Source organism: Nonomuraea sp. NPDC051298 (genome assembly GCF_055586305.1).
The window spans coordinates 53,080-109,296 of sequence record NZ_JBVJIM010000022.1 but is presented as its reverse complement, the minus strand read 5'-3'; the positions used below and the strand labels follow the sequence as shown (position 1 = coordinate 109,296).

Sequence of the window (56,217 nt, the reverse complement as noted above, 5' to 3'; positions counted from 1 at the left end):
CCTCGCTGTGGACGACCTGTCCTTCAAGGTCGAGCCGGGCCACGTGACCGGTTTCCTCGGCCCCAACGGCGCCGGCAAGTCCACGACCATGCGCCTGATCCTCGGCCTCGACGCGCCGACCTCCGGCCGCGCCCTGGTCAACGGGCGCCGATACGCCTCGCTCACCAAGCCGATGCGCGAGGTCGGCGCGCTCCTCGACGCGGGCGCCGTCCACGGCGGCCGCAGCGCTTACCACCATCTGCTCTGCCTGGCCCTCACCAACGACATCGGTCCCGCTCGCGTCGCGGAGGTGCTGGAGATGGTCGGTCTGTCGGGGGTGGCGCGCAAACGGGTGGGCGGATTCTCCCTGGGCATGAAACAGCGTCTCGGCATCGCGTCCGCGCTGCTCGGCGATCCCAGTGTGCTGATGTTCGACGAACCGGTCAACGGCCTCGATCCCGACGGCGTGCGCTGGATCCGGGGCCTGATGCGTTCGCTGGCCGCCGAGGGCAGGACCGTCCTGCTCTCCAGCCACCTCATGAGCGAGATGGCCCTCACCGCCGAGCGCATCGTGATCGTCGGCCGGGGCAAGCTCGTCGCCGAGGCCACCGTCGCCGAGCTGACGGCCCGCTATCCGTCGCTGGAAGAGGCATACCTGGCCCTGACCGCAGAAAGCGTCCAATACGGAGCCGCCCGATGAAGCCGCTCCTCTTCTCCGAATGGCTGAAGCTCCGCTCGGTCCGCTCGACGTACCACGCGATCGGCACCGCAGCCCTGATGGTGCTCCTCGGTGTCGTGTGGACGTTCTACGTGAGCACCCTCGCCGATCAGCGCGGCACTCTGCGGGCGGCCGCGCCCGAGGAGAGTTTCCTACCCCTGCTCCAGCTAAGCCTGGCCGTGCTCGGCGTGCTGGCGATCACTTCCGAATACACCACCGGCATGATCCGCACTAGTCTCGTCACGGTCCCGAAGCGCGGTGCCTTACTCCTGGCCAAGGCTGAGATCGTCGGCCTGCTCACACTCGTGACGGCCGCCTCTATCCTGCTGCTCACCTACGCGACGAGCCGCCTGATCGCGAACGACCACCGACTCGGTTCAACGAGACCGCGCTCGCCGACGACCTACCCATGCTCCTCGCCTCGGCCTTGTCGGTGACCGCCCTGGCACTGGTGGGGCTCGGCCTCGGTGCCGCCATCCGATCGACGGCGGGTGCTGTCGTCTCGGTCGTCGCCCTGCTGTTCGTGCTGCCCGGCGTCGCCAATTACCTGCCCCCACCGTGGAACACCCGCGTTGCCTCGCTCTTTCTGCCCAACCTCGTCCCGCAGATAGCCGATCAGCGCCTCTCGTCCCGTCTGGGCGACGGTTTCCTGCCGCCGTGGGCCGCGCTGGCCGTGCTCCTCGCCTACCCGCTCGTCACCCTCGTGATCGGCTTCAACGCGCTCAAACGGAGAGACGCATGACCTTCCCGACCTCAGCCCTCGCACCGACCTTCCCCCCGACCTTTCCGACCTCAGCCCTCGCACCGGCCTTCACACCGGCCTTCACGTCAGCCCTCACAGCGTCGAGGCACCCACCGGATCCGGACGTCCCTGTCCGATCCACGCTCGCCGCTTGTGCTGTCACCAGCACTTCCGCCTCTCGGATGCCCTCATGAGCATCCTCGCCTCCGAATGGCTCAAACTCCGCTCGGTGCGGTCGACATACGTGATCCTTGGTCTCAGCCTCTGCACCGTTCTCCTGGGCCTCGGGCTCGCCGCAATGGCCGCCGACATGTACGACTCCGCTCCCGCGGAGCAACAACTGCGCGCCCGGATCGCGGCCCTGGAGGAGGTCCTCGTGATCGTCCCGCAGTTGTGCTTGGGTGTCCTGGGCACGCTGGCCATCACATCCGAATACGTGACGGGCCTGATCAGGACGACTCTGGCCGTCGTCCCCCAACGCTGGCCCATCCTGGCCGCCAAATCCGTGATCATCGGTACGCTGGGCCTGCTCGTCGGCGCGGCAGCGGTCTTCGGCACCTATTTCGCGACCAGGAGCATGCTCGGTGACCGCTTCTCCGGGGCGTACGCCACGGCCTTCGGCGACCGGCTACCGCTCCTGATCGCACTCACCCTCACGGTGCCGGTGTTCGCGCTACTCGGCCTCGCCCTCGGCGCCCTCCTGCGATCAACCGTCGGTGCGATGGCGATCATCGTGGGCCTGGTCTACGTCATTCCCATGATCATCGGCCATCTCCCCGAGCCGTGGAGCGAGTTCTTGGGCTCACTGATGATCGGTGCGCTCCCCCGGGAGGTCATCGGTGACAGCAACGCCAACTCGGTGTACGGCTCCCTCCTGCCTCCCCCGGCGGCTGCCGTGGCCTTGGTCCTTTACGCGGTCGCCCCGCTCGTGATCGCCGCCTGGCTGATTCGCCGAAGGGACGCCTGACATGACGCGAGCCCCAAAGCCCTCGCCCGCAGAAAACTCCATGCGCGCCGACGCCGAGGCGCCTCCCCCGACCTACGCGCCCACGCCAACCCACGTTGTCCGCGCCAGCCCGCACGTCCACCCCAGCCCGCACGTCCACCTCAACCCACACGTTGACCCCAGCCCACGGGTCCACGCCAGCCCACACGTTCACGCGCCTACGCCAGAGCAACGCCTCCACCACGCGGAACAGCCAGGTCAACCCGTCACCCCACACGCGAAGAAACCGCGCAGTCGCCCACGGCCGCACCATGAACGCGCCAGCCGTCCACGAGCCCACCACGAACGCGCAGGCTCGGCATCCGCCGCCGACCTGGCCGGAAACCGGCCAGGTTCAGGCCCTTCGCCGGGTACGGCAGGCGAGGACACCTGCCGTACCGTCCTCGTGGTGCTCAGACCTCGAGCACCACGGGAATGATCATGGGCCGACGACGATAGGTGTCGCTCACCCAGCGGCCCACCGTACGACGTACGACCCGGCGGATCTCCTGCATGTCGACCACGCCGTCCGCGGCCTTCTCCGCCAGGGCGCGTTCGATCTGCGGGATGAACCCCTCGAACTGGAGCGGGTCGATGCCCGAACCGCGAGCGTGGATCTCGGGGCCGGCGGTGAGCTTGCCCGTGTTCGAGTCGACCACGACCACCACGGAGATGAAGCCCTCGTCGCCGAGGATCCTGCGGTCCTTCAGGGAGGTGTCGGTGATCTCACCCACCGACGAGCCATCGACGTAGACATACCCCGCGTGCACCGCGCCCACGATCCTCGCGCGGCCGTCGACCAGGTCCACGACGACGCCGTCCTCGGCGATCACGATGTGGTCGTCGGGCACGCCGGTGAGGGCGGCCAGCTTGGCATGCGCACGCAGGTGGCGCCACTCACCGTGCACGGGCATGAAGTTCGACGGGCGTGTCAGGTTGAGGACGTACAGCAGCTCGCCCGCGGCCGCGTGGCCGGAGACGTGCACCTTGGCGTTGCCCTTGTGCACGACGCGGGCTCCCCACCTGGTCAGGCCGTTGATGACCTTGTTGACCGCGGTCTCGTTGCCCGGCACGAGCGACGAGGCCAGCAACACGGTGTCGCCTTCGGCGATGCGGATGGGGTGATCGCGGTTGGCCATCCTCGACAGCGCCGCCATCGGCTCGCCCTGGGAGCCGGTGCAGATGAGCACGACGTCCTCGGGCGGCCATTCCTCGATGTCGCGCGAGTCGACGATCAGCTCCGGCGGCACCTTGAGATACCCGAGGTCGCGGGCCACTCCCATGTTGCGCACCATCGACCGTCCGACGAGCGCGACCTTGCGGCCATGCTTGGCGGCGGCATCCATGACCTGCTGGATGCGGTGTACGTGCGAGGCGAAGCTCGCCACGATGACCCGCTGCTCGGAGGTGCGGATCACCTCGTCGATGACCGGTGCGATCTCCCTCTCGCTGGTGACGAACCCCGGCACCTCGGCGTTGGTGGAGTCGGACATCAGCAGATCGACGCCCTCGGTGCCGAGCCTGGCGAACCCGCCGAGGTCGGTGAGGCGGCCGTCGCTCGGCAACTGGTCCATGCGGAAGTCGCCGGTGTGCAGCACGATGCCGGCAGGGGTCCTGATGGCGACGGCCAGCGCGTCGGGGATGGAGTGGTTGACCGCGAGAAACTCGCAGTCGAACGGCCCCAGCACCTGCCTCTCGCCCTCGACGACCTCGAGCTTGATCGGCTGGATCCGATGCTCGGTCAGCTTGGCCTCGATCAGGGCAAGCGTGAGCTTGGAGCCGACGAGCGGGATGTCGCGCCGCTCACGCAGCAGGTACGGCACCGCCCCGATGTGGTCCTCGTGGGCGTGCGTCAGCACCACGGCCTCGATGTCGTCGAGCCGGTCTCTGATGTATTCGAAGTCGGGCAGGATGAGGTCGACACCCGGCTGGTCCGGCTCAGGGAAGAGCACCCCGCAGTCGACGACCAGCAAACGACCGTCATATTCGAAGACGGCCATGTTCCTGCCGATTTCCCCCAATCCGCCGAGCGCGACGATGCGCAGGCCGCCTTCGGGCAGCGTGGGCGGAGGGCCAAGCTCAGGATGCGGATGACTCATGCCTGGCCCCTATGGTCAGATCTTGTTCTCAAAACTCCCGGTTCCTCCCCATTCCTATGCGTCTGTCAACTTCACCCCGCCGGCTACCAGGCAAGCACGCAGCTCGGCGATTTGCTTCTCCGTGGCGTCCACGAGCGGCAGCCGTACCGAGCCGACCGGCACTCCCACCATGCTCAGCGCCGCCTTCGCCATGATCGCGCCACCGGCGCGCAGCATGATCCCGTCCACCACCGGCGCGACCTGACCGTGAACGGCCAGCGCCTCCTTCACGTCACCGCTCTTGTGCAGGTGGATCATGCGCGCCAGCTCGGCGCCCACCACATGCCCCACGACGCTCACGAACCCGGCCGCGCCCAGCGAGAGCCAGGCCAGATTGAGCAGGTCGTCACCGGAGTAAAACGCGAGATCCGTCGCGGTCATCACCTGACTTGCGGCGAACAGATCACCCTTGGCATCCTTCACGGCCACGATGCGTTCGTGCTGCGCCAGCCGGAGCAGGGTCTCGGTCTTGATCGGTACGCCGCTGCGTCCGGGAATGTCGTAGAGCATCACGGGGAGATCCGTCGCATCGGCGACAGCGGTGAAATGCTGATACAGCCCCTCCTGCGGAGGCTTGTTGTAGTACGGCGTCACCACCAGCAGGCCGTGTGCACCGGCACGCGCTGCCTGCTTCGCAAGTTCGACGCTGTGGCGGGTGTCGTTGGTTCCCGCTCCAGCGACCACGACCGCGCGGTCACCAACCGCGTCGAGGACGGCGCTGACGATGCGCTGCTTCTCCTCATCGGACGTGGTAGGCGACTCCCCGGTCGTCCCATTGACGATCAGCCCGTCGTTGTGCTGTTCATCCACCAGATAGATGGCAAGACGTCGCACGGCCGCGTAATCGACCTCACCGTCGGGGGTGAACGGCGTGACCATCGCGGTCAGCATGCGGCCGAAGGGCGCGTCGGTGGTTCCAATTGGCGATGCCATAGTGCGAACGCTACCTGGATTCAGAAATCCATTGGACGCCGCCACCCCGCTTTGCCTGCCTGGGGCCGCTTTTTGCCCCCTTTCGCCAGCCTCTGGACACCCCATCGTCCCGCAGCGAACGAGTCGGCCGAGCCCTTCGACGAGACCAACGATCCGCGTCGGCCGCTCCCGCCCCCGATCATCGACGCCGAAGCAAGCCACACCACTCCAGCAAGATCAGGCCCCAGTTGCCGCGACAACATCCACCTGACGGCTACGTGCAGATCGAGCCTGACCGCAACAGCGAGATCACCTGGTCGCATCCCGGAACACGAAAGCAGGAGCGAGCCCCGCCCGAGAGGCACGTCCCGCCACTTGCCCGGTCGCCCGCCCGGCCCGCACCCGCTCGCTGCCGCGATCTTGAGCCGTCCTTCGCCCTCGCCCTGGCCCGCGCGATCGCTCTACGGCTCCCGCTTAGGCACGTCGATCTGGTAACGGATGAAGCCGCGGTTCTCGGCCACCTTGTCATACAGGCGGCGTGCGGTGCTGTTCGACTCGTGCGTGTTCCAGTACACGCGCATGCAGCCTCGTTCCCGAGCCCAGTCCGTGACGGCCCCGATCAGGGCACGGCCCACACCCTTGCCCCGGACGTCCTGAGCCGTGAACAGATCCTGCAAGTAGCAGAGGTCGGTGCTGGGAGCCGAAGTGCTTCCGTGGGTGAGGAAATGCGTGATTCCGACGAGCCGACCGTCCAGCCTCGCCCCGAGGGCGTGCAGTCGGGTGTCGGCCAGGAATTCACGCCAGGCGTGCTCGTACATCTCGTCCGGTTCGACTCGCTCATAGAAGTCGATGTACGCACGGAACAAGCCCTCCCATGCGTCCCGCTCAGACGGAAGAAGCCTGCCGATGTCGATCATGAAGTTTCCCCAAGGCGGTGTGGTGCTGCCACGTCACGGACAGTTACGGCACTCTGCGTGATACAGCGTCAGGCCCGGTAGATCACCTGAATGGACCCGGTGTCACACCGTAGAGAGAAGTGACCGTTCAGGGCACGACCACTCAGAGGCAATACCCGGAGACCACCTGCACGGGGCGCACTCGACGCACGCGCCAGCCCGGGTCACGGAGGGACGGGATCTCCGCGGGCCTCGGATTCACCCGGTGTCGACAGTCGAGGAGTCCTCGCCCCAACGGTACGCGCCCCGTCCGACCAGGGCTTTAGTAATGAGGGCAAGCCAAGGAGCGAGGAGGCGGACATGGAAGAGGCCGCCGATATGTGCTCGGGGGTACACACATCGACGACCTCTACCGGAGAATCGGTATGCCTTACATCGGCGTTACAGGGTTTCTCCGATAATTTTCCGCCATCGCAAAGTTGGGGCTCCAGCGGTCATCGATGACGGTCGGTTACCTGTCGAATACGGCAACATGGGGCAACGCCTCACACGAACCCCCAGGGATGGACTAGTGGCCACCTCAGATCCGGTCTACCTGCGTGTCGTCGAAGACATCCGGCGACAGATCACCGACGGCAGCCTCCCACCCGGCGCGCCCATTCCCTCGCGGGCGCAGCTGACCCGTAAGTATCAGGTCGGCGAGACCGCCGCCCGTCACGCTCTTCGCGTCCTCGCAGGCGAGGGCCTCATCATCGGCCGCGTGGGCTCGGGCCATTACGTCAGGGAACGCCCCGACCTCACCCCACTTCACCGATGGCGCTTTCTCGATCACCCCGCCCCGTTCGCCGCCGACCTGCAATCTCAAGGTAGACGCGTGACCTGGGACTGGCACAGCGAACCCGTCGAAGCCGGCCCCGATATCGCCAGGCGGCTACGCCTGCCCGAGACCGCCACACTCACCAAAACGCATTACCTCTTCCGTGGAGACGGACGTCCACTGCAACTCGCCACGTCCTACGAACTGCGCGAGTTCACCCCGCACCCGGAAGAGGAGCGACGCAGTCTGGTCACGAGACTGTACGCACACGGGATAAAGATCACCGAGATCGTCGAAAGCGTACACACCCGGATCCCCCGTCCCGTGGAGAGCGATGCGCTGGATCTGGCGGCGGGTGTGCACGTCCTGCACGTGGAGCGGACTCATTGGGCGGGAGATCGCCCGGTGGAGACCAGCGACATCGTTATCCCAGGAGATCGCTTCCGGGTCACCTACAGCATGCCGGTTTAGGCCGGGGAGCTCCGGACGCACGCCCTCCTCGGTCGCTCGCCCGGAGCTCCCTCGACTCGACCCCCGTGACAGGACGCGGATCCCGGACAAACGCGCCGAGACTGCGGGCACGGCTCGGAGCAGATCGTTACCGTACGTACTCCCGGATGACAGCGCACACTGTCGGGACCAGGGCAGGCGTCAGGCCCGAGCCGTGTGGAGCCATTGAGGCAGGTACGCGCCAGTCGCATGCGCCACGGCCGTCGCCGTTTCGCGACCCCCCACGCCTGTGACCAGGACTAACTCACACACCACTTCCGCGAACCATTTCCGGGGACGCAGCCGACGCAAGGCTCACTCCCCTGGGCGCCACCCGCCGCGTGTAGGGCGTGAGCGAGCCACGCGTGCCGTTCCGGTCAGCCGCGGGCGAGTCGCGCCCCGCCTTGGGGGCGACTGCGCGACGCGTCCCGTTCAGCGCACCATGTGATCCCGTTTCCGCGCCTCCTCCCGTGTTCGCCATCGGCGGGCCGGGGCCCCGCCCGGCCGGCAGGTTGGTCCATCGTCCCGGCGTCGGCCGGGCATGTGCGATTGTGCGCGTCTGGCGCTCGAATTACCGGTATTGGCCCTGGCCGTCGTGGGCGACTACCGGCATTTGTCCTGGTCTCCATGGGCAATTACAGGCATTTGCCCCGGTTGCCATGGGTGTCAGGATGCCGGTGGCGAACCACGTTTTCGTTGTTCGCAGTGCCGTTTCCTCCACGTCGGTCACGCCCGGGCCACTTCTTGGCACCGTACCCGGGGGTGCCCAGGGGGCAGTCGCAGTTCTGCCGAACCTTTCGCCGCCCGGCGAGGGACGCCTGTCTGCCGGCCGCGCTGCGAGGCCATCGGGATTCTGCCCAATCTCGGCGCGGTCCGTGCCGTGAACGCGTGACGATCACGCGGGTCTGCCGAGAACGTGCAGCTCAGAGATTGTCGGTGCGGGTTGATACAACGGTTGCGGAGGTTGCCGATGCGAGTCAAAGACCTGTCCGAGCGTGACCGGCCGCGCGAACGGCTCATGTCCATCGGTGCTGCCGCACTGGCAGACCGGGAGCTGTTGGCGGTGCTGCTCGGCTCGGGGTTCCGTGGGGCGAGCGCTCTCGACCTGGCCACCCAGGTGATCGAGCACTGCGGAGATCTCGATGCGCTCAGTCGTTCCGACCCGCATCGGTTACTCGCGCTGCGCGGGATCGGCCCTGCCAAGGCCGCGCGGGTGACCGCGGCCTTCCAACTCGTACGCCGGGCGGACGCGTGGCCGGAGCGTGAGCGGATCACGAGCACGTCCGACCTGGCCCACGCGTGCGCGCCGCTCCTGCGTGACCGGAGGCAGGAACGCCTGGTCATGGTGGTGTGCGATACCGGCGGACGGATTCTGAAGCGAGCGGTGCTGACCGAAGGCGGCAGCGATCACACTCCGATGCCTGTACGCGAGCTGATCACGGAGGTGCTCACCTCGGGTGGGGCGATGTTCGGGCTTGCCCACAATCACCCGGGAGGCTCGCTCGAACCCAGCCCGGAAGACCTGGAGGCCACGGCCCGGCTCGTCGAGGCCGCGCGGACGGTCGGGCTCCGGTTGCTCGACCATCTGATCATCTCGGACGGCGCCTGGAGGCGGATTCCCACCTAAACCAATTCCACGGCGGACTATGAACCCATCCAACCGCAAACGGCATCATCCCATGTATAGCGCCGAACGGCAGTTTTCCAACGGATGACCATGAGAATCTAATGACGCGGGTAGGCCGTTACGGACGTCAGCCGGCCAATACTCGTCATGGGCTGTGGTTCCGTGTCCCCTTGAATAGCATGGGACCAGGTCCATGGGCTCGCGTTCGTCCCGGGTGAAGTCCGTCCCGCACATTGTCGGGGTGGGCAGGCGCGTCACCCGGGACAACGCGCGGGATAGCAGGTGCGTCAGCATTGGACACCTGAGCACGTAATCGTCAGCGGTGTTCGGTCTGCAAAGGCGATGGCTCTGCGTGCACAGGAGCCTGTTGCGCACTGTTGTCACCGGATGGGTGGCGGCACTCCCATCCGGTGACAATCCGGCCGCTCGGGCCAACGACAATCCGACTGCTTGCACCGGTGCCAATCCAGCGGCTCCTGCTGGGACGGTCTGGATGCTTGGGTGGGCGTCGGTCCGGAAGTTCTGGCCGAGGACAGGCCGACGGCTCGGACTGGGAAGGGGACGGGCCGACAGCTCTGGCCGAGGGACCGGCCGACCGGCTCTGACCAGGGACGAGGTGGTGGCTCGGGCCGCGCGTTCGGCCTCCCGCTACTCGTCCGGGTGAGGGTTCCGGTCGGCGGGCACGACAGCCCTTTAGCGACCAAGACTCCTGACCAGTGCTGTGGATGGCACGATCTGTCCCCAGGATTCGCGATCGGTCCAGGGGAGGAAAGCGTTCGCTCGCCGGCGGCAACAGGACACCCGAGTCTGCTGGCATGGCGCCCCGATAGCTCCCCGACCAGGTGAGTTTCGACCAGGGATGTGCGTGGGCCGTCAGGGGCGCTGGTGCCCGATCGCGGGCAGGAGTCGCAGGCCGGGGGCGCCATCAGGGAATCCGGCGTTGGGTGGACAACCAGGTCTCCTGACTATGATCGTCAATGAAAGTCGGAGTTACTGGTCATGAACCTCTTCCCTGGACAAGGGTCGAGGCGTCAGACTGTTGACCGCGGCCATCGCGCTCGACACCCTTGCGAACTGCGTCTTCGTAGGGGTCGCGATGGCCGTCACCATCTTCTCGCCTGAGCGACTCCTTGCCTCTGGGGCTACCTGCGCCACGTTGAGGGTGGCGAGGTCCTGCCGGTCAAGAGTCGGCGGGCAATCCTTGAGCATTGCGGCGCAAGCGGCACGCTGGTGGAGCCTACCTACCGAGGGCGGGTGGGGCCCGAGGTTGCGCGGGATGGTTCTGCTCGTGAGAGATGACCGCGGTTGCTCACCGGGGCGTGACCGCGACCCTGTTTCGGCGAAGTCGTTGTTCGTGAGTTTCGACCGCACCGTGTGGCTTACGGTGAGGCGCTGGAGGCGCTTCGTGATGAAGGAGCGTCCCAATGCCCCCTTCGAAGGTCGAGCGTTACGCCGCGAACCGCTGGGACGCCCGCGCGGGGATGTCAGGGCGTGCGATCGAGAAGAAGCACCGGGTTGGCCGGCGGACGTCCTCCGCTGTGACCTGGACCGCTTCTCTTTCCTCCTCGGGCGATGATAAGCGCGTTGCCCTCGATACAACCGACTTTTGAACGACCGTCCGCAACGTCACGGACACCCGCCGGCCGCGAGGCACCCGTCCGTCTGGGCCAAGGTCGCTCTTGCGCGCCGGGATGGCATGCCGCCAGGTGAATCGCGCTGGGCCGGTCATCACGCAGAGACTGCCGGGTTCGAGACGTACCGGTACGCGCGTCTTGTTCTCCGGGTGGGTGAACTCCATAACGCACGCCGACAGCAGGCTGACCGAGGCTACGACCGGTCCAAAGCCGGGCACGTGGTCGACGTGGGCGCTGATGCCCTGACCCGGCAGGTACTCGTTCACGATCACCTGGTCAGGCGGCCGGTCGAAGTGGCCGCCCTCGTACAGCCGCAGGGCCAGCGTCGCCGCCCAGCCTGGTAGTGGCGGGGCCGGAGCGTCGCCCACGCCACGACTGCCATAGTCGTAGCGATGCCCGTAGTGCTGGACACGCCGCCGCAACTGCGACGACCAAGGCGCGGTGTCGATGTCTGCCGTTAGTCGCCGCTGGCCGTCCTCGTCCAGCCAGTGGTGAACGAGCAGAAGACCCGGAACCATGATCGAAAATATATTCGATCACGGTTCATCCAGTCCAGGACTCGTACTTGCCTCTACAGCCCAAGCAATACGCCGACACCCGGGCCCGCAGACCCCAACCGCCAAAGTGCAGTCAGTTCCAACGAACAGAAACCAGCAGGACTACCCCTCTTGCCCGGATTCCGCGGACTTACCCCCTCACGCTCGTGCCGCCCATGCTCGACCTCTTGGCTCGTGGAGCTTGTGCTCAGCCGATGTCGTGCGGGTCCCGAGGCGTCACGACTTCCCGCACGGCGCCACCGCGGTCTGGCCGGTACTGCAGCCTGGCCAGGCCGAATACGACAAGGTCGCCTGTGCGTGGGGACGACGTGAAGGGCGAGGCCGTGCTCCGGCTGGATGGCCTGCCCCACGTGTGCCCCGCTAGGTCGAAGCGAGGAAGGGATGGCAGGGGCGGACGGATGTGGGAGGTGATCGGGCGTTATCGCACTGACCCTGGGTTCTTCTGGATCTTGCTTGCGTCCGTGGCGAGCACCGCATGGCCGGTCGACCAGGAGGGCCGTCTCAGCCGACTGCCGAACGTAGCGAGTACGGAGAGATCCCACCAACGGGGTTATTCCTGACGAGAATTCAGTAATGCGGAAATATGCAGGCACAAAGGTAATTGCAGGGCGTTACATAGCGCACCCCTATGAACTCTTATGACCGTTTTTGATGCCGCATCGAGGTGGATATGCGGCGCACTCTGAAATATAGCTCATTAGTCAAGGTTCTTAATTGGCCTTCCCTTTGCCGGGTCATTGGATACCCTTGGAGTGTGCTGAATCGCGAGGGTGACACCTTTCTATATCTTCAGATCAGCGAAGTCATCAGGACGCGCATCATCGCCGAACTCTCCCCCGGGGATCTCGTGATCAGCGAGGCGGGAATCCAGCGGGAGTTCAACGTCGCGCGTACGACCGCGCGCAGGGCGATTCAAGTGCTGCGGAGCCAGGGGCTGGTTCATACGCGGCAGGGTGAGGGGACGTTCGTCAGCGTTCCCGGCCAGGCAGAGGTGACGGGGCGGCAGGTGCCGTTCTATCGACATATCGCCCGGGAAATCCGGGAGCGGATCCAGGGCGGCGAGCTGGCGGCAGGACAACAGATTCCGACCGAGGCCGAGTTGGTACGGAAGTATCGCGCGGCGCGTGAGACGGTCCGGCGGGCCGTCGCGTTGCTGCGGGATGAGGGGTGGGTGTACAGCGTTCCGCATCGGGGGAGCTTCGTGTCCCGGGCGGAGAAGTGGCCGGTCGGTGGAGGAGGTTAGCGCCCGACCGTTCACCACCAACCGCCGACGGCCGCCGGTGAGCGGCCGACACTGCATACCGAGCTCCGACCGAGTTCTACCAGACAGGCGGCGAGCACCGGGTTCGAGCGCTTCGGCTGCGGTGTTATGGCCGCTCACCTCGTTGTCGTCAGGTCCGCTCGCGTTCGGGACCTCTTCATGATGTGCCCATCCTGCGGCTCCGTGAGACGCCGCACGGAAAGTTGACCCAGTTGACCGTTTGACCACCTCCTCGGCGCTCATCGTCCTGGGCTGTCGTAGAGGCAGCCAGAACGAGGCTGTCGAGGAGGGAAACGTGATAGTGATCGAGCCGGCTGTTGCGGGCAGGTCGGCGTACCAGGTCGTCGTCGCTCTCAGGGACGGGTTCTACGGGGCGAGTTCGGGATCGGGATTCAGCAACAGGGATTTCCTCATCGCGCTCACCCGGATGCTTCCCCAAGGGCGACTGACCGTGATGCCCATCCGTGGGCACTCCGGCCCGGTCGACCCCTGCTGGACTGCCCAGCTTCTGAGAAGTCTGCGCCAGGTGAAAGCCCAGATCGTCCTGATCAACCACGGCAGCGAATATCCCGCTCACGGTCGTGACCTGATCGTCGAGAAGGCCGCCCACGTCGCGTCCGGTGCGGACCGATGCTTGCTCATCGGCCTGGGCAGGTCTCTTGTGGGGCTCGCCGACCACGCCGTCGACAACGTGACAGGTGGACGGCGATCGGTCAGCGATTACTGAACGCCGAGCGGCTTTGTCGTGGTCTCGTCTCTCCTCGTCCCGGGCGAGGCCGCATCACCTGCCGAACCATGTGGTTGCGGCCATCCCCGGGAACGACATGTCCGAGGGAAGCGGCGGCTACCGCGCCGCATCACGGATCCTCACTTTTCGTGCGTGTGGTGCTTCTGTGCGGGCGGTACAGGCAGAAGGCTGCGGGTCGGCAGAGCTGAGGGCTGGGTTGCACTCTGGAGGGCGCGGCACGGCGACGCAACGGTGCGCAGGTGTCTCACCTGCTCGGTCCTGGCGCAGCGGGTCCTCTTTCGACTGCGGTCCGGGCCGTGTGCATCAGGCGCAGGGACGGTTGTCGCAGTCGGCGGCCTCAAGGAGGGGCGCTGGGCACGCATGCCCCCGGGCCCGGTGTTGCGGTGCTCGTGCTTCGCCGGTTCGGGACTGGTTTGCCGGGTTCCTACTGGTAGTTCACCGGTTCGGGACTGACCTGCCGGGTTACTGCTGGTGGTTCGCCGGTTTGGGGCTGACCTGCAGCGTTCCTGCTGGTGGTTCGTCGGATTGTACTCGTCAGCCCGGGGAGGTTGTGGTCGGCGGCCGTGCGTGCAGGGGTGCTGAAGCGCGTATGCCTCGCGGGCCCATGGTGGTGTCGTATCTGTCCGCTGGTTCGGGTGCGGCGGCCTTTGCTGGCATGTGTCGGTGGTGCGTTGGTTTGCGCGTCAACCCGGGGACCGGTCGCAGTCAGGCGGCGATTCTGGGTGCCGGGGCATGCATGTCTTGTGGGTCAGGGCTGGTAGCCGTCGCGGGGTGAGCCGGGTGGGCGTGGCCAGGTCGAGGGTGTGAAGTCCGTCTTCGTGCGGCCGCAGGGGGCGCATCAGATGAAGACGGCGGCGCGGGCGTCGGCCTTTCGGAGACGCCGTGCGTGGGTTCCGCCTAGAAGACGGGGATGATGTCCTCCGGATTGATGAAGTCGACCGGTACGCCTTCCAGGTTGAGTTCGGGAATGGCGGGGAAGGCGATCCCCCAGCGTTCCACGATCGCGCGGATTCGGGCCATCGCCACCCGCCAGTTCTCCGCCTGCTCCTCGTACGAAAGCACGCCCAGCCCGGCCTGCCGGGCGTGGTCCATGAGAACGCGGTGATTGGGCAGGAAGTACGGCGGCAGTTCCCAGAAACCCTCGGGCGGCTCCCAGAGAATCATGCTGAGAAAGACGAATCCCGCCCGGAGTTGACGTGTGATGAGCGTACGGGTCGCGTCGGTGAGACCCGGCCATTCGTTTTCCAGGATGGTCATGCAGATCTGCAGATGCCGGGACTCGTCGCGGCCGATCCGGTGGAACATCTCGCTGAAGACCGGGTGCTGGGTGCCGGAGGCCATGCCTCTGAAGAGTGTGGAGGCGGCCATCTCCCCCATCATGAAACTCGTGAACAGGACGGGCAGCGAATACCTGCCGACGGCCGAGTTGTAGCCGTTCCAGTAGCGGCCGCCGTTGTGGTAGAGCCAGCCGATGTTGTTGTGGGCGGCCGATTCGAGGTCGTCGGACGGGGTCCAGTCGAGCGGGCCGCCCGGCCAGAGCCTGGCGATGGTGCGCTGGCAGCACTCCTCGTGGTTCATCTCGTCACGGGTGATCGAGAAGAAGCACTTCCTGACCGGGTCCTCCTCGTGCTTCTCGAAGGCCTGGATGGTCGCGCGGGCGAACACGGCCGGTCCGGAGGCGTCGAAGTTCGCCAGCACCGCGAACCAGTACATGATGCCCAGGCGCTGCTCCCGCGTGAAATCGTCGGGGTCGAGGCCGTCCCAGGGCAGGTCGGCCGGGTTCCAGACCACGCGCTTGGACTTCTCGTAGATCGCGGCGAGCTTCTCGGTCTCGACGTGCCATTCCATGGGATAGATGTTGGGCTGCGGGATCTCCGGCGCGGGCCAGAAACCGCCCTCTGGGATCGTGAGGTCTGCCATGGCTGTGACACCTCCTCTCCTATCCTGCGGGGAAGCGTCACGGCTTTCAAGTGCGCCCCCTCCGCGCCGCCTCATGTGCCCTGGACATGGGCTGGGCAAACGGCTGAGCAAACGGCTGGGCAAACGGTTGGGTGCCTCTGCTGGGCCCTCTGCTGGGCGCCTCTGGTTACGGTGCGGGCCGGCCGACCTGCACAGGCGGGCCGCCGCAAAGGCCCTCGAACAGGGACGGCGGTTCTCGAAAGCACGTGCGCGCCCAATGGGTAAGCCGCGCCGGACGTGCGTGAGGGGCGTGGGGCCGGGTGGGCGTGCCGGGTGGGTGTGTCTGAGGGGCCGGGGATGTCGGAGAGGGCTGCAGGTGCTGTGGGGACGGGCGTGAGCTGTACGCGTGCGCGCCCGCCCACCCCTCACGTACGGGCGCGCTGGGTGACGGCCACGCAGACGAGTACGGCCAGGGCTGCCACGACGGTCGGCGGCCCGAAGCGTTCGCCCATCAGGAACCAGGCCCAGACGAGGGTCAGCAGCGGCTGGACGAGCTGGGTCTGCCCGGCCCTGGCGATCCCGCCCCTGGCCAGGCCCGCGTACCAAGGGATGAAGCCGAGGAACATGGAGATCGCCGACACGTACGCGAAGCCCGCCAGGGCAGGCGCGGAGGGGCTGATGGGGGTGGTGAGCGCGAGGACGGCCGAGACGGGGACGGTGACCGGGAGGGAGAACACGAGGGCGTGGGAGATGACCTGCCACCCCGGAACACGCCTGGACAGCCGGGCCCCTTCGGTGTAGCCGATCGCGGCGGAGCCGAGGGCGCCGAGAAGGAGCAGGTCGGGCCAGGAGGGCCGTCCCTGGTGCTGGATGAGGGTGAACGCGGTGATGGCGAGGGCTCCGGCCGCACAGGCGACCCAGAAGAGGGGGCGGGGGCGTTCGGCGGCTCTCAGTACGGCGCAGACGGCCGTGGCCACCGGGAGGAGGCCCGTGACCACGGCGGCGTGGGCGGTACTGGCGCCGAGGTCCAGGGCCAGGCCGCTGAAGAGCGGGAAGCCGAAGACGACGCCCAGGGAGATCAGCGCGTACGAGGGCCAGTGGGCTCGGGGCGGGACCAGCGCGGCGCCGGCGGCCGCCAGGCAGATCAGGGCGAGGACGCCCGCGACGGCGGCCCGCCCGATGGCCACCAGCCAGGGGTCGAAACCCTGCATCGCGTGAACGGTGCCCGGGAACGAGCCGGAGAACGCCAGGACGCCCAGGAACGCCAGGGCCGTGCCCTGGCCGCGCCGGTGGACCGCTATCGCATCGACCGCAATAGCGCTACTCTGATCTCTCATGGACAACGATAGCAGTATCGCCCAGATTGCCGCGATACTGCGGGAAGAGGCAGATCGGCTCGGCCCGGGGGCGCGGTTGCCGTCCAGCAGGGAGATCGTGCGCCGGCACAACGTCAGCCCCGTCACCGTCTCCAGGGCCATCGGGCAACTGGCCGCCGAAGGACGTGTGGTGACCAGACCGGGCAGCGGGGCGTTCGTGGCGCAGCCGGTGGGGCGGGCCCGCGAGGCGGCCGATCTGTCCTGGCAGACCGTCGCCCTGGGCGATCGCGTGGTCGACGAGGGGCCCGTCGCGGCGCTGCTGGCTACGGCGGCCGAGGGGGTGGTGCCGCTCACCGGCGGCTACCTGCGGCCGGGGCTGCGGCCGGACAAGCAGCTCGCGGCCGCGGCGGCACGGGCCGTGCGCAGGCCCGACGCCTGGGCCGTGCCGCCCCTGACCGGGCTGCCGGAGCTGCGGCGCTGGTTCGCCGTACAGGCCGGGGGTGACGTGACCGCGTCCGACGCCGTGATCGTCAGCGGCGGGCAGGCGGCGCTCACGCACGCGTTCAGGGCGCTGGCGGCGCCGGGCACGCCCCTGCTGGTCGAGACGCCCACCTACCCGGGGGCGCTGGCTGCGGCCAGGGCTGCGGGGCTGCGGGCCACGGCCGTGCCCATGGACCACGACGGCGTACGTCCCGACCTGCTGGCCGAGGCGTTCGCCGTCACGGGGGCGCGGGTGTTCTTCTGCCAGCCCACCCTGCACAACCCCACCGGCGCGACCCTGCCGGTCGAGCGCCGCGAGCAGGTGCTGCAGGTGGCCAGGGCGGCGGGGGCGTTCGTGGTGGAGGACGACTTCGCGCGGTACCTGACCGAGCACCCGCCCCCGTCGCTGGCCTCCATGGACGAGCACGGCACCGTCGTGCACATCGGCTCGCTGACCAAGATCCTCTCGCCCAGCCTGCGGGTGGCGGCGGTCATCGCCAGGGGGCCCGCCGCGCACCGGCTGCGGGCGAGCCAGCTCGTGGAGTCGTTCTTCGTGGCGCGGCCCCTGCAGGAGACGGCGCTGGAGTTCGTGGGCTCGACGGCCTGGCGGCGGCACCTGACGGCGGTGCACGCCGAGATCAGGACCCGGCGCGACGCGCTGGCCGCGGCCCTCGCCGCGCGCATGCCGCGGGCGCGGACATACCTGCTGCCCATCGGCGGCATGCACCTCTGGGTACGCCTGCCCGCCGACGTGGACGAGACCGCCCTGGTGGAGGCCGCCAGGCGGAACGGGGTGCTGGTGAGCCCGGGACGGATGTACTACCCGTCGGAGCCGCCGGGGCCGCACATCCGGGTCACGCACATGGCCGCCGCCCATCTGGCGGAGCTGGGCGAAGGGGCACGACGCCTCGCCGAAGCCCTGACCCTGACCCTGACCTCCCTCGAAGCCGAATGACACCCGCAGCCGCCGAAGCCGGGTGCCGCCAGAAAGCCCTCGAAGCCGAGTGACGCCCACAAGCCCTCGAAGCCGGACGGGCCACCGACGCCCCGCCGAACTGCCCCGTTGATCACGAAGGCGGGTGTCGCCCAGTAGAGTGACGGCATGCCGTTCTCCACGGAGCTCGTACGAGACTTCGTGAACACCTTCGACGTCGAAGCCCAGGCGGACGAGCTGTCCTCCCCCGCCGAGCTGGCCCTGTGGCTGCGCGACCGCGGCCTGGCCGGGCCCCACGACCGGGCGACCGACGATGACCTGCACGCCGCCCACCACCTCCGCGAGGGCCTCAGGGCCGCGCTCAGGCGCGAGGAGGCCCCGCTGCCGGCCCTGCCGCTCCAGGTCAGGGTGCGGGCGGAGGGTCCTGAGCTGGTTCCGGCGGCGGACGGGGTCCGGGGCGGGCTGGCCGGGATCGCCGCGGCGGCGGTGTCCGCGTCGTGGGACCGGCTCAAGGTGTGCGCGGAGGGCACGTGTCAGTGGGCGTTCATCGACTCGTCAAAGAACCGTTCCCGGTCGTGGTGTTCCATGCGGGTATGCGGCAACCGTACTAAGACGCGGGCATACCGGGCGAGGAAGCGTGGTTCGCGTCGTCTGCAAGGCTCAAACACCGATACGGTGTAACTCGTGCCTTGTGGCATGAACGGCAGGCGAAGGAGCGGGCCGAGATGGCAGACGTAGGCGTCCGGGCGGCCCGGCGCGAGGATGTGCTCCAGGTTGCGAACACTCAGATCCGCGCCTGGCGCTACGGCTATCGGGACTTCCTCCCCGAAGGCCCACTCGAGCAGATGACCGGCGCGGCGGCCGAGAAGATGTGGCTGCGCCAGTGGGACGAGGCGATCGTCGCTCCGCCCAGCCCCATGCACCGGGTGCTGGTGGCGGTGGAGACCATCCTCGACACCGAGGGCTTCCCCGCCCTCGGCGCGGGCGGCGTGGCGGCGGCGCTGGTCACCCCCCGCGGCGGAGAGCGCGTGGTGGGCCTGGCCTCCCATGCCCCCGCCGAGGATCCCGACCTCGACCCCAGCGTGGTGGCCGAGATGCTGACGCTGCTGGTCGACCCCGACTTCGTCCGCAGGGGGCACGGCAGCCGCCTGCTCAACGCCACGGTCGACTACCTGCGAGAAGACGGCTTCCGGCAGATCGTCACCTGGGTGTTCGCCGACAACTACGCGGTGCTCGGCTTCCTGGAGTCGGCGGGCTGGGGCGAGGACATGGCCGAGCGCGTCCTCGACATGGGCCGCCCGATCAGGATGGTCCGGCTCACCACCGACATCAGCTAGAGATTGAAGAGCAATATGGCAACCCCCGGTCAGTGGATCGCCGGAGCCCGCCCGCGCACCCTGCCCAACGCCGTCGTGCCCGTCATGGTGGGCACCGGCGTGGCCGTCGGTGAGGGCGGCTTCGTGTGGTGGCGGGCGATCCTGGCGCTGCTCGTGGCGCTGTCGCTGCAGATCGGCGTCAACTACGCCAACGACTACAGCGACGGCATCCGGGGCACCGACGACCAGCGGGTCGGCCCGATGCGGCTGGTCGGCTCGCGCGCGGCCACGCCGCGGGAGGTGCTGACCGCCGCGCTGGGCTGTTTCGCCGTGGCGGCGGTGCTGGGGCTGGTCCTGGTCGTGGCGACGCGGGCGTGGTGGGTGCTGCTGGTGGGCGCGGCGGCGATCGCGGCCGCCTGGTTCTACACCGGCGGCAAGCATCCGTACGGCTACCACGGGCTGGGCGAGCCGGCCGTGTTCGTGTTCTTCGGGGTCGTGCCCGTGGTCGGCACCGCCTTCGTGCAGACCGAGCACCTGAGCTGGGCGGCGTTGTTCGCGTCGGTGCCGGTGGGGCTGTTGTCGTGTTCGATGCTGGTGGTCAACAACCTGCGCGACGTGGGCACGGACGGGCAGGCGGGCAAGCGTACGCTGGCGGTGCGGATGGGGGCCGAGCGCACCCGTGCGCTGTATGTGGCCTGCCAGGTGGTGCCGTTCGTGGTGGCGGTGGCGATGGTGCCGATCACGCCGTGGGCGGCGCTGGTGCTGCTGGCCGCGCCGCTGGCGATCTCCCCCATCCGCTCGGTGCTGGGCAGGGCGGTGGGCCCGGCGCTCATCGCGGTGCTGCAGCAGACGGGCAAGCTGCAGATGGCGTACGGGCTGCTGTTCGCGGTGGGGCTGGCCATCATTTTCTAGCGGTGAGCCGTCATCTAGGGTGAGACGGTGAAGGATTTCATCGCCGGTCTCCCCAAGTGCGAGCTGCACCTGCACATCGAGGGCACGCTGGAGCCCGAGCTCAAGTTCGAGCTGGCCGGGCGCAACGGCCTCGAGCTGCCGTACTCGACGGTCGAGGAGATGCGGGCGGCCTACACCTTCGACAGCCTGCCGTCGTTCCTGACGATCTACTACGAGGGCATGCGGGTGCTGCGCACCGAGCCCGACTTCTACGACCTGGCCATGGCCTACCTGCGCAGGGCCGCCGCGCAGAACGTCCGCTACGCGGAGATCTTCTTCGACCCGCAGGCGCACACCTCGCGCGGCGTGCCGTTCGACGTGGTGGTCAGAGGGCTGCGGCGGGCGCTGATGGACGCGTACGCGCAGCTCGGGGTGCGGGCGCAGCTCATCATGTGCTTCCTGCGCGACTTCCAGGCCGAATACGCGATGGCGACGCTGCTGGAGTCGCTGCCGTACAAGGAGTGGATCGTGGGGGTGGGGCTCGACTCCGACGAGAAGGGCAACCCGCCGAGCAAGTTCGCGGCGGTCTACGAGCGGGCCAGGCAGGAGGGCTACCTGCTGACCATGCACTGCGACGTCGACCAGGACGATGCGATCGAGCACATCCGGCAGGCCGTCGACGAGATCGGCGTCGACCGCGTCGACCACGGCGTCAACCTCCTGGAGGACCAGCGGCTGGTGGAGACGGTGCTGGCCCGTAGCATGGGGCTGACGTGCTGCCCGGTGTCCAACGGCTACGTCACCGGGTCGATGAAGGCCGAGGGCATCCGCAAGCTGATGGACCTGGGCGTGCGGGTGACGATCAGCTCCGACGATCCCGCGTACTTCTCGGCGTACGTGCTGGAGAACCTCCTGGCCCTCCAGGAGGCGCTGCAGCTCACGCGGGAGGAGCAGGCCCAGCTCCAGCGCAACGCCTTCGAGGTCACCTGGCTGCCCCGGCAGCTCAAGGACGCCTATCTCGCCGAGGTCGACGCGTACGTCGCCTGAGGCTCCCGCCTCTCCCAGCGGCGTGCGGTGGCCACGTGGTAGAGCAGGGTCAGGGCGGTGATTCCGGCGGCGGGGAGCCCCAGCATGGCGGGCGTGATGGCGAGCCACTCCTGCGCGAGGCCGCCGAGGCCGCCGCCGAGCGCGATCCCGAGGTAGAGGCCCGAGGAGTTGAGCCCGAGGAGAACGGGGGCGGCGGCCGGGCCGAGGGCGAGGAGCCGGTGCTGCTGGGGCACGACGACGAGGCCCACGGTCACGCCCCAGATCGCGGCCCACACCAACGCGGGGGCCAGGGCGGCGGTCGCCACCGGGGTGAGGGCCAGGGCGACGGCGGCGACGGCGAGCGTCCCGGTCAGCACGTGCGCGGGGGCACGCCGGTCGACCAGCCGTCCGGCGAGGACGTTCCCGGCCAGGATGCCGGTCCCCCAGGCCAGCAGGACGACGGTGAGCAGCGGCTCAGAGCCGCCTGTCGCGCCCTGGAGGGCCGGGCCGAGGTAGGTGTAGAGGGTGTAGACCCCGAGGAAGGCCAGCGTGGTCACCGCCAGCAGCCCGGCGACCCGGCCCTGCCTGAGCGGGCGCAGCCGCTCGCCCAGTGCGGCGGCGGGCAGCGTCACCTTGGGCAGCCCGACGGCGACGCCGAGGGCCGCCACGAGACCGATCCCGGCGACGGCCCACAGGGTGAGGTGCCAGTCGGTACGGCCGATCAGCGTGCCGAGCGGCAGGCCGAGCGCCGTCGCCAGGGTGAGGCCGCCCATGACGAAGGCGAGTGCCCTGCCCCGGCGTTCCGGGGGCACGACGGCCGCCGCGGTGCTGGAGGCGGCGGAGTTGATGACCCCGGCGCCGATCGCGGTGACGACGCGGGCGATCATCACCACGGCGTATTCGGTGCCCAGGGCGGTGACGGCGTTGCCGGCCACGAAGACGCCGAGCGCGACGAGCAGTGCGGACCGCCGGTCCAGGCCGCTGGTGAGCGCCCCCATGACCGGCGCTGACAGGGCCATCACCAGGGCGAACACCGTCACGAGCTGCCCAGCGACCGGGGTGGAGACCCGCAGGTCGGCGGCGATGGAGGGGAGCAGGCCCGCGATGACGTAGCTGTCGGTGCCGACGGCGAACGTCGCCAGGGCCAGGGGAAGGAGTCGTTTCACCATCGGGCGGCGCCCGCCTTTCCAGAGGAGGTGACAGGGCGGGAGCCTAGGCGATATATGGATACTTGTCCATACGTCCATGTGTTGCTACTGTGCGGGCATGCGGAACACAGGGGGCGGCAATGCGTGAGGTGTCACAGCCGGCGACCGAGGCCATCCGGCTGGTCGAGGTGCTGCGTGCGCTGGCCGATCCGGTGCGGCTGGAGCTGGTCCGGCGGCTCGACCAGATGGGCGAGGACGCCTGCAACACGATCGGCGGCGAGATCGACGTCCACCAGACGACGCTGTCGCACCACTACCGGGTGCTGCGCGAGGCAGGCGTGACCTGGACCACGGTGCAGGGCCGATCCCGGCTGGTCCGGCTGCGCCGCGACGACCTCGACGGGTTGTTCCCCGGCCTGCTGGACTCCGTGCTGACGGCCCAGCGCCGGACGGCCGGCAGCGCGGCCCACAGCGCCGTCGAGACGCCTTAGGCGCGGGCGTCCCCGGCCGGGCCGCCCCAGCGGCGGCGCATGGCCACGCGCGGGGCGACCTCGATGCCAAGCTCGCGCTCGTGCTCGACCAGCGCCCGCAGCTCCGGCCCCCACTCGGTCTCGGGCAGCGTGGCGAAGCCGTGCCGTTCGTACCAGGGGGCGTTCCAGGGCACGTCCCTGAACGTGGTCAGCGTCACGGCCGAGGCTCCGGCGGCGCGCGCGTGGTCGACCACGGCCGTGACCAGCCGCCCGCCGATGCCCTGGCGCATGTGCGCGGGATCGACGGCGAGCTGTTCGAGGTGCACGTCGCCGTCGACCCATCCGATCAGCGCGAACCCGGCCGGCGGCGCCCCCTCGACCAGCACCACGCCCGGGTCGTCGACCTCTTCGATCATCGTGGTGCCGGGCGGGAACACGATGCCCACCTGCTCGAACAGCCCATCGGCGGCCAGCTCGATCGAGACCAGCCCGGCCAGCTCATGCTCTTCAGCCCATCGCACCATGGCGACACGTTCTCATGTTTCGGGTGCGACTCGCCGCTCGTATTAGGGTTGATGATCGTAGGCCCGGCTGTGCGGAGCCGGGGCCTTCTCCTCACGACGTGCCCACGACCGTGCGCGGCCGTGGGCACAGTCGTGTGTCGTTCAACTCGCTCAAAGTCGCTACAGGTCGAGGAGGGGCTCCAGGCCCAGCGTGAGGCCGGGCAGCTCGCGCACCCTGCGCACGCCGAGCAGCACGCCCGGCGTGAACGCCGACCGGCTCATCGTGTCGTGCCTGATCGTGAGGATCTCGCCGTCGCCGCCGAGCAGCACCTCCTGGTGCGCGATCAGCCCCGACAGGCGCACCGCGTGCACGTGTACGCCACCGACGTCGGCCCCACGCGCGCCGTCGAGCGCGGTGGAGGTGGCGTCGGGCATCGCCCCCAGCCCCGCCTTGGCCCGCGCTTGCGCGACCAGCTCAGCGGTACGCCGGGCGGTGCCGGACGGCGCGTCGGCCTTGTTGGGATGGTGCAGCTCGACGATCTCGGCGGACTCGAAGTAACGCGCCGCCTGCTGCGCGAAGTGCATCATCAGCACGGCGGCGATGCCGAAGTTCGGGGCGATCAGGCAGTTGGTGCCGGGGTTGGCCGCCAGCCAGCCGCGTACGGTCCGCAGCCGCGCCTCGTCAAACCCGGTCGTGCCCACCACGGGGTGGATGCCGTGGCCGATCAGCCATTCGAGGTTGCCCATGACCACGTCGGGATGGGTGAAGTCGACCACCACCTCGGCCCCGTCGAGCCCCTCGATGGAGTCGTCCTTGTCGACCGCGGCCACCAGCTCCATGTCGCCGGCCGCCTCGACCGCCCTGCACACCTCGACGCCCACGCGCCCACGGGCGCCGAGCACACCTACCCTGATCACAGGCCGACCCTATCGTGCTGCCGCCCCGGCGGCCGAGGCGGCAGCACGCTCAGCGGATGGCGTCGGAGAAGTCCTTGTCACCGTACGGCCCGATCACGGCGAGCGTGAGCGGCCGGTTGAGCACGTCGCGGGCCACCTCGGAGATCTCGTCGGGCGTCACCGCCTCGATGCGCGAGAGCACCTCGTCCACCGACATCAGCTCGTCGTAGACCAGCTCGTTCTTGCCGATGCGCGACATGCGCGACCCGGTGTCCTCCAGGCCGAGCACGAGCCCGCCCCGCATCTGACCCTTGCCGCGCATGATCTCGTCGGCGCTCAACCCCTGGGCCACGACCCTGGACACCTCGTCCCGGCAGATCTTGAGCACGTCGTCGATCTTCGACGGCAGGCAGCCCACGTAGATGCCGAACTGGCCGGTGTCGGCGTAGGCGGAGGTGTAGCTGTAGGCCGAGTACGCCAGCCCGCGCTTCTCCCTGATCTCCTGGAAGAGCCTGGACGACATGCCGCCGCCCAGCGCCGCGTTGAGCACGCCCAGCGCGAACCTGCGATCGTCCGTACGGGACAGGCCGGTCGTGCCGAGCACCAGGTTGGCCTGCTCGGTGGGCCGGTCGAGCACCTTGACGTCGGAGCGCGCCTCGGCCCCGGGGCCGCTGGTGCGCGGCGGCGCGAACTCGGCCGGGCCGCTCAGCGCGCCCGCCCGCTCGTACGCCCGCGTGACCAGCTCGACGACCTCCTCGTGCCGGATGTTGCCCGCCACCGACACCACCGTCCGGCGTGGCCGGTAGAAGCGGTGATAGTACTCGGCGATGCGCTCGCGCCTCAGGGCGTTGATCGAGTCGACCGTGCCCAGGATGGGCCGCCCGATCGGCGAGTCGCCGTAGAGCGCGGCGGCGAACTGCTCGTGCACCACGTCGGAGGGATCGTCGTCGTGCATGGCGATCTCTTCGAGGATCACTCCCCGCTCCGACTCGACGTCCTCGTCGGTCACCAGCGAGCTGGTCACCACATCGGCGAGCACGTCGACCGCGATCGGCAGGTCCTCGTCGAGGACCCGCGCGTAGTAGCAGGTGTACTCCTTGGCGGTGAAGGCGTTGATCTCACCGCCGATGCCCTCGATCGAGGCGGAGATCTCCATCGCGTCGCGCGTGGGGGTGCCCTTGAACAGCAGGTGTTCGAGGAAATGGGTGGCGCCCGTGTGCTCGGGGGCCTCGTCGCGCGAGCCGATGCCGACCCACATGCCGACCGCGACGCTCCGCACGGTCGGCATGGTCTCGGTCACCACGCGCAGCCCACCCGGGAGGACGGTGCGCCTCACCACCCCGGCGCCGTCCTTGCCGGGGTGCAGCGTGGTCGTCGTCACGAGTTCCGGTCGTCCCCATCGGCGCCGCGGGTGCTGCGCACGCGCGTACGGGTGCGGCGGGGCCGGTCGGCCTTCTCCTCGGCGGCGTCCGGAGCGGCGGTCTCGGGCTCGTCCGGTGCCTCGGCGGGGCCGTCGGCGGACTTCGCGTCCTTCTCGGCGGCCTCCTTCTCGATGACCTCGACCGGCACCAGCGAGAGCTTGCCGCGGCCGTCGATCTCGGCGATCTCGACCTGGATCTTCTCGCCGACGCTCATGACGTCCTCGACGTTCTCGATGCGCTTGCCGCCGTGCAGCTTGCGGATCTGCGAGACGTGCAGCAGGCCGTCCTTGCCGGGCATGAGCGAGATGAACGCGCCGAAGGCCGCGATCTTGACGACCGTGCCCAGGTAACGCTCGCCGACCTCGGGCATGTGCGGGTTGGCGATGGCGTTGATCGCCGAACGGGCGGCCTCGGCGGACGGCCCGTCGGTGGCGCCGATGTAGATCGTGCCGTCGTCCTCGATGGTGATCTCGGCGCCCGTGTCGTCCTGGATCTGGTTGATCATCTTGCCCTTCGGGCCGATGACCTCGCCGATCTTGTCGACCGGGACCTTGATGGTGATGATGCGCGGCGCGGTCGGGTTCATCTCCGCCGGGGAGTCGATCGCCTCCTGCATCACGTCGAGGATCGCCAGGCGGGCGCCCTTGGCCTGCTTGAGCGCGGCGGCCAGCACGTGGGCCGGGATGCCGTCGAGCTTGGTGTCGAGCTGCAGTGCGGTGATGACGTCCTTGGTGCCGGCGACCTTGAAGTCCATGTCGCCCATGGCGTCCTCGGCGCCGAGGATGTCGGTCAGCGTGACGTGCGCGTCGCCCTCAGCGATCAGGCCCATCGCGATGCCCGCGACCATCTCCTTGAGCGGCACACCGGCGTCGAGCAGCGCCATCGTCGAGGCGCAGACCGAGCCCATCGAGGTGGAGCCGTTGGAGCCGAGCGCCTCGGAGACCTGCCTGATCGCGTAGGGGAACTCCTCACGCGTGGGCAGCACCGGGATCAGCGCCCGCTCGGCCAGCGCGCCGTGACCGATCTCGCGGCGCTTGGGCGAGCCCACCCGGCCGGTCTCACCGGTGGAGTAGGGCGGGAAGTTGTAGTTGTGCATGTAGCGCTTGGTGCGCTCGGGGTTGAGCGTGTCGATGACCTGCTCCATGCGCAGCATGTTGAGGGTGGTGATGCCCATGATCTGGGTCTCACCGCGCTCGAACAGCGCCGAGCCGTGCACCCGGGGCACCACGTGGACCTCGGCCGACAGGGCCCGGATGTCCTTGGTTCCACGCCCGTCGATGCGCACGCCCTCGCTGACGACCCGCTCGCGCATGAGCTTCTTCATCACCGAGCGGAACGCGGCGCCGATCTCCTTCTCGCGGCCCTCGAACTCGGGCAGGAGCTTCTCGGCGGCCAGCGCCTTGACCCGCTCCAGCTCGGTCTCGCGCTCCTGCTTGCCGGCGATGGTCAGCGCGGCGGCCAGCTCGGTCTTGATCGCGGCCTCGACGGCGGCGTAGACGTCGTCCTGGTAGTCGAGGAAGACGGGGTATTCGGCCGTCTCCTTGGCCGCGACCTGCGCGATGCGCGACTGCGCCTCGCACAGCACCTTGATGAACGGCTTGGCGGCGTCGAGGCCCTGCGCCACGGTCTCCTCCGTGGGCGCGACCGCGCCCTCGGAGATCAGCTTGAGCGTGTCCTTCGTGGACTCGGCCTCGACCATCATGATCGCGACATCGCCGTCGCCGAGCACCCGGCCCGCCACGACCATGTCGAACGTGGCCCGCTCCAGCTCGTGGTGCGTCGGGAAGGCCACCCACTGGCCCTCGATCAGCGCCACCCGCACGCCGCCGATCGGCCCGGAGAAGGGCAGGCCCGCGAGCTGGGTGGACAGCGACGCGGCGTTGATCGCCACCACGTCGTAGAGGTGGTCGGGGTTGAGCGCCATGACGGTGGCGACGACCTGGACCTCGTTGCGCAGGCCCTTGACGAACGACGGGCGCAGCGGCCGGTCGATCAGGCGACAGGTGAGGATGGCGTCCTCGGACGGACGGCCCTCACGGCGGAAGAACGAGCCCGGGATGCGCCCGGCGGCGTACATGCGCTCTTCGACGTCGACCGTCAGCGGGAAGAAGTCGAACTGGTCCTTCGGCGACTTGGACGCGGTGGTCGCCGACAGCACCATCGTGTCGTTGTCGAGGTAGGCGACGGCGGAGCCGGCCGCCTGGCGCGCGAGCCGTCCGGTCTCGAACCGGATCGTACGCGTGCCGAATGAGCCATTGTCTATGACGGCTTCAGCAGTGTGGACACCCTCCACGGGGGACCTCCTTGTGGTCGGTCACCCGCGCCTTTTCTCACCGGCACCCTCGTTAGGTGCAGCGCCGGTCTTCGATCGAAGCGCCCGGTCGAGTGCGTGATTACCGGAAGCCACTACCGAGGACCGGCCCGCAGGCGTCGCGGGTCGCATGGTGCTGAGCGGACGCGGGGGCTGTGTGTCTCGGATCTTCATTTGTACGTCAGGCGCGGGACGGTTTCACGTCGCCACGCGCCCGACCGTATGGGGTCCTACCCCCATATGAGAAGGGAGCGGCGCAGGCCGCCGCTCCCTTTCATGCTATCGGCGCAGGCCGAGCCGCTCGATGAGCGAACGGTAGCGCTGGATGTCGACCTTCTGCAGGTACTTCAGCAGGCGGCGCCGACGCCCGACGAGCAGCAGCAGACCACGACGGCTGTGGTGGTCGTGCTTGTGCGTCTTCAGGTGCTCGGTCAGCTCGCTGATGCGCTTGCTCAGCAGCGCGATCTGCACCTCGGGCGACCCGGTGTCGCCCTCGGCCGTCGCGTATTCGCTGATGATGGTCTTCTTGGCAGCGGTGTCGAGGGACACGGCTCTCCTTCGAGCTACGGGCACGCGCGAATGAGATGAGAGCGAACGACCGTGCGTGCCTACAGTCGCCGCGTGAAGGCCGTCATGGCAGCGCGCAGCGCCGCCGCTACAGAGCCGACATGCAAGGTTACCACCTCGTGTCCGCTGCTTGAGACGGCGCCAAAACGAGGCCGAGACGGCGCCCAGACGGTGCCGACTCGTGAGGCGCCCGGGGCGGCGGTCAACTCGTGAGGCGGCGGGTGGCCTCCACGTCGTCGTGGATCTGGGCGATCAGCGCCTCGATCGAGTCGAAGCGGGTGTTGCCACGCAGCCGCGCCGCGAACTCCACCGCCACGTGGGCGCCGTAGAGCTCGAGGTCGTCCCGGTCGAGCGCGTACGCCTCCACGGTACGCGGCACACCCTCGAACGTCGGGTTGGTGCCGACCGAGATCGCCGCCGGCCAGCGCTCCCCCTCGTACAGGGTGGGCAGGTTGGCCACCGGCACGCACTCCAGCCAGCCCGCGTAGACGCCGTCGGCCGGAATCGCGGTGTACTGCGGGGTCTCGACGTTGGCCGTGGGGAAACCGAGCTGGCGGCCGCGCTGGTAGCCGCGTACGACCACGCCCTCCACCCGGTGCGGGCGGCCGAGCTGGGCCCCGGCGGCGGCCACGTCGCCCGCGACCAGCAGCTCGCGGATCGAGGTCGCGGAGACGGCGTCGAGCCGGGGCACGGCCTCCACCTCGAAGTCGTACTTGTCGCCCAGCCTGCGCAGGGTCTCCACGTCACCGGCGGCGTTGTGCCCGAACACGAAGCCCTCCCCCACCACGACGACCGCCGCCCGCAGCCGCTCGGCCAGCACGTTCTGGACGAACTCGTCGGGCGTGCTGCGCGACAGGCCGAAGCTGAACTCCACCACGTCGATCTCGTCGGCGCCCAGCCCGGCCAGCAGCTCGGCCCTGCGCCGGAGGCTGGTCAGCCGGTGCGGATGCGAGCCCGGCCGGACCACCTCGTCGGGGTGCGGCTCGAACGTGACCACCACGCCGCGCAGCCCCCGCTCACGGGCGACGGCGACGGCCCTTCCGACCACCCGCTGGTGCCCGCGGTGGACCCCGTCGTAGACGCCGACGGTCACGACGGATCTCTCCGAACCCTGCACAGACCTCTCCGAACCCTGCACGCCAGGCCCCATTCGCTCGTCCTGGGACCGCCTCGTCCCCGGATCAACCCGTACAAGACTGCCACGAGGCCCGGCATTCCCTCCAACCGAGGGGGCTATCATCGGGCATCATGCCTCGTTACGCGCTACTGATCCTGCCTGCCTTCAACCGGGTCTACGCCGAGAGCGCCGTCCGGCTGACCCGCGCCGAGCTGGCCGTCTTCAGTGCGCGTGGCCTCGGCGGCGAGGTGCTCGACAGCGACGAGACGACCATCGGCGGCGTCCCCTACGTGACGTTCGAGACCGAGCGCCCGCTGAGCGAGACCGCCGTCCGGCTGCTGTCCAACCTCTCCTCCGTCTACGCCCTCTTCGCCGTGGAGGGCGAGCTGCTCAGGCCGCTGGCCATGCGCTCGCGCGACCGGCTGAGCAGCGACCTGATCACCATCCAGAAATACGCCGGCAAGACCAACGAGCACTTCACCAAGCTGCTGCTCAACGTCACGGCGCTGGCGGGCGACAAAGGGCTGGGCGACGGGCTGTCGGTGTTCGACCCGCTGTGCGGCCGGGGCACCACGCTCAACCAGGCCCTCATGTACGGCTACGACGCCTACGGCATCGACGTCGACGCCAAGGACTTCGAGGCGTACAGCGGCTTCATCAAGACGTGGCTGCGCAACAAGCGGCTCAAGCACACGGCCGAGACCGTGCCGGTGCGCCGCGAGCGCGCCCTGGCCGGGCGGCGGCTCAACGTGACCTTCGGCCTGTCGAAGGAGGCCGTCAAGGGCGGCGACGTGCAGCACCTGGCCGTGGTCAACGCCGACACCCTCAGGAGCCGCGAGTTCTTCAAGCCGCGCTCGTTCGACGTGCTGGCCACCGACGCGCCCTACGGGGTCCAGCACGGCAGCAAGGGCGGCGCCGGCCTGTCGCGCAGCCCGCTGGAGCTGCTGGGCCGGGCCGTGCCGGTGTGGGCCGAGTTGCTGCGTCCAGGCGGCGCCATGGGCATCGCCTGGAACACCTACGGCGGCAAGAGCGCCGACCTGGCCAAGATCCTCACGGACGCGGGCCTGGAGGTCATGGACTACCCCGACTTCGAGCACTGGGTCGACCAGGCGATCGTGCGTGACGTCATCGTGGCCCGCAAGCCCGCCGCCACCGGGCGCTAACCCACGAACACGGCGAGCGGCCTGGCCACCCGTCCCCGCTCCTCCACCAGCGCCAGCAGCTCACCCTCCGGCCCGAACACGCCGATGGGGCCCGTTCCGAGCCCGGCCGCGGGCAGCCGCCCGCCGTGCCCGATGACGCGGGCCTCCTCGGCCGTGACGTCCCGCCGGGGGAACGCCGCCGCCACCGCCTCGCCGATCGGCAGGATCACGCACTCCTCGGCGAGCTGGTCGACGCTCCTGGCCAGCGACAGGTCGTAGGGGCCCACCCGGGTACGCCGCAGCCGCGTCAGATGGCCGCCGACGCCGAGCGCGGCCCCGAGGTCGCGGGCCAGCGCGCGGATGTAGGTGCCGCTGGAGCAGGTCACGACCGCGTCCACGTCGACGACCTCGCCCTCGGCCCGGATGTCGCGTACGGCGAACTCCCGCACCGTGACGGGCCGGGCCGCCAGCTCGACCTCCTCGCCCGCCCGCGCCATCTTGTAGGCCCGCTGCCCGTTCACCTTGATCGCGCTGACCTGGGGCGGGATCTGCATGATCTCGCCGGTCAGCGCCGCCACGCCCTTGTGGATCTCGGCCGCCGTCACCCCCGCCGCCGAGACGGTGGCGGTGACCTCGCCCTCGGCGTCGTCGGTGTTCGTGCTCACGCCGAGCCGGATCGTGGCCTCGTAGACCTTCTCGGTCAGCATCAGGTGCCCGAGCAGCCGGGTCGCCTTCTCCACGCCGACCACCAGCACGCCCGTCGCCATCGGGTCGAGCGTGCCCGCGTGCCCGACGCGGCGGGTGCCCGCGATGCGGCGCATCTTGGCCACCACGTCGTGCGAGGTCCACTCGCCGGGCTTGTCGACGATGATCAGACCGCTCTCGGGCATCTACCCGACCTTCCGCAACTCGCGCCGGAACCTGGCCATCGTCTCCTCCACGGTGTCGTACGAGGTGAATCCGGCCGCGTTGTGGTGCCCGCCGCCGCCCAGCGCCGCGCACACGGCCGCCACGTCGACCTCTCCCTTGGACCTGGTCGACACCTGCCAGTCGCCGTGGTCGTCCTCCTTGAGCACGACCGCCACCTGCGCCTCGTCGGTGCGGCGGACGATGTCGATGATGCCTTCCAGCTCGGAGTACGGCAGCCCCTGGGCGGCCCGGTCGACCCGTGACACGTACGTCCAGACCAGCCCGCCCTCCAGCGTCACCCGCTCGAGCGCGGCGGCCAGCACCTTCAGATAGCCGAACGGCGAGCGGTCCCACAGCTCGCGGGCGATCTCGTCGGTACGCAGCCCGGTCGCCACCAGCCTGGCCGCCATGTGGTGCACGGCAGGGGTGGTCGAGGAGTAGCGGAACGATCCGGTGTCGGTGACCAGGCCGGCGTACAGGCAGGTGGCGATGTCGCGGTCGAGGCGCCCGCCGAGCCGGTAGACGAGCTGCTCGGCCAGCACGGCGGTGGCCGCGGCCGCGGCGTCGATGAGGTCGAGCGTGCCGAACCCGGCGTTGGACGGGTGGTGGTCGACCACGATGACCTCGCGGGCCGCGGCCACGTTCGCGCCCAGCAGGCCGACGCGTTCGAAGGTGGAGGAGTCGAAGACGATCATGAGGTCGGGGGCGGAGGGATAGTCGTCGGGGGGCACCAGCATCTCCTGCCCCGGCAGGAACCGCAGCAGCCGCGGCACCGCGAAGTGCCGGTCGCCGAAGGAGGCCACCACCCGCTTGCCCATCGAGCGCAGCGCGAACGCGACGGCCAGCATCGAGCCGAGCGCGTCGCCGTCGGGCGTCACGTGGCAGGCCAGCGCGACCTCGTCGGTCTCACGGATCAGGCACAGCGCGCGATCCCACGACGATTCGGGGATCGGGCAGTCGTTCGCCACTCGCCGCTCCATCCGGGGCTGGCGTCCGGCCCAGTCGCGAACGTCGGGTGTCACGCCTGTTCGTCCCGGTCCGGGCCCTCGTCCAGGTCGTCCTCGGGCTTGCGGTAGGGGTCGGCCTCGCCGGCGTAGGTGGCGGTCTGGGCCCGCTGCGCCACCTCGGCGTCGCGGGCCCGGGCGGCGGTGATCAGGTCGTCGAGGTGGCGGGCGCTGTCGGGCAGCGGGTCGTGCTTGAACGTCAGCGTCGGAGCGAACCGCACGCCCGTCTGGCGGCCCACCTCGGAGCGGATGATGCCCTTCGCGCTCTCGAGGGCGGCGGCGCTGTCGGCCCGCTCGGCGTCGGAGCCGAACACCGTGTAGAACACCGTCGCGTCGCGCAGGTCGGCGGTGACACGTGTGTCGGTCACGGTCACGAAGCCCAGACGCGGATCCTTGATCCGGCGCTCCAGCATCTCGGCGACGATCTGCTGGATGCGGTCGGCGAGCTTGCGCGCTCGTGCGGCATCCACCATGTTCGCTCCCCCTCACGCACGGCCTGCCCGGCCGTGCCGTCGTTCAGTCTTCGTCGTTGTAGAGCCGCTGCCGGGCCGACAGCAGCTCGATCTCGGGGCGGAAGGCCACCATGCGCTCGCAGGCGTCGAGGACCTCCTTGCAGTTGCCGGCGGAGGCGGACACGACCGCCACGCCGACCTCCGCCCTGCGGTGCAGATCGAGGTGGCCGGTCTCAGCCACCGCGATGCTGGGATAACGGCGCTGCAGCTCGGCGATCAGCGGCCGTACGACAGAGCGCTTCTGCTTCAGCGAGTGCACGTCGCCGAGCAGGATGTCCAGGGTCAGAGCACCCACATACATCGTTGTCAACCACCGCTTGGCCTGGTGAGGTGAGCGCACGCCCGGCCTGCTGCGGTGGGGACCAGGCCAGGGCGTGCGAGAAGCGCCCGGCGGATGTCCCGCCGGGCGCCCGGCCGCGCGTCACACGCGCGGCTTCTCCCGCATCTCGAACGTCTCGATCACGTCGTCGATCCTGATGTCGTTGTAGCCGACACCGACACCGCACTCGAAGCCCTCGCGGACCTCGGTCGCGTCGTCCTTGAAGCGACGCAGCGACGAGACGGTCAGGTTGTCCGCGATGACGACGCCGTCGCGGATCACCCTGGCCTTGCTGTTGCGGACGATCACGCCGGAGCGGACCAGAGAACCGGCGACGTTGCCGATCTTCGGCACCTTGAAGACCTCGCGGACCTCCGCCGTGCCCATCTGGACCTCTTCGAACTCGGGCTTGAGCATGCCCTTGAGCGCCGCCTCGATCTCCTCGATCGCCTGGTAGATGACCGAGTAGTAGCGGATGTCGACGCCCTCGCGCTCGGCCAGGTCGCGCGCCCGCGGCTCGGGGCGGACGTTGAAGCCGATGATGACCGCGTTGTCGTCGGCGACGGCCAGGTTGACGTCGTACTCGGTGATCGCGCCGACCGCGCGGTGCAGGACTCGCAGCCTGACCTCGTCGCCGACATCGATCTTGAGCAGGGCGTCTTCCAGGGCCTCCACCGAACCGGACACGTCACCCTTGATGATGAGCTTGAGCTCGTCGACGCGGCCCTTCTCGAGGTCGCTGAACAGCTCTTCGAGGGTGCGGCGACGGCTCGACTTCGCCATGTCGGCGCTGCGCTTGCGCGCCGCGCGCTGCTGGGCGATCTGCCGGGCCATCCGGTCGTCGGTGACCACGATGAAGTTGTCACCGGCGCTCGGCACCGCGGTCAGACCCATCACCAGGACCGGACGCGACGGCGTGGCCTCCTCGACCGCGTCGCCGTTGTCGTCGAGCATCGCGCGGACGCGGCCGAACGCCTCGCCACACACGATCGAGTCGCCGACGCGCAGCGTGCCGCGCTGGACCAGGACGGTCGCGACGGGGCCGCGGCCCTTGTCGAGGTGCGCCTCGATCGCGATGCCCTGCGCGTCCATCGTCGGGTTGGCCCGCAGGTCGAGCTCGGCGTCGGCGGTCAGCAGGATGGCCTCGAGGAGGTTGTCGATGCCCGTGCCGTTCTTCGCCGAGATGTCGACGAAGAGGGTCGAGCCGCCGTATTCCTCCGCCACCAGGCCGTACTCGGTGAGCTGGGCGCGCACCTTGTTGGGGTCGGCGCCCTCCTTGTCGATCTTGTTGACCGCGACCACGACCGGCACCTCTGCCGCCTGGGCGTGGTTGAGCGCCTCGATCGTCTGCGGCTTCACACCGTCGTCGGCCGCGACCACCAGCACCGCGATGTCGGTGGACTTGGCGCCTCGGGCACGCATGGCGGTGAACGCCTCGTGACCCGGGGTGTCGATGAAGGTGATCTTCCGGTCCTGGCCGTCGTGCTCGGCGGAGACCTGGTAAGCGCCGATGTGCTGGGTGATGCCACCCGCCTCGCGCGCCACCACGTTGGTCTTGCGGATGGCGTCGAGCAGCTTGGTCTTACCGTGGTCGACGTGACCCATGACGGTCACGACCGGCGGACGCGCGGCGAGGTCGTCCTCGTCGCCCTCGTCCTCGCCGAACTCGATGTCGAAGGCCTCGAGCAGCTCGCGGTCTTCTTCCTCCGGGCTGACGACCTGGATGTTGTAGTCGAGCTCGGCGCCGAGGAGCTGCAGCGTCTCCTCGTTGACCGACTGCGTGGCGGTCACCATCTCACCCAGGTGCAGCATGATCTGCACGAGCGCGGCCGGGTTGGCGCCGATGCGGTCGGCGAAGTCGGACAGCGACGCGCCGCGCGGCAGGCGGATCGTCGCGCCGTTGCCGCGAGCGACCTGCACGCCGCCGATCGCCGGCGCCGACATGTTGTCGAACTCCTGGCGCCTCTGCCGCTTCGACTTGCGGCCACGCGCCGGACGGCCGCCGGGACGCCCGAAGGCTCCCGCGGTGCCGCCGCCACGGCCACGGCCACCGGGACCCGGGCGGCCACCGAAGCCGCCGCCACCGCCGCCGCCACCGGGACCACCGGTGCCGGTGCGCTGGCCGGTGCCGCCGCCGCCACCCGGGCGACCGGCGAACCCACCGCCGCCGCCGCCAGGACGACCGCCGCCGCCGCCACCGGGACGGCCACCGCCGCCACCGCCAGGACGACCGCCGCCGCCGCCACCGGGACGGCCACCGCCGCCACCGCCACCGCCGCCGGGACCGGAAGGCCGGCCCTGCGGCATCATCATCGGGTTGGGACGCGGCCCACCGGGACGGGGACCGCCCGCGCCACCACCGGGACCGGGACGCGGACCGCCGGAGGGCGGCCCGGGACGCGGCCCGGGAGCGGGCCTGCCGTCGCCACCGCCGCGACCCTGCGGCGGACGCGGCATCGCGCCGTCGCGCGGCGGACCGTCACGACGCTCGCGCTGACCGGGGCCGCCGCCGTCGCGGTTGCCGCCGGCACGCGGCGGGCGCGACTGGCCCATGCCACTGGCGTTGGAGGAGAAGGGATTGTTACCCGGACGCGGGCCACGGGGACCCGGCTTCGGGCCGGGACCAGGACGCGGACCGCCGCCACCCGCGGGCGCGCCGGAACGCGGCGCCTGCGGGGCGCCGCCGCCCCCCTGGGGCCCCGGACGGGGACCGGGCTTGGGACCCGGGCCAGGACGCGCGCCGGGGCCGGGCCGCGGGCCCGGAGTCGGACGGGCGGGCGCGCCACTCTCGAAACGCGCCTGCGGAGCCCCGGACGTCTCGCCGCGCGCGGCCTCAGGCTGCTGCGGCTGAGGCGGCTGCTGCTGAGGCATCGGCACCGGCGGGCGCGGCTGAGCGCCGCCCGCGGGGCCGGGACGCGGGCCGGGCTTGGGACCCGGACGCGGTGGGGCGGGAACCGGCGCCTGCCCGGCGCCGTTACCGGCCTGGCTGTCCGCCGGCCGGGGCGCAGCCCTTGGCGGCTGCGGCTTGTTGGACGGCTGACCGCCGCCCCTGGAGGGGCCGCTCTTGGCTACCCCCAGCGCTTCGGTGAGCCTGCGGACCACCGGCGCCTCGATGGTCGAGGACGCCGAACGGACGAACTCTCCCATCTCTTGGAGCTTGGCCATGACGACCTTGCTCTCTACGCCGAACTCCTTAGCGAGCTCGTATACCCGGACCTTCGCCACTGCACTCCCTTACTCGGCCCGGGAGGCTGGCTATGCCGTCCGGACCGTCGCTACCTTGACGTCTTCATCGCCGCGTGCTCATCAGGCGCTCATAGCAATCTGACTCCGCCCATCAACTCGGCGTCCTACATGACATTTCGTGGTCTCCCTCCAGGTGCGCCCGCACGGGCGACACGTCAAGCGGCCCCGGCACGCGGAACGCGCGCGGAAACGCTCGGCGCCGCTCGGCGAACTCCAGACAGCTCAGGGCCGGATGCAGTGATGCACCGCGGCCCGGGAGCCGTCCTCGCAGGTCGGGGATCACTTGATCCTCGACCCGCACCAGGCGGAGCAGCTCTGACTTAGCCGTACGGACCCTGCAGCCCACACAGGTGCGCTGTGGGACCGCGTGGCCACCATATTCCAGCTTACCGTGTTGACGCATCTACGGAACCGGCGGCGTCCTCGGCTTGGGTGTCCGGGCGGATGTCGATCCGCCATCCGGTGAGCCTGGCGGCGAGCCGGGCGTTCTGCCCCTCTTTGCCGATGGCCAGCGAGAGCTGGTAGTCGGGCACCGTGACCCGCGCGACGCGCCCCTCGAGGTCGAGCACCTCGACGTGGGAAACGCGCGCAGGGGACAGGGCATTCCCGACGAATTCGCCGGGGTCCTCCGACCAGTCGATGATGTCGATCTTCTCGCCGTGCAACTCGGTCATCACGTTGCGCACGCGTGACCCCATGGGGCCGATGCACGCGCCCTTGGCGTTGACGCCCTGCTTGCGCGACCTGACCGCGATCTTCGTACGGTGCCCGGCCTCGCGGGCCACCGCGGCGATCTCCACGGTGCCGTCGGCGATCTCCGGCACCTCGAGCGCGAACAGCTTCTTGACCAGCCCGGGATGCGTGCGCGACAAGGAGATCGAGGGGCCCTTGTGCCCCTTCTTCACCTGCACGACGTAGGCGCGGATGCGCTCGCCGTGCACGTATTCCTCGCCGGGGACCTGCTCGGCGTGCAGCAGCACGGCCTCGATCTTGCCCAGGTCGACCAGCACCACGCGCGGGTCTCTGCCCTGCTGGATGACGCCCGAGACCAGCTCGCCCTCGCGGCTGGCGTACTCGCCGAAGTTGATCTCGTCTTCCGCGTCGCGCAACTGCTGCAGGATGACCTGCTTGGCGGTGGTGGCGGCGATCCGGCTGAAGTTGCCCGGTGTGTCGTCGTACTCCCTGACGATCTCGCCCGCGTCGTCCAGCTCCGCCGCCCAGATCGTGACGTGGCCGCTGGCGCGGTCGAGCTGGGCGCGCGCCTTGGCGGCTGCGCCCTCGGTGCGGAGGTACGCGATCAGCAGCGCGTCCTCGATCGCCTTGACGACCAGGTCGAAGGAGATGTCCTTCTCCCGCTCCAGGCTGCGCAGGACGCTCATGTCGATGTCCACGGCGGCTCCCCCTTAGCCTTCGTCGCCGTCGACGTCGTCGAACCGGCGGAACTCCACCTGAACCCGTCCGCGGGTCAGGTGCTCATAGTCAAGCCTGCGTGCCGCGCCCGCGACGTCGAGGTCGACGCCGCCCTCGTCGGCGGCCAGGATGCGGCCCTCCAGCACGGTGCCGTCGCTCAGCTCCGCCTTCACCAGGCGCTTGGCCGCGCGCCGCCAGTGACGGGGCTCGGTGAGCGGACGGTCGACGCCCGGCGAGGAGACCTCGAGCGTGTAGGCCGCCTGGCCCATCGCGTCGTCGTCGTCGAGGGCCGTGGAGACGGCCTGGCTCACGTCGGCCACGTCGTCGAGGCTCACGCCGCCGTCGCGGTCGACGATCACGCGCAGCAGCCGTCTCTTGCCCGCCTGGGTGACCGTGATGTCCTCCAGGTCGAGGCCCTCCGCGCCGACCACGGGCTCCAGGAGCTTCATCAGGTGGTCGCGGGGTGATGCGCTGCCCATATCGACCTCCCCTAATTGTCATGTCTCAGCCGGGCGGACCTCGCCTCTGGCTCCGCGCCGCCTGACCGTTCACTCAGTCAGCGGCGACAGTTGACACCCTATCCGTATGAGGGCACCGAAAGAGCGCCACTCGTCACGGTCGAGCGGCGGGTCGGGCGGCGGTCGAACGCCGGAGCGTCGCCGGGCGGCGTTCCCGGGCACTGGCCGTACGATGCTATCCGAGGCCCGAAGGGGGATCCGCGACACCTGGAGGTTCGAGCCCGTGCGCCCGCGTCAGCTTTCCCGGCGAGCCCTGCTGGCGGGCGGGGCGGCCGCTCTGACCGCCTGCAGCGCGTCCGGCCCGCCGAAGCCGTCGGTCCCGCCTCCCGACTCGCCCGACACCGTCCTGGTCAAGGGTCTCATCGCGGAGAAGGAGCGGACGATCGCGCTCTACTCGTCGCTGATCTCGGGCGGGGCCGAGAAGCTGGTGCCGTTCCGCGACCGCCACCAGGCCCATCTGAACGAGTTGCGCGAGCACGTGCCCCCCGCCGCCACTTCCGCCACTTCCGCCGCCTCCGTACCGCCTTCTGGGTCGCCGTCCCCCTCGGCCTCCGCGCGCAGGACGACGGTGGCGCGGCTGCGCGACCTCGAACGCAAGGCCGCCGCCCAGCGGGTGCGCCAGCTCGACACCGCCTCGCCCGGCCTGGCCCAGCTCATCGCCAGCATCGGCGCCTGCGAGGCGGCCCACGTGGTCGCCCTGCCCAGGTCGGTGTGACCGGCGTGCGGGCGGCTGACGACATCGAGATGCTGCGCAAGGCGCTGGCGGCCGAGCATGCCGCGGTGTTCGCGTACGGGCTGCTGGGAGCGCGCACGTCGGGGGCGCTGCGAGACCGGATGAGCGCGGCCTACGACGCGCACCGGGGCGGGCGCGACCAGCTCCGCGGGTTCATCACGGCGCGGGGCGGCCGTCCTGTCGAGTCGGAGGCGTCCTACACGCTGCCGTTCTTCCCTTCGAACGCCACGCTGGCGACCAAGCTGGCGGTGCACCTGGAGAGCGGGGTGACGGCCGCCTACCTCGAGCTGGCCGCCGCCCGCGACACGGCGCTGCGCCATTACGCCGCGCTGGCCATGCAGCGGGCGGTGACCCGCTCCTACTCCTTCCGGCCCGAGCCGCCGGCGGCCTTCCCCGGCCTGCCCGCGCCCGCGACCCCGTCGGCGACGCCCTCGACCTCCGGCCAGGCCGGAGGCTGAGGCGCGGCCGGTGGCGGTCAGCCGGTTACGGCGGCCTGGATGCGGTCGGCGGCCTCGGCGAGGGGGATCTCCGACTTCTCGCCCGAGACGCGGTCGCGCAGCTCCACGACGCCCTGGGAGAGCCCGCGCCCGACCACCACGATCGTCGGCATCCCCAGCAGCTCGGCGTCCTTGAACTTCACCCCGGGCGAGACCTGCGGCCGGTCGTCGACCAGGACGCGCAGCCCGCGCGACTCCAGCTCGGCCCCCAGCTCGAGGGCGGCCTCCACCTGGTTCTCCTTGCCCGTGCCGACGATGTGCACGTCGGCGGGCGCGACCTCGCGCGGCCACACCAGCCCCAGCTCGTCGTACGCCTGCTCGGCGATGACGGCGACCGCCCGGGACACGCCGACGCCGTAGGAGCCCATGGTGACGCGGATGGGCTTGCCGTCGGGGCCGAGCGCGTCGAGGCCGGCGACGTCGGCGTATTTCCTGCCGAGCTGGAAGATGTGGCCGATCTCGATGCCCCGGTCGATGGACAGCTCGGCGCCGCAGCGGGGGCAGGGGTCGCCGGCGCGCACCTCGGCGGCCTCGATGGTGCCGTCGGGGACGAAGTCGCGGCCCGCCACCACGTCGACGGCGTGCTTGCCGGGCTCGTTGGCGCCCGTGACCCACGAGGTGCCGGTGACGACCCGGGGGTCGACGAGGTAGCGGATGCCCAGCTCGCGCAGGACCTGGGGGCCGATGTAGCCGCGTACGAGGCCCGGGTGCGCGGCGAAGTCTTCGGCCTCGAAGATGGCGGGCTCGCCGGGGGCCAGCGCCGCCTCCAGGCGCTTGAAGTCGACCTCACGATCGCCAGGCACGCCGACGACCAGCGTCTCGACCTTGTCGGAGCCGGGCGTGGAGACCTTGACCACGACGTTCTTGAGCGTGTCGGCGGCGCCGACGGACAGGCCGTGGTGCTCGTTGAGGTGGGCGACCAGCGTCTCGATGGTCGGGGTGCCGGGCGTGTCGAGGACCCGCAGCGGCGCCGCGTCGTCGAGGGGGCGCGCGGCGGGGGCGGTGGTGACGACGGCCTCGGCGTTGGCGGCGTAGCCGCAGGAGCGGCAGGCGGCGAACGTGTCCTCGCCGGTCGGCGTGGGCGCCAGGAACTCCTCGGAGGCCGAGCCGCCCATGGCGCCCGACTGCGCGAAGACGATCTTGTACTCGATGCCGAGGCGATCGAACAGGCGGATGTACGTCTCGCGGTGCAGCTCGTAGGAGCGCTTGAGCCCGTCGTCGTCGAGGTCGAAGGAGTAGGAGTCCTTCATCAGGAACTCGCGACCGCGCAGGATGCCCGCCCTGGGCCGCGCCTCATCGCGGTATTTGGTCTGGATTTGATAAAGGATGACCGGATAATCCTTGTAGGAGGAGTATTCGCCCTTGACCATGTCGGCGAAGAGCTCCTCGTGCGTGGGGCCGAGGAGATAGTCGCCGCCCCTGCGGTCCTGGAGCCGGAACAGCGTGTCGCCGTATTCGGTCCAGCGGCCGGTGGCCTCGTAGTATTCGCGGGGCAGCAGGGCGGGGAAGAGCACTTCCTGGCCGCCCATGCGGTTCATCTCCTCGCGGACGACCCTCGCGATGTTCTCCAGCACCATCTTGCCGAGGGGGAGCCAGGAGTAGATGCCGGGCGCGACGCGGCGTACGTAACCGGCGCGGACCAGGAGCTTGTGGCTCGGCACTTCCGCGTCTGCCGGGTCGTCCCGCAGGGTGCGAAGAAACAACGACGACATGCGCAGCAACACGGCTACTCCTCGCTCGAACCTGGGATGTGAAGGACTCCAGGCTATCGAGTCGGGGGAGCGCCGCGCTCGCGCTTATGCACCGATCCGGGATCGGCGGGTGGAGCGGTTCAGACGGAAGGGGGCATCCAGCCGGACATGAAGGCGGCCACGCCCGCCGTGATCAGCCCCGAGAACATCGCCGACAGCACCAGAGCGCGCACCCGTCGGCGGCCGCTCCTGCGCAGCACGAGCACCAGCGCCACGGACAGCAGCCCGACCACCACCGCGGGGCCCGGCCAGAACGACACCTCGGTCTCGATGAAGCCCGGGGTCGCCCGTTCGACCACGTCGGCGAGGAGCGCCGCGCCGACCGCGCCCGCCGCCAGATCGCCCCAGCCGTCGTCCCTGCGCGTGGCGTAGGCGAGCAGGCCCAGGGCGACGAGCAGGGAGAGGTTCCAGTTGAGCCCGGCGGGGCTGATGCCGACGACGACGTCGAGCGGATGGCCGCCGAGCGCGCTCGCGCCCATGGTCGCGACCAGCGTCGACGCCGCCGCCAGGAACGTGGTCAGCAGCGCCCACCCGAACCCCGACGCGGTCGCGCCGACGGCCAGCGACAGGGCGAGATAGGCATAGGGGTCGTAGATCTGGCCGATCCACCGGGGGCCGTCTCCGTGGACGAACATGCCGAGCACGCCCACGACCAGCCCCCCGGTGAAGGCCGCCAGCAAATGGCGTTGGATCGCGCGCTGACGCCGGTCGTATTCGGCGAAGTCCGCGTAGTCGATGCTCGTGTGGTTCATGGCTATTTCCCTGGTCAACCCCTCCCCCGTGTTCGGCAGGGGATGACCACTTCCAGATTATGTATCCATCCACAAAAGGCAAATTTCGGTCATCCATATGCTAACAAGCAATCGCTTGGTTAAAATGCTTCCGTGGCACTTGCCGATGACCTTCGCGCCGTCGTCCGAGCCCATCTCGCCGGGCGGCCCGGCGCGACGTGGCGGGAGTTCTCGCGGGACGTGGGGATCGCGGGGCTGCTCGTCCCCGAGGAGTACGGCGGGGCCGGGTGCGGCCCGGCCGAGCTGGCCGCCGTCGCGGAGGAACTGGGGCGGGCCCTGTCGCCCCACCCGTTCCTCCAGACGGCCGTGATGGCGGTCGAGGCGCTGCGCGCCTGCACGGAAAGCGACGGGGCGGACAGCGATGAGGCGGGCGACGAGGCGGGCGCGGTGCTGGCGGAGCTGGCCGACGGGGCCGTGACCGCGACCGTGGTGCTGCCGGGGGACGGGGAGCTGCGGCTCACGGGAGACCGGCTGACGGGCGAGGTGCCGTACGCGCTGGAGGGCGAGCTGGTGCTCCTCTACGCGGGCGGGGCACTGGTACGGGCCGTGCCGTCGGAGCGGACGGCGTACCGGACGATGGACGAGAGCCGCCCGCTGCAGCGGCTCGCCTTCCACGACGCCCCGGCACGGCGGCTGGGCGACGGCACGTCGTGGGCCCGCGTGCGCGACATGGGGATCGCGGCGCTGGCGGCCGAGCAGGTGGGCGGGGCGCAGCGGTGTCTGGACCTGGCGGTCGAGCACGCCGGGCGGCGGCACCAGTTCGGGCGGCCCATCGGGTCGTTCCAGGCGATCAAGCACAAGCTGGCCGATCTGCTGCTGCTGGTGGAGTCGGCCAGGTCGGCGGCCGGGGCGGCGGCCGGGGACCCGGTGGCCGCGGCCGTGGCGGGGTCGTACTGCACGGAGGCGTATCTGGCGGCGGCGGGCGAGAACATCCAGGTGCACGGAGGGATCGGGGTGACGTGGGAGCATCCGGCGCACCGGTATCTCAAGCGGGCCGCCTCCGACGCCCAGCTCTTCGGTCCGCCGCAGGCGCACCGGGCTCGGCTGGCGGCGTACGTGTTCGGCGAGGACGCGCGATAGCGCCTCCCGGCCCCAGGCCGGCCGGGGTCAGCCGCCGAGCAGCTCTTCCCAGGGGTGGCGGGCGTTGGTGCGGCGGGTGGTGTCGAGGGCTTCGGTCAGACGCCAGAAGCCGGCGCGGTCGCGCATGCCCGCCCGCCCCAGCGGGTCGATCGCGCGCAACTCGAAGCGGACGCCCATCACGTCGAGCACCGCCGAACGCTCGTCGCCCGGCCCCGCCGGGGTGACCAGGCAGCCGTCGTGGTCGGGGTCGCGGACCTGGTCGGCCAGCAGGGCGGCGACCTCCGAGGCGTACGGGCCGTCGCGCCACTCGATGTGCCAACTGTGGTCGGAGCCGCGCCACCACGTCAGGTCGCGGCACGACTCGGCGAATTCGGCCTCGGTCGCCAGCGCGGCCATCACCCGGCCGAACGCCTCGTACCTGCGGGCGCTGGTGAGCGAGAGCTCGTCGCCCTGGTCGGGGACCGTGCCGCCCTTCGGCCGCCGCAGCGTGTGCTTTCGCTTCACGAGCATCACTTTGATCGCCGCCTCGCCCTTCCCGCAAGTCTTTGCCGCTGATACGCTCTACCAAGCGAGCGCTTGGTTTCCTACTTCGCCGGAGGCGCGATGACGTCCCTACGGATCAGCCTGGGATATGAGCTGGAGGTCCGCGGTCGCACCCGCGAAGTGGAGCAGCAGGCGTTCCAGAACGTGATCGACCAGGTCGTGCTGGGCGACCGGCTGGGCTACACCGCGGCCTGGTTCGTGGAGCACCACTTCACCAGGGGCTTCTCCCACTCCTCCGCGCCCGATCTGGTCCTGGCCGCCATCTCGCAGCGCACGGAGCGGATCCGCCTGGGGCTCGGGGTGGTGCTGCTGCCGTTCCAGTCCCCCGTCCGCACGGCCGAGCGCGTGGCCACGCTGGACGTGCTCAGCGGCGGGCGGGTCGACTTCGGCACCGGCCGTGGGGCCTCGCCCCTGGAGTACCAGGCGTTCCAGCGGCCGTTCGAGAGGTCGCGGCAGATCTGGGAGGACTCGCTGGAGGCCACGCTGGCCATCTGGCAGGCCGACGGAGAGCCCGTCAGCCGCTCGAACGAGTTCTTCGAGATCCCCGACGTGGCCGTCTACCCGCGCCCGGTCCAGCACCCTCATCCACCGGTCTGGGTGGCCTCCACCTCGCTGGAGGGCTACCTGGCCGCGGCCAGGCACGGCTACAACCTGCTCGGCATGACCATGCTCAAGGGCATCGACGACGTCGCCGCCGACATCGCGAAATACCGGGAGTGCCTGGCGGAGCGGGGTTTCGACCCCGACTCCCGCCGCGTCGCGCTCATGATCCCCTGGTACGTCGCCCCCACCCGCGACGAGGCCATCGCCACGGCCGCCGACCCCGTCCTGTGGTACATCCGCCGCCAGGTCAACCTCGTCACCCCGCCCGGCTACTACGACGCCCGCCACGCCACCCACCGGGTGCTCGGGCAGCTCGCGGCCGGGCTGCCGCCGGAGGAGTCGATGGCCACGCTGCGCGAGCACCTGATGGTGGTGGTGGACGACGTGGAGGGCTCGCGCAAGGCCCTGGCCAGGATCGCCGAGGCCGGGGCGACGGACCTGATCATCCAGGCGCAGGTGGGCGGGCTGGCGCACGAGCGGGTGTGCGCGTCGATGACGTCGTTCATGAGAGACGTGTCCATGAACGGCACGATCACGAGCGACCCCGTGACGAAGGACGTGATGAGCTGATGGCCCGCTGGCTGACCCGGGACGACCTCGGGGCCGCCGGCGGCTCCGCCACCGGACTGCTGCTCGTCTCCCCCGACGCGGCGAGCGTGTTCCCGCTGGGGCCGGACGACCGTGCGGCGGCGAGCGCGCTCACCGCGGCGGCGCTGCGGGAGGCGGGGGTCGGCGGGCGCGACCGGGTCGTGGTGGCACTCGCCGAGCCGGCCGGCGCGCTGTGGGCTGCCGCCGCGGCGGACGTGGCGGAGGCGGCGGCGAGCGTGGGTCCGCGCGGCCGGATGCGCCTGCACCACGCGCTGTCCGCGCTCAGAGCCACCACGCTGGTCGCCACCCCCACGGGGGCGATGGACCTCCTGGCCCGGCTGCATCTGGAGTTCCTGCTGGACCCGCTGGACCTCGGGCTCGGAACCATCGTCCTGACCGGCGAGATCGCCTCCAAGCGCACCTTGCGGCACCTGGCGCAGGAGTTCGGGGCCCAGGTGACCGAGGTGCTGTCCGACCCGTTCTGCGGCGGCGCCCTGGCCTGGCGCGCGGACGAGGACGACCCGCTCCGGCCGCTGGCGGACGGCCTGCTGGGGCTGGCCGCCCTGAACAAGGACACCGCCGCGGACCCGGCGGCCGATCAACCCGCCGCGGACCCGGCGGCCAGCCAACTCGCCGCGGACCTGACGGCCGGTCCGGTCGAGTTGGTCGTCACTCCGCGCGCCCACGCCACGCTCGGCGACGCCGTGCTCAGGACCGGCCTGGTCGCCCGGCCGGACGGTCCCGGCCTGCCCGCGCCGGCCCACACGGTGGGAGAGCACGTACTGGTGAGGGGCGTGTGGCTGGCGCTGCCACGGGTGGACAAGGCGCTGTCGCGGGTCGACGGCGTGACGGGGTGGGAGCTGACCGTCGGCCGCCAGGGGACGCTGGACACGGTGGTGCTGACGGTGACGTTCGGGCGGGAGAGCCTGGTCGGCAACCCGATGTGGAAGGCGCGGATCGAGCAGGCCGTACGCGCCCTCACCCCCGTCTCGGTCACCGTGGAGATCGCCGGGGAGATCTCCGAGACCCCCTCCCCCGGCGCCGTGAACGACCTGCGCGGCCACCACCTCGGAAGGGACCGGGCGCTCATCGCCTAGACGCTCACCAGCGACGCAAGGGGCAGCCGATGGGATCGATGCCGGACTGGGGGACGCTTCCCCGGATGCTGCACGACCAGGCCGCACGGCACCCGGACGACACGGTCGTCGCCGAGCCGGGAGGCACCCGCCTGACGCTGTCGGAGCTGCGGACGGCGGCGTCCAGGATCGCCGGGGGCCTGATCGCGCTCGGCGTGGCCCCCGGCGACCGGGTGGCCGTGTGGGGCGTGAACTCGGCGTCCTGGGTGGCGCACGCGTTCGGGATCTGGGACGCGGGCGCGGTGATCGTGCCGCTGTCGGCCCGCTACAAGGGGTTCGAGGCGGCCCAGCTCATCGAGAAGACGCGGGCACGGGTGCTGGTCACCGGCGCGGGGCCGTCGGAGGCCCCGCTGGCGGACCTGCTGCCCCCGCTGCCCACCCTGCGGCACGTGCTCAGGCCGGGCGCGGCGGGCCTGTCCGATTTCGGTGCCGGGGTGCCCGCGGCGGAGGCGGAGGAACGGGCGCTCGCCGTGCGGCCCGAGGACCTGTGCGAGATCATGTCCACGTCGGGCACCACGGGCGTGCCCAAGGGCGTCATGCTCGACCACCACCAGGTCCTGCGCGGCTACTGGGACTGGTCGGAGATCGTCACGCTGGACGAGCGTGACCGGTATCCGGTGATCGCCCCGTTCAACCATGGGTTCGGGCTGAACGCCGGGCTCGTCGCGTGCGTGCTGCGCCGGGCCACGATGCTGCCGGTCCCGGCCCTCCCGCCTGACGCGCTGATGTCGCTGATCTCCGCCGAGCGGGTCACGGTGCTGGCCGGGCCGCCCACGCTGTTCCACCGGGTGCTGGACGAGCTGGACCGGGGGGCGCGTGACGTGTCCTCGCTGCGGGTGGCCATCTGCGGGGCCGCCGCCGTACCGGCCCGGCTGATCACCCGGCTGGTCGAGCGGGTGGGGCTGGACCGCGTGATCAACGCGTACGGGCTGATGGAGGGCACGGTCGTCTCGATGACCAGGGAGGGCGACCCGATCGACGTGATCGCCGCCACCACGGGCAGGCCGGTGCCGGGCATCGAGGTCAGGATCGTGGACGACGACGGCGCCGAGGTCGCGCCCGGCCGGCGCGGCGAGATCCTGCAACGCGGCTACGGCGTGATGCGCGGCTACTGGGGCGAGCCCGCCAGGACGGCCGAGGTGATCGACGCGGACGGCTGGCTGCACACGGGCGACGTGGGCGTGCTGGACGAGGCGGGCAACCTCGCGATCGTGGACCGCAAGAAGGAGCTGTACATCGTCAACGGCTTCAACGTCTCCCCCGCCGAGGTCGAGTCGCTCCTGCTGCGCCAGGGCTCGCTGGCGCAGGCCGCGGTGATCGGCGTGCCCGACCCGGTGTCGGGCGAGGCCGGGCTGGCGTACGTGGTCGCGCGGCCGGGCGTGCGGCCCCCCGATCCCGCCGCCCTGCTCGCCTGGGCCAGGGACAACATGGCCGGGTACAAGGTGCCCAGGCGGGTCACGGTGCTCGACTCCCTGCCCACCAACCCCAACGGCAAAGTCGACAAACAAGCCCTACGCCACAAGGCTGGATGAACGAGTAGCGTGGAGGGAGGACCTTCGCCCCGGGAGCTGCCATGTTGCGCCTGCTTGCCGGTGAGGCCGCACGGAGGTTCGGGGGACGCGCCGCTGTGGTCACCGGCGACACCTCGCTGTCCTTCGCCGAGCTGGACCGGCTCTCCGACCAGGTCGCCGCCGGGCTGGCCCATCGCGGGGTGCGCATCGGCGACCTCGTGGTGCTCGCGCTGCCCGACGGGCCGGAGTTCGTGATCTGCTACGTCGCGGCGGCCAAGATCGGCGCGGTGACCGCGGGTATCGGCACCGCGCGCGTGGAGCTGCTCGGCACGCTCGACCCGGCCCTGATCGTCACCGTTCCCGGCCTGCTGCCGCCGCTGCCCGGGGTCGACGTGGTGACGCTGCCCGTCGAGCGCGACGGACGCGGGGCGCGGGCGTACGACCCGGCCCTGCTCACCGGGTTGCGCAGGAACGAGCCGCCGCCCCCGCCGTTCCCGCCGGACCCGGCGCGGCCGGTCGTGATCACGTTCACCTCGGGCAGGACGGGCCCGCCGAAGGCCGTGGTGTTCGGCAACCGCCAACTGGAGGCGATCCGGGCCCACGGGGCCGGCACGCACTGGGGGACGCAGCAGGGCACGGGTGAGGCGCGGCTGGTGCCGTACCCGCTGGGGCGGCTCGGGTTCGCCACCCGCCTGCCGGTGTTCCTCCAGACCGGGCGGACCTGCCACGTCGTGCCCGAGTGGAGCCCGGAGGCCGCCCTGCGGGTGATCCGCCGGCACGGGATCGGGGTGTTGCAGGGGAGCCCGTACCAGTTGGCGCGCATCCTGGAGGACGGCGAGGACCTGCCCGGCCTGGCGCTCGTCCTGTGCGGGGGCGCTCCGGCCGCGCCCGAGCTGATCAGGGCATTGCGCGCCAAGTACGGCGTGCCCGTCTGCAACCGCTACACCTGCACCGAAGCCGGGCTGGGCATGGGCACGCGGCCCGACGACCCGCCGGAGACCGCGGAGGTGAGCGTGGGCAGGCCGCGCGGCGGCGTGGACGTGTCGATCAGAGATCGCGAGGGCCGTCCGCTGCCCTGCGAGGACCCGGGCGAGGTGCTCCTCCGCTCCGACGCGGTCATGAGCGGTTACCTTGGCAGGAGCCCTGATCGCGCGGTGTTCGCCAGGGACGGGTTCATCCGCACCGGCGACCGGGGATACATCGATCACACTGGCCGGTTGCATCTGGTGGGACACGTGGCCCGTGTACCACAATCACCGGCATAGGGAGGCGGCGTGACGTTGCACGTGGCGGTCATCGGGTCGGGCCCTGCCGGGATCTACACGGCGGAGGCCCTGGTGAAGCAGTCGGCCGAGCCTGTCGCGGTCGACGTGCTCGAACGCCTGCCGACCCCCTACGGCCTGGTCAGATACGGCGTCGCACCCGACCACACGTCGATCAAGTCGATCGCCAACTACCTGCGCAGGGTGCTGGAGCTGCCCGAGGTGCGCTTCCTGGGCGGCGTCACGCTCGGCGCGCACCTGTCGGTCGAGGATCTCCTGGGCGCCTACGACGCGGTGGTCTACTGCACGGGCGCGATGGTCGACAGGAAGCTCGGCATCCCCGGCGAAGACCTGCCGGGCAGCGTGGCGGCGACCGACTTCGTCAACTGGTACTGCGGGCATCCCGACGTCGATCCCGGCCGGTTCACGCTCGACACCTCCGAGGTCGCGGTGATCGGGGTCGGGAACGTGGCGGTCGACGTCGTACGCGTGCTCGCCAAGACCGCGGACGAGCTGCGCGCCACCGACGTGCCCCACGAGGTGCTCGAACGCCTCGGCCACAGCCAGGTGAAGGCCATTCACATGGTGGGCCGGCGAGGGCCCGAGCACGCCAAGTTCACCCTGAAGGAGCTGCGCGAGCTGGGCGAGCTGGCCAACGCCGACGTCTGCGTGCGCCCCGAGGAGGCCGTCGTGCTCGGCGGCGACTTCCCCCGCCAGATCCAGGGCAACATCAAGGTCCTGCAGGAGTGGGCGGGTCGCGAGCCAGTGGGCCGCCCGCGCCGCCTCGACGTACGGTTCTGGCTGCGTCCGGTGGAGATCCTCGGCACCGACCGGGTCGAGGGGCTCAAGCTCGAACGCACCCGCCTGGCCGACGACGGGCGCGTGGTCGGCACCGGCGAGTACGAGACGCTGCCGGTGGGCATGGTGCTGCGCTCGGTGGGCTACCAGAGCGTTCCGCTGCCCGGGGTGCCGTTCTCGGAGAAGACCATGACCGTGCCCAACGAGGCCGGGCGCGTGCGTGACCGCGAATACGTGGCGGGCTGGCTCAAGCGCGGGCCGACCGGGGTGATCGGCACCAACAAGTCCGACGCGGCCGAGACTGTCCGCACACTGCTGGCCGACCTCGGCGGCAGGCCAGGGGCCGGGCGCCACGGCATCGACGCGCTGCTGGCCGAGCGCGGGGTGCGGCCGGTGACGTACGAGGAGTGGCGGGCCATCGAGGAGGCCGAGAGCGAGCTTGCCCGCACGCTGGGCCGGGGCGAGCGCGTCAAGCTGGTGGGGTTGGAGGCCATGCTCCGTGCGTCACGTCCCTGAGGGGTTCGAGCGGGCGTACCGGGTGCAGCAGGCCCGCTTTCCCGCCGTCGATCCCGCCGCGGAGCCGGGCTGGCAGCCGGTGCACACCGTGTACGTACCCGCCGACCGGTTCTCCGCGCGTACCGTGGCCGAGTGGGGCGATCAGGCGTCGTCCCTGGTGAAGGCGCATCTGGCGGGGCCGGACGAGCTGGCGGAGGTCTTCGGGGTGCCCGCGCCGCTGGCCGCCGGCGTGCACGACAGGGTGGTGCGCAAGCTCGCCGCGGAGCCCGTGGAGGACCTGCGCGTCGACTTCGAGGACGGCTACGGCGTGCGGCCGGGGGCCGAGGAGGACGGGCACGTCGAGCAGGCCGCCGACGCGGTCGCCGCGATGCACGCCGCCGGGACGCTGCCGCGGCGGTGGGGGCCACGGGTGAAGTCGTTCGCCGACGGAGATCCCGCGCGGTCGGTGCGGACGCTGGACGGGTTCCTCGCCGGGGTCGTCGCCCGGGTGGGCGAGCTGCCCGAGGGCTTCACGGTGACGTTCCCGAAGGTGCTGATGGAGGCGTACCTGGGGCAGTTCGCGGGCGTGCTGGCGGAGCTGGAGGCGCGCTTCGGGGTGCGGCTGCGGTTCGAGATGCAGGTGGAGGCGCCGCAGACGCTGCCGTTCCTGCGGGGCGACCTGAACGAGTCGCTCGGCGGGCGGCTGGCGGCGGCGCACTTCGGGGTCTTCGACTACACCGCCGCGATCGGGCTGCCGCCGCACGAGCAGCGGCTCGACCATCCGGCCTGCGACCACGCGCGGCACGTCGTGCAGACGGCGTTCGCGGGCACCGGGGTGGAGCTGTCCGACGGGTCGCTGGCCGCCGCACCGGCCTCCGATCGGACGGCGGACGTCCACGGGCTGTGGCGGCGGCACGCGGAGCTGGTCCGCCACTCGCTGCGGCACGGCTTCCACCAGGGCTGGGACATGCACCCGTCGCACCTGGTCAGCCGCTTCGCCACCGTCTACGCCAGCCACCTGGCCCGCTACGACTCCTACCGGGAGCGGGTGCGGGCCTGGGAGGAGCGGCGACCGGCCGAGGGCGGCGTCATGGACGAGCCCGCCACGATCCGCACCCTGGCCGCCGCCCTGCGTCGCGCCGACGCGGCACTCGCCCTGCCCGAGTAGCCCGGGGCCGCGTCAGTCGCGCTCCACCAGCGAACGCCACTGGCGTACCAGGCCCGGCTCGACCGGGTCCGACCAGCTCGCCCGTACGGCCGACCCGACGTGGAAGGCGCGCACGCCGTAGTCGAGCAGCGCCGGCACGTGGGCGGGCCGCAGGCCGCCGCCGGCCAGCACGATCGACCCGTCCCCCGCGTCGGCCCGCGCCTTCAGCACGGGCAGCCCGTCGCCCACGCCGGTGGGTGCGCCCGAGGTGAGCACGGTGGCCAGGTTGGGCAGCAGCCGTACGGCCCGCCAGGCCGCCTGGACGTCGGCGGCGTGGTCGACGGCGCGGTGGAACGTCCACGGGAGCGGGGAGACGGCGTGGATGAGCGCCTCGGTGGCCGCCAGGTCGACCACGCCCCCGCCGTCGAGGAACCCGAACACGAAACCCGCCGCGCCCGCCTGCGCGAGCGTCTTGGCGTCGCGCCTGAGCCGGTCGAGCACATCGGGATCGGCGAGAAAGTTGGCGTCGCAGCGGAGCATCACCATCTGCGGGAGAGGGCATTCGGCGGCGATCTCGGCGACCGTCTCCGGGGAGGGGGTCAGCCCGTCTGCCGCCATGTCGGCCACGACCTCCAGGCGGTCGGCGCCGCCCTGTTCGGCGGCCACGGCGTCGCGCACGTTGAGCGCGATCACCTCGAGCAGGGATCCGGTCATGGAGGAGAGGTTATATGGTGATCTGCGCCTTTGCGTCCGAAAGTGTCGTGCTGCCCATGAGGAAACAGCGGCCGCTGTGGCTACCGGGGAGTTCGGCGGGGACGCCCCCGATCTACCGTCCCCGCCCCGATGTCTCAGCGGGTGGACTCGTGGTCCTCGCGCCAGAGTTCCGCGCCGTCCTTGTCATATCCGACGATCCTGAAGTCTTCCGCGTAGATGTCGTCGGTGCGGTCCTGCGTTCCGGCGAACATCCGGAAACCGCCGGCCTTCCACGGATCGGGCACGGTGGCGGCGCTCACTGAGGTGCCGTCCTTGAAGACGAGCGCCACGCGGTGGGTCTTCGTGCTCACGATGCCGAACCAGTGCTCCTTGTGCTCACGGAACTCCACGTTCATGGGCTTGCCGCCCATGTCGATCAGCGGCCGGTCGGGACCGCCGCTCTCGATCACCGCCAGGCCGGGCGAGAGGAGGTTGAGCCCCACCGCCTTCCCGTCCATTTTCCAGATCAGGGTTCTGTCGGGCGTCTCGTAGAGCCCCACGTCGAGCTTGCCGGGCATCTCCTTGGTGGGACCGACCGGCTTGGCGTCGGCCTCTGGCACCACCACGGGCTGTGGCGCGATCCGCTTGATCGTCTCGCCGTCGCCGCCCGCGAACTCGAACGCCGTCACCGTCTCGTCCGTGGGAACGGAGACCGTCCAGACGGCCTGAGGAGCGCCCTGCGGCGTCTGGAGCGTGCCGGTGACCCGTCCGCCCTCGCGGAGCACGGCCGTGACCCGGGACACCTCCGGCCGCGCGGTGCCGAAGTGCAGCACCTTTCCCGTGGCGGCAGGGGGGAACGACCCGGTGGAGCCCTGGACCGTGGCGGTCTCGCCGTCGATCGGCGCGCCGCTGCAGGACTTCGTGCTCCCGCCGGACCTGCTCATGTACTCCGTGCAGAAGCCGCTGGCGCCGTTGTCCGCCCTGGCGAACCAGAACGAGATGGGACGCTCCTCCGAGGGGTTCTTGATCGTCAGGCGCTGCCCGACGGGGGTCATGTCCGAGATGCGGTTCCACTCGGGCGCGGAGGTGGCGACGCTGGCGACGTCACCACTCTCTCCGATGCCGCCGGTGGCCAGCAGCGCGACCGGCGCGGCGATCGCGACCACGCAGATGCCCGACACCACGGCGTTCCTGCGCATCCTGCGCCGCCGTGACCGGGACACCAACTCCGCGGAGAACTCTGTCGGGGCCTGTGGCGCGCGCGTGGCGGCGGTTCCGAGCGTCGCGCGCAGGCGGGATTCCAACTGGTCGGTCATGCGGGGCTCCCGTTCATCTGTGAGGGGCTGGGCAGGACGGTGCGGAGCTTGGCCAGGCCGAGGGAGGCGTGGCTGCGTACGGTGCCCCGGGAGATGCCGAGCACGTCGGCGATCTCCGTGTCGGACAGGTCCTCGTAGTAGCGCAGCACCAGCACGGCCCGCTGCTTGCGCGGCAGCGTGGCCAGCGCCTGCCACAGGCCGTCGTCGCTGTCGGAGGGCGGTGTGTCGGACCAGGCCGCCTCGGGCAGCGCCCAGTCCGGCCGCTCACGCCTGCGCAGCCGCCACGTGCTGATGTGCAGCCTGGCCATGATCATCCGGGTGTAGCTCTCGGGCGCCTGTTTCCGCCGTACCCGCGGCCACGCCTGATGCAGCCGGATCAGGGCCTCCTGCGTCAGGTCGGCCGCGTCGTGCGGGTTGCCGCTCAGCAGGTAGCCGTAGCGCAACAGGGCGTCGGCCCGTTCCGCCACGAACTCCTCGAAGCGGGGATCGTCTTCCAATGACCTGTGCCTTTCCTCGTTCCGTCGGGGGATAGACGGCCCGAGCGGCCGAACTGTTGAATGCGGGACCGGCCGCCAGGACGATCGGGATCCCGCCGAGCCCGCCCGGCGGCGCCCGGCGGGGTCACCTGACCGACGTACGGCGCGGTGAGAAGGGTGTCGAGGTCGTCTTCACCAGGCGACCCGCGACACCCTTCGCGATCTCCGCACTCCTGGCCGCGGCGGCTCAGGACCTGCCCGTCTAGGCGCCGATCAGTTCGGCGATGGTCAGGTCGCGGAACACCGTGGTCGTCACGTCCTCCGACGGCCGCTCGAAGAGCGCCCCGGACGACCGATGGGGCAGGTCCACCGTGCGGACGTGGCGGAACCCGCGGGTCCGGTAGTAGTGCTGCAGCCGCGGGTTGCCCTTGGCGCAGTCGAGCCGGAGCCAGGGCAGCCCCGCGGCGTGGGCCGCGGCGCAGGCCCAGTCCAGCAGGGCGTCACCGAGGCCGAAGCCCGACCAGGGACGGGCCACGGCCAGTTTGTGGATGTAGAGTGCCGCCCCCGGATTGTCGCCCGGAGTCCAGAACTCCGGGTCCGCGTGGTCGTCAAGGGCTATCGTGGCCACCGGAGGGGCCGATTCGTCGGGGTCCAGGTATCTCAGCTCGTCGTCCAGCAGGAACAGCACCCGCTCCTCGATGAGCGGCTCGATCCGCTCGGGGCCGAACCCGCCACGGGGCCACTGCCGCACCCCTCGCGAGTAGAGCCACTCGGCGGTGTCGGCGAGCAGCGTGAGCACGCCGGGAAGGTCCGATGATTGCGCTCTGCGGAGGGAGAGCGGGTGCAGCAAGGTGGTGGTGTGCATAAGTCGTACCCTTCGTTGCGATGGGTTGCAGCGCAGACACATAGCGTGAGGACGCAATGTCGCGCAGAGGGCGAAATATGGCCATAATCCGAAAAAACTGGATAAATGGCGATTTAGGGGAGTATGCACGACTCCCCTAGGCCAGCGAGGCGGCTATTTCTCGCTGCGCCCGGCCGGCGGGATCACCCCTTCACCCACGAACTCGTCAGCGGCGATCGAGTTCGTATCTGATCAGATGTTTGTCGGCTGGCAACACCGACACGGCGACACGCACAGGCATGTCGGCCCCGTCGTAACCCACTCGGACATAGACCATGACTGGCGTGCCGAGTTCGAGTTGGAGGCGCTCGGCCTCCTCTTGGTTGGGCATCCGCGCCCAGATGTCGTCGATGACGCGGACCTGCGCATGGCCCAACTCTTCCAGCACCCGATTCGCCCCTCGCGCGATGTCTCCGGGCCTGGCGATCTCGGAGTCGGCAACCAGATCACGGGGGAAGTAGGAATCATTGGTGTTGTACGGCTGGCCGTCCACGAACCGCAGACGACGCCTCACCACCGCCAATTCACCGTCCGCCAGTTCCAGCCTGCTGGCGATCTCCTCGACGGGAGACACCGTCAGCACCTCGATGTACTGGCTGGGCGCTCGGCCTTCCTGCGCGACGGCGTAGGCGAACGCCTCGCGCAACTCCCCGCTGGATTGCGGCTCCAGCTCCCGCTGCGGATAGATCAGCAGCGGTCTGCGGTCTCTGACCACGGTTCCGCGCCGCGGCGTGCGCGTGACGAGTCCCTCGTTGACGAGTTCCCCGAGGGCCAGCCTCACCGTGTTCCTGCTCACCCCATGGTCTTCCATGAGCTGCGCCTCGGTCGGTAGCTGTGCCCCGGGGCCGAGGACACCCGAGTAGATGGCTCGTCGCAACTCCGAAGCCACCTGCTGATACAGCACCGACCTTGCCACTTTCACCCCTTTTGTTCCAACAATTTAGACGATCTGGTTCTAGCAGGCCACAACCCCTTGACCAAACCGCCCCGACCGGCCCATCATCCATTCGTTGGTACAAATCCATCTAAAGGCC

The 56,217-nt window shown here is 70.3% G+C and carries 53 protein-coding genes and 1 pseudogene (1 of these 54 only partly in view); 25 read left to right on the top strand and 29 right to left on the bottom strand.

What is annotated here, in order from left to right:
• From ACZ6S0_RS41220 to ACZ6S0_RS41205, 4 genes and pseudogenes are all read left to right on the top strand, one after another.
• A pseudogene (locus tag ACZ6S0_RS41220) lies at positions 1-652 on the top strand (ABC transporter ATP-binding protein); its annotated part reaches 41 nt to the left of the window's first position; the annotation flags it as partial.
• A 23-nt stretch (positions 653-675) separates the two neighbouring features.
• Positions 676-1,134, top strand: coding sequence for an ABC transporter permease (locus ACZ6S0_RS41215; protein WP_465924763.1), 459 nt, complete (start codon positions 676-678; stop codon positions 1,132-1,134).
• Positions 1,107-1,439: a hypothetical protein gene (locus tag ACZ6S0_RS41210; RefSeq protein WP_465924762.1), complete on the top strand. Its 333-nt coding sequence runs from the start codon at positions 1,107-1,109 to the stop codon at positions 1,437-1,439. The genes ACZ6S0_RS41215 and ACZ6S0_RS41210 overlap by 28 nt, the downstream gene beginning before the upstream one ends.
• 190 nt (positions 1,440-1,629) lie before the next feature.
• Positions 1,630-2,406, top strand: coding sequence for an ABC transporter permease subunit (locus tag ACZ6S0_RS41205; RefSeq protein WP_465924761.1), 777 nt, complete (start codon positions 1,630-1,632; stop codon positions 2,404-2,406).
• A 431-nt stretch (positions 2,407-2,837) separates the two neighbouring features.
• Here the strand turns inward: ACZ6S0_RS41205 and ACZ6S0_RS41200 are convergent, their stop codons facing one another.
• The 3 genes from ACZ6S0_RS41200 to ACZ6S0_RS41190 all read right to left on the bottom strand — a co-directional run bounded on the left by ACZ6S0_RS41200 (position 2,838) and on the right by ACZ6S0_RS41190 (position 6,391).
• Positions 2,838-4,523, bottom strand: coding sequence for a ribonuclease J (locus ACZ6S0_RS41200; RefSeq protein WP_465924760.1), 1,686 nt, complete (start codon positions 4,521-4,523; stop codon positions 2,838-2,840).
• Positions 4,524-4,577: 54 nt separating this feature from the next.
• Positions 4,578-5,495 carry a 4-hydroxy-tetrahydrodipicolinate synthase gene (gene dapA / locus ACZ6S0_RS41195; RefSeq protein ID WP_465924759.1) on the bottom strand — a complete coding sequence of 306 codons (918 nt, stop codon included), beginning with the start codon at positions 5,493-5,495 and terminating at the stop codon, positions 4,578-4,580.
• Between the two features lie 440 nt (positions 5,496-5,935).
• A complete protein-coding gene (locus ACZ6S0_RS41190) occupies positions 5,936-6,391 on the bottom strand; it encodes a GNAT family N-acetyltransferase (protein WP_465924758.1) in 456 nt (151 codons plus the stop codon).
• Positions 6,392-6,941: 550 nt separating this feature from the next.
• Between ACZ6S0_RS41190 and ACZ6S0_RS41185 the strand changes: the two genes are divergently transcribed.
• Positions 6,942-7,658, top strand: a complete 717-nt coding sequence (locus ACZ6S0_RS41185) for a GntR family transcriptional regulator (protein ID WP_465924757.1) — start codon at positions 6,942-6,944, stop codon at positions 7,656-7,658.
• A gap of 988 nt (positions 7,659-8,646) precedes the next feature.
• Positions 8,647-9,303: a JAB domain-containing protein gene (locus tag ACZ6S0_RS41180; protein ID WP_465924756.1), complete on the top strand. Its 657-nt coding sequence runs from the start codon at positions 8,647-8,649 to the stop codon at positions 9,301-9,303.
• A 1,447-nt stretch (positions 9,304-10,750) separates the two neighbouring features.
• On the opposite strand, the gene ACZ6S0_RS41175 is transcribed toward ACZ6S0_RS41180, so the two are convergent.
• Positions 10,751-11,455, bottom strand: coding sequence for an alpha-ketoglutarate-dependent dioxygenase AlkB (locus tag ACZ6S0_RS41175; RefSeq protein ID WP_465924755.1), 705 nt, complete (start codon positions 11,453-11,455; stop codon positions 10,751-10,753).
• A 793-nt stretch (positions 11,456-12,248) separates the two neighbouring features.
• On the opposite strand from ACZ6S0_RS41175, the gene ACZ6S0_RS41170 reads away from it, so the two are divergent.
• Both ACZ6S0_RS41170 and ACZ6S0_RS41165 read left to right on the top strand, forming a co-directional pair.
• Complete coding sequence (locus ACZ6S0_RS41170; RefSeq protein WP_465924754.1) at positions 12,249-12,737, top strand: winged helix-turn-helix domain-containing protein; 489 nt, start codon at positions 12,249-12,251, stop codon at positions 12,735-12,737.
• Positions 12,738-12,975: 238 nt separating this feature from the next.
• A complete protein-coding gene (locus ACZ6S0_RS41165; RefSeq protein WP_465924753.1) occupies positions 12,976-13,482 on the top strand; it encodes a hypothetical protein in 507 nt (168 codons plus the stop codon).
• 918 nt (positions 13,483-14,400) lie between these two features.
• On the opposite strand, the gene ACZ6S0_RS41160 is transcribed toward ACZ6S0_RS41165, so the two are convergent.
• Entirely contained in the window at positions 14,401-15,423 is a 1,023-nt protein-coding gene (locus tag ACZ6S0_RS41160; RefSeq protein ID WP_465924752.1) for a hypothetical protein, read from the bottom strand.
• Between the two features lie 404 nt (positions 15,424-15,827).
• Entirely contained in the window at positions 15,828-16,739 is a 912-nt protein-coding gene (locus ACZ6S0_RS41155; RefSeq protein ID WP_465924751.1) for a DMT family transporter, read from the bottom strand.
• Here ACZ6S0_RS41155 and ACZ6S0_RS41150 point away from each other — a divergent pair.
• From ACZ6S0_RS41150 to ACZ6S0_RS41130, 5 genes are all read left to right on the top strand, one after another.
• Entirely contained in the window at positions 16,738-18,153 is a 1,416-nt protein-coding gene (locus tag ACZ6S0_RS41150; protein WP_465924750.1) for an aminotransferase-like domain-containing protein, read from the top strand. The two genes, ACZ6S0_RS41155 and ACZ6S0_RS41150, sit on opposite strands and share 2 nt — an antisense overlap.
• A gap of 147 nt (positions 18,154-18,300) precedes the next feature.
• Positions 18,301-18,813: a CGNR zinc finger domain-containing protein gene (locus ACZ6S0_RS41145; RefSeq protein ID WP_465924749.1), complete on the top strand. Its 513-nt coding sequence runs from the start codon at positions 18,301-18,303 to the stop codon at positions 18,811-18,813.
• A gap of 44 nt (positions 18,814-18,857) precedes the next feature.
• Positions 18,858-19,469 carry a GNAT family N-acetyltransferase gene (locus ACZ6S0_RS41140; protein ID WP_465924748.1) on the top strand — a complete coding sequence of 204 codons (612 nt, stop codon included), beginning with the start codon at positions 18,858-18,860 and terminating at the stop codon, positions 19,467-19,469.
• A 15-nt stretch (positions 19,470-19,484) separates the two neighbouring features.
• Entirely contained in the window at positions 19,485-20,360 is an 876-nt protein-coding gene (locus ACZ6S0_RS41135; protein WP_465924747.1) for a 1,4-dihydroxy-2-naphthoate polyprenyltransferase, read from the top strand.
• A gap of 27 nt (positions 20,361-20,387) precedes the next feature.
• The gene (locus tag ACZ6S0_RS41130) at positions 20,388-21,386 is read left to right on the top strand and encodes an adenosine deaminase (RefSeq protein ID WP_465924746.1); all 999 of its coding nucleotides are present in this window, start codon (positions 20,388-20,390) and stop codon (positions 21,384-21,386) included.
• Here the strand turns inward: ACZ6S0_RS41130 and ACZ6S0_RS41125 are convergent.
• Positions 21,353-22,534, bottom strand: coding sequence for an MFS transporter (locus ACZ6S0_RS41125; protein WP_465924745.1), 1,182 nt, complete (start codon positions 22,532-22,534; stop codon positions 21,353-21,355). The genes ACZ6S0_RS41130 and ACZ6S0_RS41125 overlap by 34 nt on opposite strands.
• Before the next feature lie 119 nt (positions 22,535-22,653).
• Between ACZ6S0_RS41125 and ACZ6S0_RS41120 the strand changes: the two genes are divergently transcribed.
• Positions 22,654-23,004, top strand: coding sequence for an ArsR/SmtB family transcription factor (locus tag ACZ6S0_RS41120; RefSeq protein WP_465924744.1), 351 nt, complete (start codon positions 22,654-22,656; stop codon positions 23,002-23,004).
• Here the strand turns inward: ACZ6S0_RS41120 and ACZ6S0_RS41115 are convergent.
• From ACZ6S0_RS41115 to ACZ6S0_RS41090, 6 genes are all read right to left on the bottom strand, one after another.
• Positions 23,001-23,507 carry a GNAT family N-acetyltransferase gene (locus ACZ6S0_RS41115; RefSeq protein WP_344890448.1) on the bottom strand — a complete coding sequence of 169 codons (507 nt, stop codon included), beginning with the start codon at positions 23,505-23,507 and terminating at the stop codon, positions 23,001-23,003. The two genes, ACZ6S0_RS41120 and ACZ6S0_RS41115, sit on opposite strands and share 4 nt — an antisense overlap.
• Positions 23,508-23,666: 159 nt before the next feature.
• Positions 23,667-24,404 (bottom strand): 4-hydroxy-tetrahydrodipicolinate reductase, encoded by a 738-nt coding sequence (dapB, locus tag ACZ6S0_RS41110; protein WP_465924743.1) that lies wholly within the window; start codon positions 24,402-24,404, stop codon positions 23,667-23,669.
• A 49-nt stretch (positions 24,405-24,453) separates the two neighbouring features.
• Positions 24,454-25,764, bottom strand: a complete 1,311-nt coding sequence (locus ACZ6S0_RS41105) for a M16 family metallopeptidase (protein ID WP_465924742.1) — start codon at positions 25,762-25,764, stop codon at positions 24,454-24,456.
• Positions 25,761-28,097: a polyribonucleotide nucleotidyltransferase gene (locus tag ACZ6S0_RS41100; protein WP_465924741.1), complete on the bottom strand. Its 2,337-nt coding sequence runs from the start codon at positions 28,095-28,097 to the stop codon at positions 25,761-25,763. The genes ACZ6S0_RS41105 and ACZ6S0_RS41100 overlap by 4 nt, the downstream gene beginning before the upstream one ends.
• A gap of 297 nt (positions 28,098-28,394) precedes the next feature.
• On the bottom strand, positions 28,395-28,664 hold the full coding sequence (gene rpsO / locus ACZ6S0_RS41095; RefSeq protein WP_090945762.1) for a 30S ribosomal protein S15: 270 nt from the start codon (positions 28,662-28,664) through the stop codon (positions 28,395-28,397).
• Between the two features lie 220 nt (positions 28,665-28,884).
• The gene (locus ACZ6S0_RS41090; protein WP_465924740.1) at positions 28,885-29,832 is read right to left on the bottom strand and encodes a bifunctional riboflavin kinase/FAD synthetase; all 948 of its coding nucleotides are present in this window, start codon (positions 29,830-29,832) and stop codon (positions 28,885-28,887) included.
• Positions 29,833-29,930: 98 nt separating this feature from the next.
• On the opposite strand from ACZ6S0_RS41090, the gene ACZ6S0_RS41085 reads away from it, so the two are divergent.
• Complete coding sequence (locus ACZ6S0_RS41085) at positions 29,931-30,962, top strand: TRM11 family SAM-dependent methyltransferase (protein ID WP_465924739.1); 1,032 nt, start codon at positions 29,931-29,933, stop codon at positions 30,960-30,962.
• On the opposite strand, the gene truB is transcribed toward ACZ6S0_RS41085, so the two are convergent.
• The 8 genes from truB to rimP form a co-directional block, all read right to left on the bottom strand.
• Entirely contained in the window at positions 30,959-31,831 is an 873-nt protein-coding gene (gene truB, locus ACZ6S0_RS41080) for a tRNA pseudouridine(55) synthase TruB (protein WP_465924738.1), read from the bottom strand. The genes ACZ6S0_RS41085 and truB overlap by 4 nt on opposite strands.
• Positions 31,832-32,872 carry a DHH family phosphoesterase gene (locus tag ACZ6S0_RS41075; RefSeq protein ID WP_465924737.1) on the bottom strand — a complete coding sequence of 347 codons (1,041 nt, stop codon included), beginning with the start codon at positions 32,870-32,872 and terminating at the stop codon, positions 31,832-31,834. It abuts the gene before it with no gap.
• On the bottom strand, positions 32,869-33,327 hold the full coding sequence (gene rbfA, locus ACZ6S0_RS41070; RefSeq protein ID WP_465924736.1) for a 30S ribosome-binding factor RbfA: 459 nt from the start codon (positions 33,325-33,327) through the stop codon (positions 32,869-32,871). Before rbfA ends, ACZ6S0_RS41075 begins: the two co-directional genes overlap by 4 nt.
• Positions 33,328-33,370: 43 nt before the next feature.
• The gene (locus tag ACZ6S0_RS41065; protein ID WP_465924735.1) at positions 33,371-33,667 is read right to left on the bottom strand and encodes a DUF503 domain-containing protein; all 297 of its coding nucleotides are present in this window, start codon (positions 33,665-33,667) and stop codon (positions 33,371-33,373) included.
• A 120-nt stretch (positions 33,668-33,787) separates the two neighbouring features.
• Positions 33,788-36,910: a translation initiation factor IF-2 gene (infB, locus tag ACZ6S0_RS41060; protein ID WP_465924734.1), complete on the bottom strand. Its 3,123-nt coding sequence runs from the start codon at positions 36,908-36,910 to the stop codon at positions 33,788-33,790.
• 112 nt (positions 36,911-37,022) lie between these two features.
• Positions 37,023-37,334 carry a YlxR family protein gene (locus tag ACZ6S0_RS41055; protein WP_465924733.1) on the bottom strand — a complete coding sequence of 104 codons (312 nt, stop codon included), beginning with the start codon at positions 37,332-37,334 and terminating at the stop codon, positions 37,023-37,025.
• Positions 37,318-38,310: a transcription termination factor NusA gene (gene nusA, locus ACZ6S0_RS41050; protein WP_465924799.1), complete on the bottom strand. Its 993-nt coding sequence runs from the start codon at positions 38,308-38,310 to the stop codon at positions 37,318-37,320. The genes ACZ6S0_RS41055 and nusA overlap by 17 nt, the downstream gene beginning before the upstream one ends.
• Positions 38,311-38,334: 24 nt before the next feature.
• The gene (gene rimP, locus ACZ6S0_RS41045) at positions 38,335-38,820 is read right to left on the bottom strand and encodes a ribosome maturation factor RimP (RefSeq protein WP_465924732.1); all 486 of its coding nucleotides are present in this window, start codon (positions 38,818-38,820) and stop codon (positions 38,335-38,337) included.
• A gap of 262 nt (positions 38,821-39,082) precedes the next feature.
• Here rimP and ACZ6S0_RS41040 point away from each other — a divergent pair, with 262 nt between their 5' ends.
• Both ACZ6S0_RS41040 and ACZ6S0_RS41035 read left to right on the top strand, forming a co-directional pair.
• Positions 39,083-39,574 carry a hypothetical protein gene (locus tag ACZ6S0_RS41040; protein WP_465924731.1) on the top strand — a complete coding sequence of 164 codons (492 nt, stop codon included), beginning with the start codon at positions 39,083-39,085 and terminating at the stop codon, positions 39,572-39,574.
• A gap of 5 nt (positions 39,575-39,579) precedes the next feature.
• Positions 39,580-40,050: a ferritin-like domain-containing protein gene (locus ACZ6S0_RS41035; protein WP_465924730.1), complete on the top strand. Its 471-nt coding sequence runs from the start codon at positions 39,580-39,582 to the stop codon at positions 40,048-40,050.
• Positions 40,051-40,067: 17 nt separating this feature from the next.
• Here ACZ6S0_RS41035 and ACZ6S0_RS41030 read toward each other — a convergent pair whose 3' ends face one another.
• Both ACZ6S0_RS41030 and ACZ6S0_RS41025 read right to left on the bottom strand, forming a co-directional pair.
• A complete protein-coding gene (locus tag ACZ6S0_RS41030) occupies positions 40,068-41,813 on the bottom strand; it encodes a proline--tRNA ligase (protein WP_465924729.1) in 1,746 nt (581 codons plus the stop codon).
• Positions 41,814-41,920: 107 nt separating this feature from the next.
• On the bottom strand, positions 41,921-42,592 hold the full coding sequence (locus ACZ6S0_RS41025) for a hypothetical protein (protein WP_465924728.1): 672 nt from the start codon (positions 42,590-42,592) through the stop codon (positions 41,921-41,923).
• Between the two features lie 132 nt (positions 42,593-42,724).
• Between ACZ6S0_RS41025 and ACZ6S0_RS41020 the strand changes: the two genes are divergently transcribed.
• Positions 42,725-43,711 (top strand): acyl-CoA dehydrogenase family protein, encoded by a 987-nt coding sequence (locus tag ACZ6S0_RS41020; protein WP_465924727.1) that lies wholly within the window; start codon positions 42,725-42,727, stop codon positions 43,709-43,711.
• 27 nt (positions 43,712-43,738) lie between these two features.
• Here ACZ6S0_RS41020 and ACZ6S0_RS41015 read toward each other — a convergent pair whose 3' ends face one another.
• A complete protein-coding gene (locus ACZ6S0_RS41015) occupies positions 43,739-44,221 on the bottom strand; it encodes a hypothetical protein (protein WP_465924726.1) in 483 nt (160 codons plus the stop codon).
• A 93-nt stretch (positions 44,222-44,314) separates the two neighbouring features.
• Between ACZ6S0_RS41015 and ACZ6S0_RS41010 the strand changes: the two genes are divergently transcribed.
• From ACZ6S0_RS41010 to ACZ6S0_RS40985, 6 genes are read left to right on the top strand one after another with little or no spacing between them, the layout of a single operon-like run.
• Positions 44,315-45,427, top strand: a complete 1,113-nt coding sequence (locus ACZ6S0_RS41010; RefSeq protein WP_465924725.1) for an LLM class flavin-dependent oxidoreductase — start codon at positions 44,315-44,317, stop codon at positions 45,425-45,427.
• Positions 45,427-46,542: a hypothetical protein gene (locus ACZ6S0_RS41005; RefSeq protein ID WP_465924724.1), complete on the top strand. Its 1,116-nt coding sequence runs from the start codon at positions 45,427-45,429 to the stop codon at positions 46,540-46,542. The genes ACZ6S0_RS41010 and ACZ6S0_RS41005 overlap by 1 nt, the downstream gene beginning before the upstream one ends.
• A 29-nt stretch (positions 46,543-46,571) precedes the next feature.
• Complete coding sequence (locus ACZ6S0_RS41000) at positions 46,572-48,113, top strand: AMP-binding protein (protein WP_465924723.1); 1,542 nt, start codon at positions 46,572-46,574, stop codon at positions 48,111-48,113.
• Between the two features lie 41 nt (positions 48,114-48,154).
• Positions 48,155-49,357, top strand: coding sequence for a class I adenylate-forming enzyme family protein (locus ACZ6S0_RS40995; protein WP_465924722.1), 1,203 nt, complete (start codon positions 48,155-48,157; stop codon positions 49,355-49,357).
• 9 nt (positions 49,358-49,366) lie between these two features.
• Positions 49,367-50,668: an FAD-dependent oxidoreductase gene (locus ACZ6S0_RS40990; RefSeq protein WP_465924721.1), complete on the top strand. Its 1,302-nt coding sequence runs from the start codon at positions 49,367-49,369 to the stop codon at positions 50,666-50,668.
• The gene (locus ACZ6S0_RS40985; RefSeq protein ID WP_465924720.1) at positions 50,652-51,815 is read left to right on the top strand and encodes a DUF6986 family protein; all 1,164 of its coding nucleotides are present in this window, start codon (positions 50,652-50,654) and stop codon (positions 51,813-51,815) included. Before ACZ6S0_RS40990 ends, ACZ6S0_RS40985 begins: the two co-directional genes overlap by 17 nt.
• Positions 51,816-51,827: 12 nt before the next feature.
• Here the strand turns inward: ACZ6S0_RS40985 and ACZ6S0_RS40980 are convergent, their stop codons facing one another.
• The 3 genes from ACZ6S0_RS40980 to ACZ6S0_RS40970 form a co-directional block, all read right to left on the bottom strand.
• Positions 51,828-52,508, bottom strand: coding sequence for a copper homeostasis protein CutC (locus tag ACZ6S0_RS40980; RefSeq protein ID WP_344883124.1), 681 nt, complete (start codon positions 52,506-52,508; stop codon positions 51,828-51,830).
• 134 nt (positions 52,509-52,642) lie between these two features.
• Complete coding sequence (locus ACZ6S0_RS40975; RefSeq protein WP_465924719.1) at positions 52,643-53,803, bottom strand: hypothetical protein; 1,161 nt, start codon at positions 53,801-53,803, stop codon at positions 52,643-52,645.
• Positions 53,800-54,300 carry a SigE family RNA polymerase sigma factor gene (locus ACZ6S0_RS40970; protein WP_465924718.1) on the bottom strand — a complete coding sequence of 167 codons (501 nt, stop codon included), beginning with the start codon at positions 54,298-54,300 and terminating at the stop codon, positions 53,800-53,802. Before ACZ6S0_RS40970 ends, ACZ6S0_RS40975 begins: the two co-directional genes overlap by 4 nt.
• A 56-nt stretch (positions 54,301-54,356) precedes the next feature.
• Between ACZ6S0_RS40970 and ACZ6S0_RS40965 the strand changes: the two genes are divergently transcribed.
• The gene (locus ACZ6S0_RS40965; protein ID WP_465924717.1) at positions 54,357-54,545 is read left to right on the top strand and encodes a hypothetical protein; all 189 of its coding nucleotides are present in this window, start codon (positions 54,357-54,359) and stop codon (positions 54,543-54,545) included.
• Here ACZ6S0_RS40965 and ACZ6S0_RS40960 read toward each other — a convergent pair.
• Entirely contained in the window at positions 54,542-55,144 is a 603-nt protein-coding gene (locus ACZ6S0_RS40960) for a GNAT family N-acetyltransferase (RefSeq protein WP_465924716.1), read from the bottom strand. The genes ACZ6S0_RS40965 and ACZ6S0_RS40960 overlap by 4 nt on opposite strands.
• Positions 55,145-55,349: 205 nt before the next feature.
• Entirely contained in the window at positions 55,350-56,087 is a 738-nt protein-coding gene (locus tag ACZ6S0_RS40955) for a GntR family transcriptional regulator (protein WP_344883102.1), read from the bottom strand.
• Positions 56,088-56,217: the final 130 nt, after the last annotated feature.

Bases quoted from the DNA above. Each gene is read 5' to 3' on its own strand.
- ACZ6S0_RS41215 (WP_465924763.1), top strand. From the start codon at position 676: ATGAAGCCGCTCCTCTTCTCCGAATGGCTGAAGCTCCGCTCGGTCCGC.
- ACZ6S0_RS41210 (WP_465924762.1), top strand. From the start codon at position 1,107: ATGCTCCTCGCCTCGGCCTTGTCGGTGACCGCCCTGGCACTGGTGGGG.
- ACZ6S0_RS41205 (WP_465924761.1), top strand. From the start codon at position 1,630: ATGAGCATCCTCGCCTCCGAATGGCTCAAACTCCGCTCGGTGCGGTCG.
- ACZ6S0_RS41200 (WP_465924760.1), bottom strand. From the start codon at position 4,523: ATGAGTCATCCGCATCCTGAGCTTGGCCCTCCGCCCACGCTGCCCGAA.
- dapA (WP_465924759.1), bottom strand. From the start codon at position 5,495: ATGGCATCGCCAATTGGAACCACCGACGCGCCCTTCGGCCGCATGCTG.
- ACZ6S0_RS41190 (WP_465924758.1), bottom strand. From the start codon at position 6,391: ATGATCGACATCGGCAGGCTTCTTCCGTCTGAGCGGGACGCATGGGAG.
- ACZ6S0_RS41180 (WP_465924756.1), top strand. From the start codon at position 8,647: ATGCGAGTCAAAGACCTGTCCGAGCGTGACCGGCCGCGCGAACGGCTC.
- ACZ6S0_RS41175 (WP_465924755.1), bottom strand. From the start codon at position 11,455: ATGGTTCCGGGTCTTCTGCTCGTTCACCACTGGCTGGACGAGGACGGC.
- ACZ6S0_RS41160 (WP_465924752.1), bottom strand. From the start codon at position 15,423: ATGGCAGACCTCACGATCCCAGAGGGCGGTTTCTGGCCCGCGCCGGAG.
- ACZ6S0_RS41150 (WP_465924750.1), top strand. From the start codon at position 16,738: ATGGACAACGATAGCAGTATCGCCCAGATTGCCGCGATACTGCGGGAA.
- ACZ6S0_RS41155 (WP_465924751.1), bottom strand. From the start codon at position 16,739: ATGAGAGATCAGAGTAGCGCTATTGCGGTCGATGCGATAGCGGTCCAC.
- ACZ6S0_RS41145 (WP_465924749.1), top strand. From the start codon at position 18,301: ATGCCGTTCTCCACGGAGCTCGTACGAGACTTCGTGAACACCTTCGAC.
- ACZ6S0_RS41140 (WP_465924748.1), top strand. From the start codon at position 18,858: ATGGCAGACGTAGGCGTCCGGGCGGCCCGGCGCGAGGATGTGCTCCAG.
- ACZ6S0_RS41135 (WP_465924747.1), top strand. From the start codon at position 19,485: ATGGCAACCCCCGGTCAGTGGATCGCCGGAGCCCGCCCGCGCACCCTG.
- ACZ6S0_RS41125 (WP_465924745.1), bottom strand. From the start codon at position 22,534: ATGGTGAAACGACTCCTTCCCCTGGCCCTGGCGACGTTCGCCGTCGGC.
- ACZ6S0_RS41120 (WP_465924744.1), top strand. From the start codon at position 22,654: ATGCGTGAGGTGTCACAGCCGGCGACCGAGGCCATCCGGCTGGTCGAG.
- ACZ6S0_RS41115 (WP_344890448.1), bottom strand. From the start codon at position 23,507: ATGGTGCGATGGGCTGAAGAGCATGAGCTGGCCGGGCTGGTCTCGATC.
- ACZ6S0_RS41090 (WP_465924740.1), bottom strand. From the start codon at position 29,832: ATGGGGCCTGGCGTGCAGGGTTCGGAGAGGTCTGTGCAGGGTTCGGAG.
- ACZ6S0_RS41085 (WP_465924739.1), top strand. From the start codon at position 29,931: ATGCCTCGTTACGCGCTACTGATCCTGCCTGCCTTCAACCGGGTCTAC.
- truB (WP_465924738.1), bottom strand. From the start codon at position 31,831: ATGCCCGAGAGCGGTCTGATCATCGTCGACAAGCCCGGCGAGTGGACC.
- rbfA (WP_465924736.1), bottom strand. From the start codon at position 33,327: ATGGTGGATGCCGCACGAGCGCGCAAGCTCGCCGACCGCATCCAGCAG.
- ACZ6S0_RS41065 (WP_465924735.1), bottom strand. From the start codon at position 33,667: ATGTATGTGGGTGCTCTGACCCTGGACATCCTGCTCGGCGACGTGCAC.
- ACZ6S0_RS41055 (WP_465924733.1), bottom strand. From the start codon at position 37,334: ATGCGTCAACACGGTAAGCTGGAATATGGTGGCCACGCGGTCCCACAG.
- nusA (WP_465924799.1), bottom strand. From the start codon at position 38,310: ATGAGCGTCCTGCGCAGCCTGGAGCGGGAGAAGGACATCTCCTTCGAC.
- rimP (WP_465924732.1), bottom strand. From the start codon at position 38,820: ATGGGCAGCGCATCACCCCGCGACCACCTGATGAAGCTCCTGGAGCCC.
- ACZ6S0_RS41025 (WP_465924728.1), bottom strand. From the start codon at position 42,592: ATGAACCACACGAGCATCGACTACGCGGACTTCGCCGAATACGACCGG.
- ACZ6S0_RS41015 (WP_465924726.1), bottom strand. From the start codon at position 44,221: ATGCTCGTGAAGCGAAAGCACACGCTGCGGCGGCCGAAGGGCGGCACG.
- ACZ6S0_RS41010 (WP_465924725.1), top strand. From the start codon at position 44,315: ATGACGTCCCTACGGATCAGCCTGGGATATGAGCTGGAGGTCCGCGGT.
- ACZ6S0_RS41005 (WP_465924724.1), top strand. From the start codon at position 45,427: ATGGCCCGCTGGCTGACCCGGGACGACCTCGGGGCCGCCGGCGGCTCC.
- ACZ6S0_RS41000 (WP_465924723.1), top strand. From the start codon at position 46,572: ATGGGATCGATGCCGGACTGGGGGACGCTTCCCCGGATGCTGCACGAC.
- ACZ6S0_RS40995 (WP_465924722.1), top strand. From the start codon at position 48,155: ATGTTGCGCCTGCTTGCCGGTGAGGCCGCACGGAGGTTCGGGGGACGC.
- ACZ6S0_RS40980 (WP_344883124.1), bottom strand. From the start codon at position 52,508: ATGACCGGATCCCTGCTCGAGGTGATCGCGCTCAACGTGCGCGACGCC.
- ACZ6S0_RS40975 (WP_465924719.1), bottom strand. From the start codon at position 53,803: ATGACCGACCAGTTGGAATCCCGCCTGCGCGCGACGCTCGGAACCGCC.
- ACZ6S0_RS40960 (WP_465924716.1), bottom strand. From the start codon at position 55,144: ATGCACACCACCACCTTGCTGCACCCGCTCTCCCTCCGCAGAGCGCAA.